At 59.2% G+C, this 57,671-nt stretch carries 41 protein-coding genes (2 of these 41 cut by a window edge); 35 read left to right on the top strand and 6 right to left on the bottom strand.

The window, feature by feature from the left end; translation table 11 throughout:
• From rplA to HMPREF2874_RS07765, 8 genes are all read left to right on the top strand, one after another.
• On the top strand, positions 1-567 hold the 3' portion of the coding sequence (gene rplA, locus HMPREF2874_RS07800; protein ID WP_049331841.1) for a 50S ribosomal protein L1. The gene continues 129 nt to the left of window position 1, outside the view; the window shows 567 of its 696 coding nt (coding positions 130-696); its start codon lies off the left edge, out of view; it ends in the stop codon at positions 565-567.
• A 268-nt stretch (positions 568-835) separates the two neighbouring features.
• Positions 836-1,810 carry a TDT family transporter gene (locus HMPREF2874_RS07795; RefSeq protein ID WP_070649881.1) on the top strand — a complete coding sequence of 325 codons (975 nt, stop codon included), beginning with the start codon at positions 836-838 and terminating at the stop codon, positions 1,808-1,810.
• Between the two features lie 89 nt (positions 1,811-1,899).
• Positions 1,900-3,090 carry an ABC transporter ATP-binding protein gene (locus tag HMPREF2874_RS07790; RefSeq protein WP_070649880.1) on the top strand — a complete coding sequence of 397 codons (1,191 nt, stop codon included), beginning with the start codon at positions 1,900-1,902 and terminating at the stop codon, positions 3,088-3,090.
• A 408-nt stretch (positions 3,091-3,498) separates the two neighbouring features.
• Positions 3,499-4,029, top strand: coding sequence for a 50S ribosomal protein L10 (rplJ, locus tag HMPREF2874_RS07785; RefSeq protein WP_049331849.1), 531 nt, complete (start codon positions 3,499-3,501; stop codon positions 4,027-4,029).
• Positions 4,030-4,181: 152 nt separating this feature from the next.
• The gene (gene rplL / locus HMPREF2874_RS07780) at positions 4,182-4,556 is read left to right on the top strand and encodes a 50S ribosomal protein L7/L12 (protein WP_049331852.1); all 375 of its coding nucleotides are present in this window, start codon (positions 4,182-4,184) and stop codon (positions 4,554-4,556) included.
• Positions 4,557-4,725: 169 nt separating this feature from the next.
• Positions 4,726-6,267, top strand: a complete 1,542-nt coding sequence (locus HMPREF2874_RS07775) for a glycoside hydrolase family 32 protein (protein WP_070649879.1) — start codon at positions 4,726-4,728, stop codon at positions 6,265-6,267.
• 243 nt (positions 6,268-6,510) lie between these two features.
• A complete protein-coding gene (locus HMPREF2874_RS07770; RefSeq protein WP_070649878.1) occupies positions 6,511-8,502 on the top strand; it encodes a PTS sucrose transporter subunit IIABC in 1,992 nt (663 codons plus the stop codon).
• Between the two features lie 272 nt (positions 8,503-8,774).
• Positions 8,775-9,437, top strand: coding sequence for a GNAT family N-acetyltransferase (locus HMPREF2874_RS07765; RefSeq protein ID WP_070649877.1), 663 nt, complete (start codon positions 8,775-8,777; stop codon positions 9,435-9,437).
• Between the two features lie 125 nt (positions 9,438-9,562).
• Here the strand turns inward: HMPREF2874_RS07765 and HMPREF2874_RS07760 are convergent, their stop codons facing one another.
• The 5 genes from HMPREF2874_RS07760 to moaA form a co-directional block, all read right to left on the bottom strand.
• Complete coding sequence (locus tag HMPREF2874_RS07760) at positions 9,563-10,657, bottom strand: LacI family DNA-binding transcriptional regulator (protein WP_070649876.1); 1,095 nt, start codon at positions 10,655-10,657, stop codon at positions 9,563-9,565.
• A 135-nt stretch (positions 10,658-10,792) separates the two neighbouring features.
• On the bottom strand, positions 10,793-12,088 hold the full coding sequence (locus HMPREF2874_RS07755) for a molybdopterin molybdotransferase MoeA (RefSeq protein WP_070649875.1): 1,296 nt from the start codon (positions 12,086-12,088) through the stop codon (positions 10,793-10,795).
• 69 nt (positions 12,089-12,157) lie between these two features.
• Positions 12,158-12,862, bottom strand: coding sequence for a molybdenum cofactor guanylyltransferase (locus tag HMPREF2874_RS07750; RefSeq protein ID WP_070649874.1), 705 nt, complete (start codon positions 12,860-12,862; stop codon positions 12,158-12,160).
• A 1-nt stretch (position 12,863) separates the two neighbouring features.
• The gene (locus HMPREF2874_RS07745) at positions 12,864-13,130 is read right to left on the bottom strand and encodes a MoaD/ThiS family protein (protein WP_070483641.1); all 267 of its coding nucleotides are present in this window, start codon (positions 13,128-13,130) and stop codon (positions 12,864-12,866) included.
• Between the two features lie 64 nt (positions 13,131-13,194).
• Positions 13,195-14,406: a GTP 3',8-cyclase MoaA gene (moaA, locus tag HMPREF2874_RS07740; RefSeq protein WP_070649873.1), complete on the bottom strand. Its 1,212-nt coding sequence runs from the start codon at positions 14,404-14,406 to the stop codon at positions 13,195-13,197.
• A gap of 235 nt (positions 14,407-14,641) precedes the next feature.
• Between moaA and modA the strand changes: the two genes are divergently transcribed.
• The 22 genes from modA (at position 14,642) to tuf (ending at position 50,981) form a co-directional block, all read left to right on the top strand.
• On the top strand, positions 14,642-15,445 hold the full coding sequence (gene modA / locus HMPREF2874_RS07735; RefSeq protein ID WP_070649872.1) for a molybdate ABC transporter substrate-binding protein: 804 nt from the start codon (positions 14,642-14,644) through the stop codon (positions 15,443-15,445).
• A gap of 163 nt (positions 15,446-15,608) precedes the next feature.
• A complete protein-coding gene (locus HMPREF2874_RS07730; protein ID WP_070649870.1) occupies positions 15,609-16,469 on the top strand; it encodes an ABC transporter permease in 861 nt (286 codons plus the stop codon).
• 98 nt (positions 16,470-16,567) lie between these two features.
• Positions 16,568-17,947, top strand: a complete 1,380-nt coding sequence (locus HMPREF2874_RS07725; protein ID WP_070649868.1) for a molybdopterin molybdotransferase MoeA — start codon at positions 16,568-16,570, stop codon at positions 17,945-17,947.
• Positions 17,948-18,035: 88 nt separating this feature from the next.
• Positions 18,036-18,530, top strand: coding sequence for a cyclic pyranopterin monophosphate synthase MoaC (gene moaC, locus HMPREF2874_RS07720; RefSeq protein ID WP_049345775.1), 495 nt, complete (start codon positions 18,036-18,038; stop codon positions 18,528-18,530).
• Positions 18,531-18,586: 56 nt separating this feature from the next.
• A complete protein-coding gene (locus HMPREF2874_RS07715) occupies positions 18,587-19,105 on the top strand; it encodes a MogA/MoaB family molybdenum cofactor biosynthesis protein (protein WP_070649867.1) in 519 nt (172 codons plus the stop codon).
• Positions 19,095-19,619, top strand: coding sequence for a molybdenum cofactor biosynthesis protein MoaE (locus HMPREF2874_RS07710; RefSeq protein WP_070649865.1), 525 nt, complete (start codon positions 19,095-19,097; stop codon positions 19,617-19,619). Before HMPREF2874_RS07715 ends, HMPREF2874_RS07710 begins: the two co-directional genes overlap by 11 nt.
• A 120-nt stretch (positions 19,620-19,739) precedes the next feature.
• Positions 19,740-20,933 carry a ThiF family adenylyltransferase gene (locus HMPREF2874_RS07705; protein WP_070649863.1) on the top strand — a complete coding sequence of 398 codons (1,194 nt, stop codon included), beginning with the start codon at positions 19,740-19,742 and terminating at the stop codon, positions 20,931-20,933.
• 76 nt (positions 20,934-21,009) lie between these two features.
• Complete coding sequence (locus HMPREF2874_RS07700) at positions 21,010-24,729, top strand: nitrate reductase subunit alpha (protein WP_070649861.1); 3,720 nt, start codon at positions 21,010-21,012, stop codon at positions 24,727-24,729.
• A complete protein-coding gene (gene narH, locus HMPREF2874_RS07695; RefSeq protein WP_049343399.1) occupies positions 24,729-26,342 on the top strand; it encodes a nitrate reductase subunit beta in 1,614 nt (537 codons plus the stop codon). Before HMPREF2874_RS07700 ends, narH begins: the two co-directional genes overlap by 1 nt.
• Before the next feature lie 3 nt (positions 26,343-26,345).
• Positions 26,346-27,086, top strand: a complete 741-nt coding sequence (gene narJ, locus HMPREF2874_RS07690) for a nitrate reductase molybdenum cofactor assembly chaperone (protein WP_049331892.1) — start codon at positions 26,346-26,348, stop codon at positions 27,084-27,086.
• Positions 27,087-27,109: 23 nt separating this feature from the next.
• Complete coding sequence (gene narI / locus HMPREF2874_RS07685) at positions 27,110-27,943, top strand: respiratory nitrate reductase subunit gamma (RefSeq protein ID WP_070649859.1); 834 nt, start codon at positions 27,110-27,112, stop codon at positions 27,941-27,943.
• A 30-nt stretch (positions 27,944-27,973) separates the two neighbouring features.
• A complete protein-coding gene (locus HMPREF2874_RS07680) occupies positions 27,974-29,197 on the top strand; it encodes an MFS transporter (protein WP_070649857.1) in 1,224 nt (407 codons plus the stop codon).
• 306 nt (positions 29,198-29,503) lie between these two features.
• Complete coding sequence (gene gcvP, locus HMPREF2874_RS07675) at positions 29,504-32,344, top strand: aminomethyl-transferring glycine dehydrogenase (protein ID WP_070649855.1); 2,841 nt, start codon at positions 29,504-29,506, stop codon at positions 32,342-32,344.
• Positions 32,345-32,505: 161 nt separating this feature from the next.
• Positions 32,506-33,624, top strand: coding sequence for a glycine cleavage system aminomethyltransferase GcvT (gcvT, locus tag HMPREF2874_RS07670; protein ID WP_070649853.1), 1,119 nt, complete (start codon positions 32,506-32,508; stop codon positions 33,622-33,624).
• Between the two features lie 312 nt (positions 33,625-33,936).
• Positions 33,937-35,433, top strand: coding sequence for an L-serine ammonia-lyase (locus HMPREF2874_RS07665; protein ID WP_070649851.1), 1,497 nt, complete (start codon positions 33,937-33,939; stop codon positions 35,431-35,433).
• A gap of 348 nt (positions 35,434-35,781) precedes the next feature.
• Positions 35,782-39,288, top strand: a complete 3,507-nt coding sequence (rpoB, locus tag HMPREF2874_RS07660; RefSeq protein ID WP_070649849.1) for a DNA-directed RNA polymerase subunit beta — start codon at positions 35,782-35,784, stop codon at positions 39,286-39,288.
• Between the two features lie 110 nt (positions 39,289-39,398).
• Positions 39,399-43,310, top strand: coding sequence for a DNA-directed RNA polymerase subunit beta' (locus HMPREF2874_RS07655; RefSeq protein ID WP_070649847.1), 3,912 nt, complete (start codon positions 39,399-39,401; stop codon positions 43,308-43,310).
• A 608-nt stretch (positions 43,311-43,918) separates the two neighbouring features.
• Complete coding sequence (locus tag HMPREF2874_RS07650) at positions 43,919-45,955, top strand: neutral/alkaline non-lysosomal ceramidase N-terminal domain-containing protein (RefSeq protein WP_070649845.1); 2,037 nt, start codon at positions 43,919-43,921, stop codon at positions 45,953-45,955.
• Between the two features lie 603 nt (positions 45,956-46,558).
• Positions 46,559-46,933, top strand: a complete 375-nt coding sequence (gene rpsL / locus HMPREF2874_RS07645) for a 30S ribosomal protein S12 (RefSeq protein ID WP_005504939.1) — start codon at positions 46,559-46,561, stop codon at positions 46,931-46,933.
• The gene (rpsG, locus tag HMPREF2874_RS07640; RefSeq protein ID WP_005504941.1) at positions 46,933-47,403 is read left to right on the top strand and encodes a 30S ribosomal protein S7; all 471 of its coding nucleotides are present in this window, start codon (positions 46,933-46,935) and stop codon (positions 47,401-47,403) included. The genes rpsL and rpsG overlap by 1 nt, the downstream gene beginning before the upstream one ends.
• Before the next feature lie 72 nt (positions 47,404-47,475).
• Positions 47,476-49,590: an elongation factor G gene (gene fusA, locus HMPREF2874_RS07635; RefSeq protein ID WP_070649844.1), complete on the top strand. Its 2,115-nt coding sequence runs from the start codon at positions 47,476-47,478 to the stop codon at positions 49,588-49,590.
• A gap of 200 nt (positions 49,591-49,790) precedes the next feature.
• On the top strand, positions 49,791-50,981 hold the full coding sequence (gene tuf / locus HMPREF2874_RS07630; RefSeq protein ID WP_049331906.1) for an elongation factor Tu: 1,191 nt from the start codon (positions 49,791-49,793) through the stop codon (positions 50,979-50,981).
• Between the two features lie 487 nt (positions 50,982-51,468).
• Here tuf and HMPREF2874_RS07625 read toward each other — a convergent pair whose 3' ends face one another.
• Positions 51,469-54,843, bottom strand: a complete 3,375-nt coding sequence (locus HMPREF2874_RS07625) for a Fe2+/Zn2+ uptake regulation protein (protein WP_141754244.1) — start codon at positions 54,841-54,843, stop codon at positions 51,469-51,471.
• A 620-nt stretch (positions 54,844-55,463) separates the two neighbouring features.
• Between HMPREF2874_RS07625 and rpsJ the strand changes: the two genes are divergently transcribed.
• The 5 genes in view from rpsJ to rplB are tightly spaced (at most 40 nt apart) and all read left to right on the top strand, a layout consistent with a single transcriptional unit that may run on beyond the window.
• Entirely contained in the window at positions 55,464-55,772 is a 309-nt protein-coding gene (gene rpsJ, locus HMPREF2874_RS07620) for a 30S ribosomal protein S10 (RefSeq protein ID WP_004005287.1), read from the top strand.
• A gap of 13 nt (positions 55,773-55,785) precedes the next feature.
• Positions 55,786-56,442, top strand: a complete 657-nt coding sequence (gene rplC, locus HMPREF2874_RS07615; RefSeq protein WP_005504955.1) for a 50S ribosomal protein L3 — start codon at positions 55,786-55,788, stop codon at positions 56,440-56,442.
• A 6-nt stretch (positions 56,443-56,448) separates the two neighbouring features.
• A complete protein-coding gene (gene rplD / locus HMPREF2874_RS07610) occupies positions 56,449-57,066 on the top strand; it encodes a 50S ribosomal protein L4 (RefSeq protein ID WP_049331907.1) in 618 nt (205 codons plus the stop codon).
• The gene (gene rplW, locus HMPREF2874_RS07605; protein WP_005504959.1) at positions 57,066-57,368 is read left to right on the top strand and encodes a 50S ribosomal protein L23; all 303 of its coding nucleotides are present in this window, start codon (positions 57,066-57,068) and stop codon (positions 57,366-57,368) included. Before rplD ends, rplW begins: the two co-directional genes overlap by 1 nt.
• A gap of 40 nt (positions 57,369-57,408) precedes the next feature.
• Positions 57,409-57,671: the beginning of a 50S ribosomal protein L2 gene (gene rplB / locus HMPREF2874_RS07600; protein WP_049331908.1), read on the top strand. 574 nt of this gene lie beyond the right edge of the window; 263 of the gene's 837 nt are visible here — the first part of the coding sequence; its start codon is at positions 57,409-57,411; its stop codon lies beyond the right edge, outside the window.

Below are 57,671 nucleotides of genomic sequence, written 5' to 3'. Positions count from 1 at the left end.
GTTGCAATGCGTCTGTCCGTTGACCCCCGTAAGGCAGACCAGATGGTTCGCGGTACCGTGAACCTGCCCCACGGCACCGGTAAGACCGCTCGCGTGGTCGTTATCGCAGCAGGCCCCAAGGCTGCTGAGGCCGAGGCAGCTGGCGCTGACTTCGTTGGTTCCGACGACCTGATCGCAAAGATTGCCGGCGGCTGGACCGACTTCGACGCAGCGGTTGCAACCCCCGACATGATGGGCAAGGTCGGTCGCCTGGGTAAGATCCTGGGTCCCCGTAACCTGATGCCGAACCCCAAGACCGGTACCGTGACCATGGATGTTGCAAAGGCTGTTGCAGACATCAAGGGCGGTAAGATCGACTTCCGCGTTGACCGTAACTCCAACCTGCACTTCATCATCGGTAAGGCTTCCTTCACCGCTGAGCAGCTCGAGGAGAACTTCCAGGCAGCACTGGAAGAGATTAACCGTCTGAAGCCCTCTTCGGCTAAGGGTCGTTACATCTCCAAGGCAACCGTTGCTACCACCTTCGGCCCCGGTATCCCCGTTGATCCGGCTTCCGTTGCTGCCTAAGGTATGCACCTGTAGCGTCTAGCATTCGCTAGTGATCGCCCCCGACGTGCGAACGTCGGGGGCGATTTTTTGTGCGCGGATTTGTGCGAAGAAGCATGACACAGCGTGAAGAAGGTTGTTTAAAGTGCGTCATGAACTTCCAGTTTTTATAGGCTTAAAACGTAGAATAAACTCCTGGCCGTGATTACCCCGGCACCGCTAAAACCGATGGCGGAGGAAGCCCATGCGCTTCCTATCCGCTCCCGATTCATGACGAGAGATAGAACCCATGTCTTCTTCCACTCGGAACGCGCAGCTGGCCCGTCGCGGCCTCAGCCTGCCGGTCAACTATTTTGCCGTGGCGCTGGGCACCGGCGCGCTGGGTGCAGCCTGGCGTACCGGAGCGTCCAAGGGCATGGCTCCCGGGTGGGTGGGGGAGAGCATCCTAGCCTTCAATGCCGTGGTATGGCTGATTCTCGTGGCCGCCCTGGTGCACGCGGTGGTGAAGTACCGCACGTGGGTGCGAGGTTTTTGGGAGCACCCCGCGCGTACCTGCTTCTTTTCGCTGGTTCCGGCGACGACGGCGCAGGTGGGTGCGGCTCTCTACCCGTATGCTGAGGTCCCGGCTCTCACGCTGGTTGTGCTGGGCGCTGTGGGCCAGTTGTATTTCGCCTCTCATTGTATTGCTGGCACGTGGCGTGGCGGGTATGCGCCCGAAGCCGCCTCGCCGGTGCTGTACCTGCCGACCGTGGCGACGAACTTTGCAACCGCTACGGCGATGGGTTTTGTCGGGTGGCACGATATGGCGATGCTTTTCTTCGGCGCGGGCCTGATTTCGTGGTTTAGCATTGAGGGCGCGATTCTGAGCCGTCTGCGCACCCTGACCCCGCTGCCCAAGGGGGAACGCGGAGTCATCGGTATTCAGATGGCCCCGCCCTTTGTTAGTGGTAACGCGTATCTGGCGGCTAACGGCGGCACGGTGGACTGGTTCTTCCTGGTGCTGACCGGTTACGGCATTTTGCAGCTGTTCTTCTTGATGCGCCTGCTCCCGTGGACTCTTGAGGGTGGCTTCTCGATGAGTATGTGGGGTTTCTCCTTCGGTATGGCGTCCATGGCAGCGAGCGGTATTCGTCTGACCGCGGCTGGCATGTTGGGGCTGGTGGGCCCTGCGCTGACGGTGGCGGGCACGGCCTTCCTTGTTTTCCTCTGGCTGAGTACGCTGTATCTGGCCGTCAAGGGTCGTCTGCTGGTGCGCCCGAATTAGGGCGTCTACACGTTCTAAATCCGTAGTTTTATGACGGCCCTTATCTTGCGCGAGGTCTGCCGGGGGAGTGAATCATCCATAATGAGGGCATGACTTCTGTACCTTCTCGTCGCTCTTCTTCTGCCGCTCCCGGGGCCGTTGCATCCGAGGAGTCCTTTGACGGCCTGCGTATCCGGGGCATCTCAAAAACTTTTGGGGCTAACACCGCGGTCTTGCGTGAGATTGACCTGGATGTTCGACCCGGCGAGATGATTTCGCTGGTTGGTTCCTCGGGTACCGGTAAGTCAACGCTTCTTCGCATTATTGCCGGCCTGGAGGACCCCACGACGGGTCGGGTGACCTACGGCGGTCAGCCTCTGGAGCGCGGCTCGGTGGGTATGGTGTTTCAGCGTCCCATTCTGTACCCGCATCTGAGCGTGAAGGATAATATTCTCTTCCCCACGCGTCTGCATGCTTTTTCCGGTGAGGTCGATATGGACTATTACCGCGAGCTGCTGGCAGCCCTGAAGCTTGAGGGCTTGGAGAACCGCAAGCCTTCGCAGCTGTCGGGCGGTCAGGCCCAGCGCGTGGGCATTGCCCGAGCCCTTATCCGTCGTGCTCCCGTGGTTCTTTTTGACGAGCCCTTGGCCAGCGTTGACGAGGAGATGAGCGCGAGCATCCGAGCCGATATTGTGCGCCTGCACGAGCGTTACGGTTTCACCGGCTTGTACGTGACTCACGATCAGAACGAGGCGCTCATGCTGGGTCACCGTGTGGCGGTCATGGACTCCGGCTACCTGGTGCAGGTGGATACCCCGGGTCGTCTTTTGGACTATCCTCACACCCTGCAGGTGGCGAAGCTGCTTTCGGCCCCCGCGCTGAATCTGCTGGATATCGAACCGGAGGATTCCCTGCCCGCCGATTGCCGCTTGGCGATTCGTGCCTCCTCCTTCTACGAATTGGGTGGGGGAGAAGCCGAACAATCGCACGGTGTCCTGTCGGCGCAGGTTCTGGGGCAGCGTCACCTGGTGGGCGGTATGCTCTACCGCGCGGCTCTGAATGAGACCGCAACTTTGCCTGTGGCTTCGGAACAGCTGGGGGCGGACGGTCATCCCGTGGAATCCTCGAATGTTGAAAATGCTGAGTACTCGGTGCGTGTGCCGGCCGGTCAGGAGCTGGAATTCTTTGTCTCTGATGCCGAGGGAATCTCCTACGCAATTGGTAGCGATGTGCAGCTGGGCGTTGCTCCGCAGCGGTGCTTCCTCTTTTCCGGGGGCAAACGCTTCTACCTGGGTGGATAGCTCGAGTTTCGGCGTTGTTTCGATGTCGAGCTGAGGCCGGTAAATCCCGCTGTTGGCAGGGGTTAAGAGCTTTTTAAGTGATTAACCCCGCTTAACGGCAGGATTTTCCTGTTTTAACTTGCGGCCTGTCCGAGAACCTGAGATGATAAACGAACCAAAGACCGCCGGTCTAGAACTATGTCCTTTATCGCCACCTCGATGGAGACGAAGAACAGGGTTCTGATAAGAGCTGATTTCCCTCAAGAAATCGCCGCCCGCGTAGGTGACTCGAAGTGAATAGCCGCAAACCCCCTGAGGGTTTCGTCTATCGTGCCTCGTACGCCTGCGCGTCGAGGCATTTTTTATTGCTTGCAATAGTGCTTCGAGGCTCTACCGGCGACCTTACAAGAATCGGAAGAAGGAACTACCATGGCGACTCAGGAAAAGATCGCTGCAGTATCCGAGCTGAAGGAACTCTTCGAAGCTTCGAACGCAGTCATCCTGACCGAATACCGCGGTCTCACTGTTGCACAGCTCAAGGAGCTGCGTCGCGCACTCGGTGCAGAGACCGAATACGCCGTGGTGAAGAACACGCTGGCTGCTATCGCAGCTAAGGAAGTTGGCATCGACGCATTCGAAGGCCACCTCCACGGTCCCTCCGCACTGGCATTCATCAAGGGCGACCTGATCGATGCTGCCAAGGGCCTGCGTGACTTTGCCAAGGCTAACCCCCAGCTGATCGTGAAGAACGGTTACTACGAAGGTGCCGCTCTGTCCGAGGACGACGTCAAGCGTTACGCTGACCTGGAATCCCGCGAGGTTCTGCTGTCCAAGGTTGCAGGTGGTGCAAAGGCTACCATCGCACGCATCGCACAGGTTGTGGACGCACTGCGCGTTAAGCTGGAGGAGCAGGAAGGCGCAGCTCCCGCTGCTGCCGAGGAGGCTTCGGAGGAGGCATAAGCCCCTTCGTGCTACTGCACCAGCCGCTGAGATACTCAGCAGCGCACAACGCAACAGCGTATGCGCACCCTTAGTTTGACCGACCCCTACGGGGTGGGTACCCAAGATTTACACAGCGGGGCGACCCGCACAGATAGTGAAGGAGCCAAACAATGGCTAAGCTGTCCATCGAAGAACTCATTGCAGCATTCAAGGAACTGTCCCTGGTTGAGGTTTCCGAGTTCGTCAAGGCATTCGAGGAAGAGTTCGACGTCACCGCAGCTGCTCCCGTTGCAGTTGTCGCAGGCGGCGCAGCAGGCGAGGCTGCTGAAGAGAAGTCCGAGTTCGACGTTGTCCTGGAGTCCGCTGGCGACAAGAAGATCGCAGTGATCAAGGAAGTTCGTGCCCTGACCTCCCTCGGCCTGAAGGAAGCAAAGGACCTGGTTGACGGCGCTCCCAAGACCCTGCTCGAGGGCGTTTCCAAGGAAGACGCTGAGAAGGCTAAGGAGCAGCTCGAGGCTGCCGGCGCATCCGTCACCCTCAAGTAATCGACTTCTTCTCGATTCTTACGCGGGCGGTACATCCACTGGATGTGCCGCCCTGCGGCATTTAACGTCCTCTGTGGTGCCTCTCTCCTTGGCCCGGTACGGGGCTCCGGGGTGCCGTATGATGGGATGAGACAACCCAGACATTCTTCCTGACGAAAACGGATAAGACATGAGCGAGCAGAAGAAAAAGAATCAGAAGTCCTCGCCCCGCCCCGCCCGTGACCTGGCGGCAGAGGCACAGCAGATCCTGGATGCTTTTGGTGCCGGAGTTCGCGAAGATCGCGACTACCCCGCCCTGCACCTGGCTCCTCCGGTCGGCCGCCTGAACGACCCGAACGGCCTTGTCTTTGACGGCAAGCGCTACCATGCTTTCTACCAGTACTCGCCCCTGCACCCCGAGCGCATGGTGTACTGGCGTCACGCTGTGAGCGAGGACCTGACCCACTGGACCGATGAGGGCACTGCTCTGGTCCCGGATAGCCGCTACGACTCGCACGGTTGTTACTCGGGTTCCGGAATTAAGGTTCCCGGCGGTTTTGAGTTCTTCTACACCGGTAACGTCAAGGACTCCAAGGGTAACCGCGAGACCTACCAGATTCTTGCCACCGCCGGTGAGGACGCCAAGCCGACTCGTCAGCTACCCCCGCTGATTTCCGGCCCCGAGAAGGGCTACACCGCCCACTACCGAGATCCGCACGTGTTCCAGCGTGACGGTCGCTGGTGGATGGTCATTGGCGCGCAGCGCGAGGATAAGACCGGTGCCGTGGTGGTGTACACCTCCGAAGATCGCCGCGACTGGACCTTCCGCGGCGAGATTGGCATTAAGGACAAGGCCCTCAAGGGCAGCTACATGTTCGAGTGCCCCTCGTTGCTGACCCTGCGTGATGAGCTGACCGGCGAATTGCGTGACGTGCTGATCTTTAGCCCGCAGGGACTGGAGCCGCTGGGGGAGAAGTACAACAACATCTTCCAGAGCGGTTACATTGTGGGCTCGCTGGATAATAAGACCCTCAAGTTTAAGGTGGAGACCCCCTTCACCGAGCTGGATGCGGGCTTTGAGTTCTACGCCCCGCAGACCATCTCGGGCACCGGTCTGAGCGCCGACCCGGAGGCACCGCACACCGCAAGCGGCGATGCCCCGGTGATGATCGCCTGGCTCGGCAACGCGGATCAGGATGACCTGCCCTCGTGGAGCCACCGCTGGGTGCACATGTTCACCTACCCGCGTGAGCTACACCTGCGCAACGGCAAGCTCTTCCAGCGTCCGGTTCCGCAGCTGAACGACGCGATGGAGATGAAGCCGCTGTACCGCGAGGAGGAGAAGGGCAAGCTCGTCGAGCTGAAGAACGCCCTGACCTTCCGCCTGCGCGGCCGCGTGAACGTGGCTGATGAACGGGTGAAGATCAAGATTAAGGACACTCACGGTGTGGCCCTGAGCATCGTACTGGATAAGGACTTTGTGCAGATGGACCGCGGAGGTACCCGCTACACCGAGGGCGGTAGCCTGCGCCGTCGCAGCCTGAAGCGTTCGAAGATTCGTGAGTTCGACCTACTGGTGGACGGCTCGGCAACCGAACTGTACGTGGGCGGCAAGCTGGCCGCCTCTATGGGTGCAGAGGTTATGACGGCTCGCACCTTCTTCAAGGGGGATAAGCGCCGCGTCCGCCTGACCGGTGGCGAGGTGCTCTCCCTGGAGTACGGCCGCCTTTAGGCCCGCCGTGGCTCTCCCCGCGGACCGATGTTCGCGTGGGCCGAGCGGAAAGCGAATAAATGTGCCGGAGGGCTCACTCTCTTGAGAGGGTGGGCCCTCGCTTTGCGTTATTCTGCGTGATACCATGTCTTACATCCGATATGTCAAACGTATGACATATGCATGACATGCACACACAGACATATCACCCCAACTCATTCACAAAGCATCATCCGGTGGTGCTCCAAACAAAGGAGAGCGAGCGTGGACCACAAGTCAGTGGCACAGCGCGTGCTGAAGGACGTCGGTGGCGTCGGCAACATCGTTGCAGCCGCACACTGCGCAACCCGCCTTCGCCTCGTCCTGAAGAACCAGGACAAGGTTGACCAGGCAGCAATCGACAACGACGAGGATCTCAAGGGCAGCTTCCTCAACGCCGGCCAGTTCCAGATCATCGTCGGCCCCGGCGACGTCAACGAAGTGCACAAGTACCTGATTGCCGCCGGCGCACCCGAGGCATCCAAGGACGACCTCAAGAGCATTGCCGCAAAGCAGAGCAGCATTGTCTCCCGCTTCATCAAGACCATTGCCGACATCTTCGTCCCGCTGATTCCGGTGCTGGTCGGTGGCGGTATGCTGATGGCGCTCAACAATGTGCTGACCTCCACGGATATCTTCGGTCCTCAGTCCTTCATTGAGATGCATCCCGAGTGGGAGGGCTTCGCGGACATCGTGAACCTGCTCTCCGCCGCTCCCTTCGCCTTCCTGCCCGTGCTGGTCGGCTTCTCCGCCACCAAGGTCTTCGGCGGTAACCCCTACCTGGGTATGACCATGGGTGCCGCCATGGTGTCCCCCGCCCTGATGAACGGCTACAGCGTCGCAAAGTCGTTGGCGGGTGTCGAGGGATCCGACCCCATGCAGTACTGGAACCTCTTCGGCCTGCAGGTTCAGCAGGCGGGCTACCAGGGTACCGTGCTGCCCATCATGCTGGTCGCCTTCATTCTGGCGAACATCGAGAAGTTCTTCCACAAGATTCTCAAGGGCACCATCGACTTCATCTTCACCCCGACTCTCACCATCCTCATTACCGGCTTCCTGACTTTCCTGCTGGTCGGTCCGCCGATGTTCCAGGCTGGCACCTGGTTGGGTGAAAGCATTAACTGGCTCTACACCGTTGCCGGCCCGCTCGGCGGTCTGATCTTCGGTACCTTCTACGCATTCATCGTGATGACCGGTATGCACCAGGCATTCCCGCCCATCGAGATGAGCCTGTGGGCAACCGGTGGTTCCTTCATCTTCGTCGTTGCCTCCATCTCTAACGTGGCTCAGGGTGCTGCCGCAGCAGGTGTCGCACTGACCACCAAGAACAAGAAGATCAAGGGTATTGCTTCGGCATCCGCGCCCTCCGCATTCCTGGGCATTACCGAGCCCGCAATGTTCGGTGTGAACCTGGCTCTGCGCTGGCCCTTCTACATCGCAATCGTTTCCGCTGGTATCGGTGCAATGGTTGCCTCCATCCTGAACGTGAAGGCTAAGGCCTTGGGTGCAGCTGGCTACATCGGCTTCCCCTCGATTATTCCTACTACCGGCGCGGGCTGGGCCGGCTTCTTCGGTTGCCTCATCCTGACCACCGTCATCGCCTTCGTTGCCTCCTTCATCTGGGGCAAGAAGGTCGAGGCTGGCAACGCTGAGGATGCTGAGGCTCCTGCCGTTCCCGCAGCCACCGAAGCTTCCACCGAGGCTCCCTCGGTAGCTTCTGCCGAGGCCTCCGGCGAAGGCGTTGAGCTGGGTGCTCACCTGGTGGGTGCTGTGGTGCCTCTCGTGGACGTCAAGGACCCCACCTTCTCCTCCGGCGCGCTGGGCGCGGGTATCGCGGTCGAGCCCACCGAGGGTAAGCTCTACGCACCGGCTGACGGTAAGATCACCGTGGCATTCCCCACCGGCCACGCCTACGGTCTGCGTACCGAGGACGGCCTGGACCTGCTGATGCACATCGGCATGGACACCGTGGAGCTGGACGGCAAGCACTTCACCCCGAAGGTCGCTAAGGGCGACACCGTCAAGCGCGGCGACGTCATCGCTGAGTTTGATATTCCCGCGATCAAGGCAGCCGGCTACCCGCTGGCCACTCCGCTGGTTATCACGAACTCCAAGAAGCTGGCCGAGTCGGTGCAGGACGCTCAGAATTCCGGCGCGGCTGTGACCAACGCTGACTCCGTGCTGAAGGTTGTTCTGAAGGCTAAGGCTAACGCATAGTCTGTACACAGAGTGAGTAGATAAACTCTCCATTTTTGAACACCCCGTATCTTTTCCTTGAAATGATGCGGGGTGTTCAAATTTTTTTATGGGGGCTAAATAGAAAGAGTGAATAACTATTCATGAAAATTATGCATAATAGTGCAATATTTGCTGCCGGGGGGGTCTGTGCATATGCATGTAAAATGTCTTGATTAGGCACGATTCGTTAGCCATGAGGACGGAATACAGCTAATATTTATGTAGACTTCAAGCTTTCGTAAAGGGTGAATATGTCCTCGGAATCCTATACCGTCCGCACCGCCGAACCTCACGAGTACTCGGAGGTAGTGGAGGTGCTTATCTCGGCTTTTGACGGTGACCCCGCCATGATGGCCATCATCGGTGGCAAAAACCGCCGTAAGGAGATGGAAAAGCTCCGCGCTATTATGACCCTGCAGGTTTACGGTAATTTCAAGGACCGCGGACGAATCGACGTTGCCGTGGATGATTCCTCGGGCAAGATTGTTGGCGTCTGCCTCTGGAATAACCCGGAGTCCCAGGAAGGGTCATTCCTCAACGAAATCAAGCAGATTAGTGCCTACTACCGTGGACTGGGGCCGGTTACCCTGGTTCGTGCCATCATGATGGAGCTGCACCTGCTCAAGTACCGCCCCTCGTACAAGCACTGGTACCTCTTCAACATTGGCGTGCTGGAGGAGCTGCGCGGCCGCGGTATCGGCAGCAAGCTCCTCGACTACGGCACCGCACGTCTTGAAGGCTACCCGGCCTACCTCGAAGCGTCGACCTACGACAGTGCTCGCCTCTACGAGCGTCGCGGCTTCCTCTCCCTGGGGCCTCTCGGAGGTGTCTTCCCGAAGGCTCACGCGGTCGGCATGGTGTATCCCGCAATCGGCCCCGCGGAAGTTGTCGCCCGTGCCGCCGGCCGGGCCTAGCGCGACGGCCCGGTCGTAACTCGGGTACTCAAGAGCCCCACAAGATCCTCAACGCAAAGATTTGCCCCGCCGCCCCACAAATGTGGAGTGGCGGGGCGAATCTTTGGAAGAAAAGCGGGGGATAGCTACTGCAGCTCGTCCGGCGCCGAGGTGTCCGGCTCCACGAGCGAGAGATCGGGGATGGTCCGCACGGTGGCCCCCAGATGCAACTCGATAGGCAGCACATCCCCGGGAAGGTACGCGGAACCCTCGGGGGTTGAACCTGCGGGTGCCGCGGAAGCGGTCGATGCATCCTGTCTTTCGATAAGCTCCAGCAAGCGCTGAACGGCTCGTCGAGCGATTCCCTCGATGGGCTGAATGACGGTTGCGAGTTCCGGCATGAGCAGCTGAACGGTCTGTGTGCCGTCGTAGCCGATGACCTGGAAATCCTCGGGGACCCGGATGCCTCGCGTGCGCGCCCAGCCCAGGGCCAGCGCAGCGTAGTTATCGTTGGAGGCAAACACTGCATCCACAGGTTCGGCGCTATCGGCTCGCTCGTCCAGGTAGCGGGATAGCATCTCGCGCTTAAGACCGAGGGAGGGGCGGAAGCCAAGCTCCACGAACTCGGGGGTCAGGCCAGCCTCGAGCATTGCTTCGCGGTAACCGCGCTGACGCTCATTGTGCTCGCCCAGGGTGGAGGTTACGTGCGCAATTGTCTGGGCACCCGTGGCGATAAGGTGCTCCGTGGCCGCGCGTGCGCCGCCGTAGTTATCGGAGCGGATGTTGGGGTAGAAACCCGTCTCGCGACGGTCCACCGTCACCAGGGGAGCCTGGGCATGCGGAACGTTCACAAGCGCATCCGAATGGGCGCCGGTGATGATGCCGTCCACCTGATTGGCGAAGAGCATATCGAGATAGCGCTTCTCCTGCTCGGGGTGGTCTTCGCTATTGCAGAGAATCACCCTGTACCCGGCATCGGCCAGGTGATTCTCGAGCTGATACACCATCTCCCCGTAGAAGGGGTTGGCAACGGTGGGGAAGATGAGACCCACCGTCTGGGAGCGCTGACCCTGCAGGCTTCGGGCGATGGCATTGGGACGGTAGCCGAGTTGCTGGACGGCTTCGTGCACCTTGGTGCGGGTGGCCTCGCTCAGGTAACCGCGGTTGTTGAGCACTCGGGATACGGTGGTGGGGGAGACGCCCGCCAGTGCGGCAACGTCGCTAAGTTTGGGCTTCGCCACGGGGCTCCTTTGTGGTTGAGACAGGATATGCTAAACGATTGACATATCTCTATCAACTATACCTTCTGCTGGACGGGAACACCGATAACACCCACGGCGAAACCAGCCTCCCCTCCCGCGCGAAGCGTCCCAGGCTTAGAAGACCGGAATAATGCGAGCGCGTGAACCCGTCGGATGCGCCCCTCCGGTCACCGTGGAATCGTCGAGCACCGCAAAGTGCGTGGCGGCTGCCAGGGAAGATAGCATGTGCGAAGCCGACTTCGGTAGCGGATAGGCAACGCCCTCGGCCACCCGGACGGGCACCAGGCGAGTCGTCACAGCCTTGCGCAACGTGGGAACATCCTCGGCAAGAACGGCCGCGTCTACCGCGGGCAGGGGCATGGAGCGCAGACCGGCCAGAAGAGGCGGCAGGTAGGAGTAGAGAGCCGTATAAGCGGCCAACGGGTTACCCGGAAGGCCCAGTACGAAACGCTGGTGACCGGCGTTCGGCCCGGTTTCGGGTACCGGCAGGCTTGCGGCCAGGGCCGGGTGGCCCGGACGCACATCCACCGACTCGAAGATATAGGTCGCTCCCAAATCGTTGAGGGCCTTACGCACCATATCCACGCCCGAGGTGCTTGAGCCGCCTGTAAACACCAGGATGCGCGCGGTGGAGGTCGTCAGGAAGGTCGAGAATTCGGACTCGACGTCGGCCAGGCGGGCCGAGGGGTGAACCTCGCATCCTGCCGCGGCGATGGCGTGCTCCACGAAACCTCCGAAAGCGTCGCGCACCTGACCCGGGTCGGGCAGGCCAAAGGTAATCACCTCGTTACCGGTGAACGCGCAACGCACCGGGATGGGTGCGTAGACGGGTAGCTCATCGAAACCGTTCGTACCCAGAAACGCTGCCATGCGGGAGGAGATGCGCTCACCGTGGCGAGCCAGGTAGTCACCGTGCTGTAGCTCCACGCCGGCGAAACGAATATCGGTTCCGGGGGCCGGCGGCTCAAACCCCTCAGCCATCTCCAGGTAGTGGATGCTGGCTCGGGTATCGGCGGAGGCCAGGGAATCGGCTCCCTCGTAGTTGCTGGTGTGCTCCTCGCGCACGATGGCCTCGGTGCCTTCGGGAATCAGACCACCGGTTAGAATCGGGGTGGCCTCGCCCGGGCTAATCGGTACGGTGAGACGGTGAATATTGGCTCGAGAATCCTCCGGGTAGGAAGGCCTCACCAGACGCCAGGGCGGGTTGCCCGCCACAGCGTAGCCGTCCATCGCGGAGGAACTGTAGTGCGGCACCGGCATCATGGCGTGCACGTCTTCGGATAGGTAATGGTCAATCGTCGCCAAGAGAGGAAGAGCCTCGGTCTTGGTGTCCGGGGCGGCCTGTGTGCCGGCGGCGTGCAACAGCTCGCGCGCCTGATCCCATGAGACGGCGGGAATATGGTGGGACATGGTACCTCGTGTGTGCTGAAGCGGCGCTAGTTGGCCGCTGAAAGTAGATGCCCGTGGTAGCGGGACGGTCTAGTAGCTAGACCACAGAGAAGTGGTGTACCCCAGTCGCTCCGCTTGCTCCCAGGTATCGACATCGGCGGTGTGCTGAGCGGAGAGCTCAACGCTGACCGGGTTGAGACTGCGCAAGAAGGAACGGACGGAGGCATCAGTGGTGCCCTCTGAAAACACCGAACGGATGCTCTCATAACGGTAGATACCCACCAGCGGCTGGTAGATGCCCTCAGAAATCCCCCAGAAGCCCTCGGATGCGGGGGAACCCCCCTCATGGCTGAGAGGTCGGGTAGTCGCATCGTTGGCCGCGGCGGTACGCATAAGTAGCTGTACCGCGGGAGCGATGCGCGGGGTATCAACACCCAGGATGAGGCACCATTTCGGCGTCGGGGTGCCGGAGCCCTCGCATTGGGCTGCCACACGTTCTAGGCCTGCGTGAATGGCCGCGGCCGGCCCAGAGAAGGGCGGGTCTTCTCGGGTGAGTAGAACGTCAGAGGGGACGGGCAGGGTATCGGGCCCGACCACAACTCGCGGCGAGGCCTGCCGTACCGCCTGTAAAGCGCAGTCGAGAAGCGTGTTCGTGCCGTCCGAGAGCGAGGCCTTGGGCACATGCCCCAGGCGGCTGGACTGCCCGCCGGCCACGACAACCGCGGCGCAGGAGAACTCGGGGTACTCGGGAAGAATCGGGGGAGTCGCGGCGGGCGATGCTGAAGAATCAATCATCCTAACCACCCGCAAAGGGGGGAAGGACATCAACTCGATCGCCATCGGTTAGTGGCGCGTCGGCATCGGAGCGGGTGCCGTTGACCAGGAAGGAACACTGCTCCATAACCTGCGCCAGAGTCAGGCCGGAGGGGGTGGTCCCCGTAAGCTCTCGGCCCAGGTAGGCGATGAGCGCGCCCAGGGTTGGCGAATCAATGTCGCTCGGGGCTACCGACAGCTCGGCGGTACCCGCCGCCGCACGCGCGGCAGCAAAGAAATGAACCTGCATCATGCTCCTAATGCTATACGAGGGGGCGCGAAAAATAAGGGGATGCCCGGGACAGCGAGAGGGGTTAGCCTCCGATGGCGCTCATGGAGCGGCTCGCCTTGGCAAATTCCTCAATATCGAAATCTGCGTCTTCCTTGCCGTGGGCGCGCGGCTTGAACCACATGCCTTCACGCCAGCGCAAGGCCAGCTCATCGTCCGTGGCGCCGGAGCGTAATAGCTGCATGAGGTCAGTCTCGGTATCGGAGAAGAGGCAGGAACGAATCTTGCCATCGGCCGTTAGACGGGTGCGGGTGCAGGCGCCGCAGAAGGACTCGGTCACAGAGGCGATGATGCCCACGCGACCCAGGGAATCGGTACCGTTAACGGGGAACCCCGCCTTATCCAGCACGGTGCCGAGCGGGTAGACCTCCCACAGTCGGGCGGGGGAATCGCCGCGTGCTTCGCGTACCGAACCGAGCACGTAGGCGGCCGAAAGCTTCTCTCGAATCTCAGCAGCGGTGATGGTACCCTCACGGGTCCAGCGGTTGTCTGCGTCCAGGGGCATCTGCTCGATGAAGCGTAGCTGGTAGCCACCCTTGAGCGCCCACTCGAGGAGCTCGGGAGCCTGCCCATCGTTGAGGCCGGGCATGAGTACGGCATTAATCTTGATGGGCCACAGGCCGGCTTCGGCGGCGCCGTCGATACCCTTGAGCACGGCCTCCAGCTTGTCGCGTCGGGTGAGTTCGGCGAAGGTCTCGCGGCATATGGTATCCAGCGAGACGTTGATGCGGGTCAGCCCGGCCTCGGCAAGGGCAGCAGCCCGCTTGTCCAGGCCGATGCCGTTGGTCGTAATGGACAGGGGCACCTCGGGGTGCTCCTGATGGATGCGGGAGATAATGTCGACCAAATCTGCGCGGACGAGGGGCTCACCGCCCGTGAAGCGAATCTCTTCGACGCCCAGCTGAGAGATAGCAATATCTGCAAGGCGCGCAATTTCTTCGGCGGAAAGCAGGTTTTCCTTGGGGAGCCACTGCAATCCATCGGCCGGCATGCAATAAATGCAACGAAGATTACATTTATCGGTTAACGAGATGCGCAGGTCGGTCGCGGTGCGTCCCCAGCGGTCGAGGAGCGGACCGCTGTTCGTAATATTTGGGAGCTTCCTCCGCGGCTTTGAGGAGGTCTCAGAATTTTCGGGCGTCACAAAAGCAGCACCGCTGTTATCCGCAGAAGATAAGGTGCTTAACAAAGGGCCTGCAATCAGCTGAGAGCGGCCAGAATCTGCCGTGTACGCCATGGAAAACCTATGTAGAAAATTAGTATATTTCGGGTAACAATATGATTATTCCATGTTCGAGGACCCATTACATAGTGTGTGAAGGGTAAGTTACATTCGCGGTGACCCAAAGAAACCGCGATAACGTGTTACGGTGTACGCAAGCTAGGGGCGTACATAAATTGTCACAAAAGCCTCGCGTGGAGCACCTCACCTCATGCAACTAACACGACTAGTCCAAGGACAAAGTACTTTCATGAAGACTCCTCTCGCCGCTCTTAGCGCACTGGCTGCCGCAACCCTGGCCCTGACCGGTTGCGGCTCTTCTCAGACCTCTTCGGCATCGTCGTCCTCCGCTGCCTCTCAGGCATCTTCCGGCAAGATTCAGGTCTTCGCCGCAGCATCCCTGAACAATGCGGGCGCCGACCTGGAGAAGGCCTACGAGGCAGCTAACCCCGGCGTTGACATCACCTTCGTCTACGAGGGCTCCGCAAAGCTCGTCACCCAGATTGATCAGGGCGCAACCCCCGACATGCTCATCACCGCAGACACCAAGAACATGGACAAGGCTAAGAAGCTGGATGAGTTCTCTGGATCCGACTCCACCGTTCTGGTCACCAACAAGCTGGTTCTCGTTACCGCTGAAGGCAACCCCGGTAAGATCAACAGCCTCGACGACCTGAAGACCACCGAAGGCGTCGTCGCAGTCTGCAAGGAAGACGTCCCCTGCGGCACCCTGGCACACGAAGAGCTGAAGAAGCACGACATCACCCTCAAGAACGCAACCACCGAGGGCAAGGTCACCGACGTGGCCACCAAGGTCACCACCGGTAACGCCGATGCGGGCTTCATCTACACCACCGACCTCGCAGCAGCCAAGAAGAAGGGCGTAAACCTCGGCTCTGTCGACCTGCCGGACGTTGAGCCCAACGAATACCCCGCAGCGCTGAGCAAGACCGGCGCATCCTCCGACGCCGCTAAGAAGTTCAACGAGTGGCTGAAGACCTCCAACGAGGCCAAGAAGATCCTCGCAGACTACGGCTTCAACACCACCAAGTAGCCTGTAAACGCTAACCCGCCCGCTCAGCAGAGTTAGCGCGAAAATCCGGGATGCGGTGGCACCTTATAGAAGTGTGCCATCGCATCCCGTCACGCCTTTTACCCACTACTCGCGGGATACCCGCCCCATTCACCGCCTTCGCATCCCAACCCCTCACGAATCCATGTCTGCATCTTCCTCTGCCCGTCGCGCGCCGCGATCTTCGGCTCGTCTTTTTGCGTCGGTTCCCCGCTCCTTCACCATCCCGGCTTTCATCGGTCTTCTGGTGATTGCCGGTCCGCTCCTAGGCCTGTTCCTTAACGTCCCGTGGAGCCAACTCGGGACCATCTTCACTCCGCAGGTGATGGGCGCGGCTAATCTTTCGCTCTCAACGGCTGCCGTCTCAACCCTGATCTGCGGTCTTCTGGGTGCCCCCATCTCCCTGCTCCTGTCCAAGGTGCTGAATCGTTCGCGCCTGCACCGATTCGGTGCGGTTCTCTACGCCATCATCTACACCCCGGTGATTCTCTCCCCGGTGGTTTCGGGTCTGGGGCTGCTCTTCTTCTGGGGCCGTAAGGGTCTAATCGGCTCGTACCTCTATCAGGCTGGTATTTCGATTCCCTTCACCTCGAATGCCGTGATTATTGCCCAGACCTTTGTCGCTCTACCCTTCTTCGTGGCCACCGCGGTTACCACGCTGCAGGCCATTCCCCGTGAGTACGAGGAAATCGCGCTGGTCGAGGGAGCCGGTCCCGCCGAGGTGACTTTTAAGGTGCTCCTGCCCCTGGCGGCTCCCGGTCTTGCCACCGCCTTCCTACTCTCTTTTGCCCGCGCATTGGGTGAGTACGGCGCAACCGTTACCTTTGCCGGTAACGTACAGGGTAAAACCCAGACTATTCCCCTCGCGATCGACCTGGCCATCAACAGTAGTGACCTCCCGAGTGCCCTGGGTAGTGCCCTCATCCTCATCAGCCTCTACCTGGGAATCTTTGGCGTGCTGGGCCTGGCTCGCGCACTCAAGAAGCTACGCGAGCGCCTCGGGTAGCCAGGTTGCGGGGCAGGCCGTTAGGTGGAACTGTATTTACCCGCCCCCGGGTGCACCGTACACTGTTTATATCCGTATGTCGCACGATAGGAACCGCAATGATTGCTCCTGAGTTCAACGGAACTCCCAACACCGAGGAATACCGCGCCTACCTGGCCCTTCTCCTGCGGGAGGTCTTCATCGGCACGGCGGAGACCGTTCCTCTCGATCATGCGGCAGGCCGAATCCTCGCCCAGGACGTCACCGCGCGCATGGATGTGCCCAGCTTCGACAACTCGCAGATGGACGGCTACGCGCTTACCGCGGCTGCTGTCGATCGTGAGGACCGCATCTTTACGGTCGGCCGCGAGATTCCCGCAGGTCGGCCCCTGCAGCGCTCCCGCGCATCCGATGACCTGACCTACCCGATTATGACTGGTGCGCCCATCCCCAAGGGGTATGACGCGGTGATTCCCGTGGAGCAGTCGGAACGTATCGAGTACCCCGACCTGCCCGAGTCTTTCGGCCGTCCCAGCGAGAAGATTAAGCTGGCTACCGGCCGTGTGGGTCAGTTCGTGCGCCGCCGCGGCGAGGATGTCGTGACCGGCCAAGTGCTTGCCCGCGCCGGACAGCGTGTGACCCCCGCTCTGCTGGGCGCGCTCGCCTCCCAGGGATACGCACGTTTGACCGTTGCGGCGGGTCCTCGCGTGCTGGTGTGCACTGGCGGCGACGAGATTCGCTCCGGTACCGCCGGTGAGGACAACGCCTCCCCGGACGACCTCGCGCAGGGTCAGATTTTTGACGCCAACGGTCCGATGCTCAGCGCCATGCTACGTGAGGACGGCGCGACGGTTCGCCGCATCGCAATCGGTGACGACCCCGTTGAGCTGCTACACCGTCTGGCCGCCGAGTACGAATCCTTCAAACCGGACATCATTATTACGTCCGGCGGTATTAGCCACGGCAAGTACGAGGTTGTGCGTAACGCAATCGCTAAGGCGCACGAGGCAGACATCCTGGTGCCCGTCTCATGGTTCGGCCACGTGAGCCAGCAGCCCGGCGGTCCCCAGGGCGTGAACGTCCTGGACTTCAAGGGGCACCGAGTCCCCATGATTTCCTTCCCCGGTAACCCCGTGAGTACCCTCATCTCCTACGCGCTGATTCTGCGCCCCTACCTGCGCGCTGGCGGTCCCTACGGTGTACCCCACGCGGTAGCCTCCGAGCAGGCCACCCTTGATAACGCACCCCGCGGCGTGTTGGTGACCGATACTCCGCTCACCGCACCCCCGACTAAGCGCCAGTTCCTGCGCGGCACCCTCGCCATGGTGGAAACCGAGCCGGGCACCTACCGCGTGGAGCTGTATCCGGACGTCCTCTCCGGTTCGCACCTGCTACATCGTGCCGCCCAGGCAGACGTGCTCATCGAACTTTCCCCGGGCGTGACGTACACCGGGGGAGAGGCCGTGCCCTACCACCGCATCCGCCTTACCGACGAATAATAGACACCCCTTGAGACGCGCCGAGGTAGCCCCCACGGTGCTCCATCGACGAACACGATACGTCAATTTATAGATTCCAGGAGACACGATGACCTCTACCCCCGAACAGGACCTCACCCATGTGCGCGCCGACGGCTCGGCACACATGGTCGATGTGACGGAAAAATCCGTAACCACCCGCACCGCGGTGGCTGAGGCAACCGTCCACACCCGCCCGGACGTCATCGAGAAGATTTTTGACGCCGACCTGCCCAAGGGCGATGCCCTGCCTGTGGCGCGCGTTGCGGGCATTATGGGTGCCAAGCGCACTCCCGAGATTATTCCGCTCTGCCACCCGTTGCCCCTGGGCAAGATTACGGTGGATTTCGAGCGCGGACCCGACTTTGTGCGTATCGAGGCGTCTGTCAAGACTCGCGGTGTGACTGGTGTTGAGATGGAGGCGCTGACCGCGGTTTCCTCGGCAGCGCTGACCGTCTTCGACATGATTAAAGCCGTTGACAAGCACGCCGTGATTACCGATATTCGGGTCCTGGAGAAGAGCGGCGGTAAGTCTGGCGATTGGTCCGTGCGCGCAGACTCGTAGAATGAAGAAACGGGGCTGGCGTAGTGGTGCGCCGTCCCAAAGGAGGAAAGTATTCAATGAGCACTGACGATTTCACGATGCCCGAGAACCTGACCGGCCTGGTCATTGTTGCCTCGACGCGTGCGGCTCGCGGTATCTACGAGGATAAGTCCGGCCCCATCGCGGTGGAGTGGCTACGCTCGCGCGGTTTCGAGACCCCGGATCCCGTGGTGATTGAGGACCGCGAGATTATCGATTACTTCAACAACCTGGTAGCCGATGGTAAGAAGAACGGTAACCTGCCGATCTTTATCTTGACCAGCGGTGGTACTGGCTTGAACTCTGATGATCAGACCGTGGAGGCCGTGCGCCCGCACCTCGATAAGGAAATCCCCGGTATTATGCACGCCTTCTGGATGAACGGTCTGAAGAATGTTTCTTCAGCTGTTCTCTCTCGCGGTGTAGCCGGCGTGATTGACCGCACCTTCGTGATGACCCTGCCGGGATCGCGTGGTGGTGTAAAGGATGGCGTGACCACTCTTGATCCGCTGGTCGAGCACATTTGCCGCCAGATGGAGGACTACCATGACCACTAAGCCGAAGGTCGATTCTGCGGTTCCCGCCGAGGCTCCTCTGGACCATTCCGGTGATCAGGGCGCTGAACCCAGCGGCTCGACCGTTATCTTCACCGATATTACCGAGGCTCCGCTAGAACCCCTGTACGCCGCCGCGAAGGCCGAGGTTATGACCGAAGCCATGGGAGCCCTCGTGATTTTTGACGGTATTGTGCGCAACCACGATCACGGTAGCGCGGTACGCGGACTGTCGTACAGTGCGCATCCGCAGGCTCGCGAGTACATTGCTGAGGTGGCTGCCGAGGTGGCTGGCGAGCTGGACGGTGTGCGCCTGTGGGCGGTACACCGCGTTGGCCCCATTGCCATCGGCGAGTCCGCTCTGACCGTGATGGCTGCAGCCGCCCACCGCGGCCGCGCTTTCGACGCCTGCGAGCTGGTGGCGGATCGAGTCAAGGCTCGTGTACCCATCTGGAAGGAGCAGGAACTGCTCGATGGAAGCATCGAGTGGGTTGGCGTGGACACCTCGCCCTGCTAATCCGCAATCCTACATATTCTTATATTTTCATATAAGCCTGCCAGAGAGGTATCCTCTGTGGCAGGCTTTCTTTTTCTCAATGTATTGCTTCGCTGAATACCCCTCAGAAAGGTTGCAGCAATGTCCCATGTTTCTTCACGTGGTGTCGAGGAACTCTCCGATGCCGAGCGTGCGTTTTACTCTCGTCAGCTGATTCTGCCCGAGATGGGGTACGAGGCCCAACTGGCACTCAAGGGCGCGCGTGTGGTGGTGCTGGGAGCCGGTGGCCTGGGGGCTCCTTCTCTGCTGTATCTGGCCGGTGCAGGTGTGGGGCACATCGTTGTGATTGACGACGATCGGGTGGATACTTCCAACCTGCATCGCCAGGTGATTCACACGTATGCTCGCGTGGGCAACTCCAAGGCTGAGTCGGCGGCGGAGTCTCTTCGCGCTTTGAACCCTCACATTCAGGTTGATGCGGTGTGCGCACGCCTGACGGCTGAGAACGTTGACGAGCTGCTGGCCGGCGCAGATCTCGTGCTCGATGGCAGCGATAACTTTGAGTCGCGTTACCTGGTGTCGGAGGCTGCAGCTCGAGCCGGTATTCCTCACGTGTGGGCCGCCATTCTTGGATTCGATGCGCAGCTCAGTGTTTTCTGGGCCGGCCACGGCCCGGTGTACGAAGACCTTTATCCTCATGCTCCCGCCGAGGGGAGCGTACCCTCGTGTAGTACCGCGGGGGTCGTGGGGGCTATGGCTGGCGTTGTGGGTGCCGCGATGGCGATGGAAGCTGTAAAGCTTTTGGCGGGGGTGGGTAACCCCCTTATAGGTGAGGTAGGCCTATATTCGGCATTAGGTGGAAGGTGGGAATATATACCCCTTGTAGCTAGTACGCAAGCTGAGCCTAAGAAAACACCTGAATTGCCCCAAAAAACGAGCAAGAAGGCCCAAAATCGCGTAATAATTCGTAATATTCCAAATGATTTAACCAGCTCTTCCGCACCCTCGGCCCCCTCTGCAGTGAGTGTTCGGGAGCTTAAAGCGATGCCAGAGGGCGAAAAGATTGCCCTTTTGGATGTTCGAGAACGAGTCGAATTTGCTGCTTTTGCTATAGAGGGGGCAATTAACCTACCCCTGACGGAGATTCTGGAATCGTCTCGAAAAGGCGATTTAAAGGCGCTAATTGGGCGTAAAATCCCTCCAAACGCTCGAGAAATCGTTATTTACTGCACCGGGTATACGCGAACGGTTGAAGCGGCACGTGAGATAGCGCCCTTGGAAGACCGTCCTGTGCGTATGCTCGAAGGCGGAATCTCGGCCTGGCTTACGGTCTAGATAACCTTTTAAATTCTTAATTAGGGTAGGTTTTTATTCTGTATTTTCTATGCTGAGTTTCCGATATATTGGCAGTATGGAACAAGCATCACAGATTAAGGGCCCGGACGGCCCCCTTACCGATCAGCTGATTAAGTTCGGTAAGTTCTTCTCCCGCTGGGACGAGACTGACGACGGCCGCGCCGTCTTCCGTGAAGGCGGCCGCGAAGGTGACGCCTTCTACCGCGACCGTTGGAGCCACGATAAGGAAGTTCGCTCGACCCACGGCGTGAACTGCACCGGCTCCTGCTCCTGGAAGGTGTACGTCAAGGACGGCATCATCACCTGGGAGGCGCAGGAAACTGACTACCCCTCGGTCGGCCCCGATCGCCCCGAGTACGAGCCCCGCGGTTGCCCCCGCGGTGCAGCCTTCTCTTGGTACACCTACTCGCCCACCCGAGTTAAGTACCCCTACATTCGCGGTCCCCTGCTGGAAATGTACCGCGAGGCAAAGGCTATCCACAGCGATCCCGTGGACGCCTTCCACTCCATCGTGTCCGACCCCGCTAAGCGTTCCCGCTACGTGAACGCCCGCGGTAAGGGCGGTTTGGTTCGCTCGACCTGGGCTGAGGCTCTCGAGCTGATGGCCGCTGCCCACGTGCACACCATTAAGTACTACGGTCCCGACCGCAACACCGGCTTCACCCCGATTCCGGCAATGTCCATGGTCTCCTTCAGCGCGGGTGTTCGCTACATCCAGCTGATGGGTGGCGTGATGACCAGCTTCTACGACTGGTACGCCGACCTTCCCGTGGCTTCCCCGCAGGTCTTCGGTGACCAGACCGACGTTCCCGAGTCCGGTGACTGGTGGGACGCTGCGTACCTCATCATGTGGGGTGCAAACGTTCCGCTGACCCGTACCCCGGATGCCCACTGGGTCTCCGAGGTCCGCTACCGCGGTACCAAGGTTGTCACCGTGAGCCCCGACTACGCCGACAACACCAAGTTCGCTGATGAGTGGCTGCCCGCACAGGCAGGTACCGACGCAGCGCTGGCAATGGCTATGGGCCACGTCATCCTCAAGGAAAACTACGTCGACCAGCGTGTCGAGTTCTTCGAGGACTTCTCCCTGACCTACACCGACCTTCCCTTCCTGGTCACCCTGGAGACCCGTGAAGACGGTGTGAAGGTTCCCTCTAAGTTCCTGACCGCAGCTAAGCTCGCTGGCGAGGCTGAGCAGGCTAACTCCGACTTCAAGCCTGTCATGATGGACCGCGAGACCGGTGAGGTCTTCGTGCCCAACGGCACCATGGGTCACCGCTACGCAGCCGAGGACCAGGGCAAGTGGAACCTGGACCTGCAGGGCCGAAAGCCGATTCTGTCGATCCGTGACCTGCCCCAGGGCGAGTCCGCTGCCGTCGAGATTAAGATGCCGACCTTCGACGACCCGAAGGGTCACGGCGACGTCATCACCCGTGGCGTGCCTGTTGCCTACGTTGAGGGCCACGAGGTCACCACCGTCTTCGACATCATGCTGGCACAGTACGGTGTTGGCCGTGAGGGCCTGCCCGGTACCTGGGCTAAGGACTACGACGACTGGAGCGTCCAGAACACCCCGGCATGGCAGGAGCCGATTACCTCTGTTCCTGCTGAGGCCGTTATCCGCATTGCCCGTGAGTTCGCTAAGAGCGCTCTGGATTCCGGCGGCCGTTCCATGGTGATCTTCGGTGCGGGTATCTGCCAGTGGTACCACGCTGACACCACATACCGCGCTATCCTCGCCCTGCTGAACCTGACCGGTTGCCAGGGTCGTAACGGCGGCGGTTGGGCTCACTACGTGGGCCAGGAGAAGGCACGTCCGCTGACCGGTCTGACCAACATTGCAAACGCACTGGACTGGAGCCGTCCGCCGCGTCACATGATTGGTACCGGCTTCTGGTACATGCACACTGACCAGTTCCGTCAGGACGCATACTCCACCGACTACCTGCAGTCCCCGCTGGCTAAGGGCGAGCTGCGCAACGTTCACACCGCTGACGTCGTGGCACGCTCCACCCGCATGGGCTGGATGCCGTTCTACCCGCAGTTCCCCGAGAACTCGATGGACCTGGCAGACAAGGCAGAGCAGGCAGTGGCACGCGGCGAGGCATCCTCGAACGCAGACTACATTGCTCAGCGCCTGAACTCCGGTGACCTGGAGTTCTCCGTCGAGGACGTTGACAACCCCGTCAACTGGCCCCGTACCCTGACCCTGTGGCGTTCGAACCTCTTTGGTTCCTCTGCAAAGGGTGAGAGCTACTTCCTGAAGCACCTCGTCGGTAGCATGGACAACATCCAGGGCGAAGACGCAGAGACCCACCCGAAGGAAGTTAAGTGGGTTGACGAGGCTCCCCAGGGCAAGCTGGATCTGCTGGTCACTTCGGACTTCCGTATGACCTCCACGACCCTGCTGTCCGATATCGTTCTGCCGACCGCCACCTGGTACGAGAAGCACGATATCTCCTCGACCGATATGCACCCGTTCCTGCACGCGTTCTCCCCGGCAATTGACCCGCCGTGGGAGGCAAAGACCGACCACGAGACCTTTAAGGCTCTCGCATTCGAGTTCTCTCGTATGGCGAAGAAGCACCTGGGCGTCCGCAAGGACATCGTCTCGGTCCCGCTGCAGCACGATACCCCGGGCCAGATTGCTCAGCCCGGCGGTCACGCACCCGACTGGAAGAACACCCCCGGTATGGTGGGCGTTCCCGGTAAGAACATGCCGAACTTCGTCACCGTTGAGCGTGACTACGGTGCACTGTACGACATGTACACCACCGTTGGCCCGCTGTTCGACAAGCTCGGTGCGACCACCAAGTACGTCACCTACGATCTGAAGCACGAAGTTGCCAAGATGGCTAAGGAATTTGGCGTGATGGACTCCGGTAAGGGCGCAGGCCGTCCCGCACTGGACACCGACGTGAAGATTGCCGAAGCCATCCTGATGATTTCGGGTACTTCGAACGGTGAGGTTGCTGTCAAGGGCTTCAAGGAGCTCGAGAAGCAGACCGGTCTGCACCTGATGGACCTGGCAGAGGGTAACGAGGAACGTCGTATTACCTTCCCCATGACTCAGGCCGCACCGCAGCCCGTGATGACCTCTCCCGAGTGGTCTGGTTCGGAGACCGGCGGTCGCCGCTACGCTCCGTTCACTGTCAACATCGAGAAGAAGAAGCCGTTCCACACCCTGACCGGCCGTATGCACTTCTTCCTCGACCATGACTGGATGCACGAGATGGGCGAGGCCCTGCCGATTTACCGTCCGCCGCTGGACATGACCGGTCTGTACAACGAGCCCGAGCTCGGCACGACCGATGGTGTTTCGGTTGCTGTTCGCTACCTGACCCCGCACAACAAGTGGGCTATCCACTCGCAGTACTTCGACAACCAGTACATGCTGAGCATGTTCCGTGGTGGTCCGGTTGCTTGGATGAGCCCCCAGGACGCCGAGAAGATTGGCGTCAAGGACGGCGAATGGGTTGAGTGTGTGAACACCAACGGTGTCTTCGTGGGTCGTGCGGTTGTCTCGCACCGTATCCCCGAGGGTATCTCCTTCGTTTACCACGCTCAGGAGCGTATGGTCAGCCCGAAGTCTGAAGTCACCGGCAAGCGCGGTGGTATTCACAACTCGGTGACCCGTATTCTGCTGAAGCCCACCCACATGATTGGTGGCTACGCTCACCTGGCGTTCGCCTTCAACTATCTTGGACCGACCGGTAACCAGCGAGACATCGTCTCGTACATCCGTCGCCGTAAGTCCCAGGAGGTAACTTTCTAATGCGCGTTATGGCACAAGTTGCTATGGTGATGGCACTCGATAAGTGCATCGGTTGCCACACCTGCTCCGTGACCTGTAAGCAGGCATGGACGAACCGAGCCGGTACCGAGTACGTCTGGTTCAACAATGTGGAGACTCGCCCCGGTCAGGGTTACCCCCGCCGTTACGAGGACCAGGAAAAGTGGAAGGGCGGCTGGGTGCTGAACAAGCGCGGTCGTCTGGAGCTCAAGAGCGGTAACCGCTTCCAGAAGCTCTTCTCGATCTTCGCTTCCCCGATTCAGCCCGAGCTCAGCGATTACTACGAGCCCTGGACTTACGATTACCAGAACCTGACCACCGCGCCCCTCGGTGATGACTTCCCGGCAGCAAAGCCGGTCTCCCTCATCACCGGTGAGGACACCAAGGTCGAGTGGGGTATGAACTGGGACGACAACCTGGCTGGTGCAACCGAGTATGGTCACCTGGATCCGCTGGTTGAGAAGGTCCGCAAGAAGGCTGAGGACAAGATTAAGTTCGAGTTCGAGCAGACCTTCATGTTCTATCTGCCTCGTATTTGTGAGCACTGCCTGAACCCCTCCTGCATGGCTTCCTGCCCCTCCGGCGCTATCTACAAGCGCGCCGAGGACGGCATCGTGCTGGTGGACCAGGACCGTTGCCGTGGTTGGCGTCAGTGCATCACCGGTTGCCCCTACAAGAAGGTGTACTTCAACCACAAGACGGGTAAGGCTGAGAAGTGTACCTTCTGCTACCCCCGTATTGAGGCCGGTATTCCGACCGTGTGTGCTGAGACCTGCGTGGGTCGTATGCGCTACATCGGTGTCTTCCTGTACGACGCAGACCGCGTGACTGAGGCTGCTTCGGTTCCGGACGAGAAGGATCTCTACGAGGCTCAGCTGTCGCTGATGCTTGATCCTTACGACCCGGCCGTGATTGAGCAGGCACGTAAGAACGACATCCCCGATGCGTGGATTACTGCGGCTCAGAAGTCTCCCGTGTACAAGCTGGCCAAGGAGTGGAAGGTGGCTCTGCCCCTGCACCCCGAGTACCGCACCATGCCGATGGTTTGGTACGTGCCGCCGCTGTCCCCGATTGTCGACCTGCTCAAGGAGCAGGGCCACGACGCTGAGAACAGCAACAACCTTTTCGGCGCTATTGAGGCTTTGCGTATTCCGGTTGAATACCTGGCTGAGCTGTTCACCGCAGGTGATACCGAGGTCGTGACGAACGTTCTGCGTCGCCTGGCTGCGATGCGTTCGTACATGCGTGACATCAACCTCGGTGGCGAAGGCAACGAGGAGATTGCTCAGGCGGTTGGCATGACCGGTCAGCAGATCTACGAAATGTACCGTCTGATGGCTATCGCAAAGTACAACGAGCGTTACGTCATTCCGAAGGCTCACATGGAGGACGCCCACAACCTCGAGGAAATGGGCTGCTCCCTGAGCGTGGATGGCGGACCCGGCATGTACGGCGATGCGTTCAACGATATGGAGGGTCGCCCGACCCCCGTGTCCACCGGTGTCTACGAGGCTAACAACAAGGTCAGCTTGTTCAGCTGGGACGGTTCTTCCCGCCCCGACGGCCTCTTCCCGAATACCACCGGAAAGAAGTAATAAGTGGCTGGATTCTTTTCCAAGCTCATGGGCAAGGCCGGTTCCGAGGCTCAGGCCTCGGAACCGGCTCAGCCGGCGAATCCGTTCGATATCGACTACGGACCCGGCGAAGACAAGGACTCGGTGATTTACCAGGTCAGCGCTATGCTCCTGGGCTATCCCGATGAGCAGATGCTGGAGGTTCTCCCCGAGCTGGTCGCCATCACCGCGGCTACTGAGGATGAGTCCTTCATCGCAGCTGTTGATGCGATGCAGAAGTGGCTTACCTCCAAGGACCTGGAGGACGTGCAGTCTGAGTACGTGCAGGAATACGATCTTTCGCGTCGTCACTCCCTGCACCTGTCGTACTGGACCGATGGTGATACTCGCCGTCGCGGTGAGACCCTTCTGCGTTTCAAGCAGATGTACCGCGACTCCGGCATGCTGACCGTTTTGAACGGTGAGCTTCCGGATTACCTGCCGCTGGTGCTCGAGTTTTGCGCGCTGGTTGATCGCCGTAAGGGTCGCTCGGCTCTGCAGGCGTACCGTCCTTCCCTTGAGCTTCTCCGTCTTGCAATGAAGGACGGAAGCTTGCCCCACTACGGGTTGTTGCAGAGCATCTGCGCGACCCTTCCCGGCGTCTCTCCCGAGACCCAGGAAGAGGTCCAGCGGATGGCCGGCTACGGCCCGCCCGTCGAGACTGTTGGCCTGAATGGTTACGCTGATCATCAGCTACTCCAGCAGGCTCAGGCTCGTTCTAACTAGTTTTATCCCTGAGGAGACAACACGTGTACGTACTTGCTTCTGAGAGCGCAGAACACGCTGCACACGCTGTAGCCGATCCGGGCGTCGTAGACATCCTGCTGTGGGGCGTTCTGCCCTATGTTGCACTGGTCGTTCTGATTGGCGGCACCATTTGGCGTTACCGTACCGACCAGTATGGCTGGACGACCCGCTCGTCGCAGATTTACGAAGGCAAGTGGCTTCGCATCGGTTCGCCGCTGTTCCACTACGGCCTGGCCGCCGTCTTTATGGGCCACGTTGGTGGCCTGGTGGTCCCCAAGTTCTTGACTGACCTCGTCGTTTCGGATGAGACTTACCACATTGTGGCGCTGGTTGCAGGTTCTGTAGCGGCTGTTGCCACCATCGTTGGTATGTTTATCTTGCTGGGTCGCCGTGCAACGAACTCTGAGGTTCGTGCGGCTACCACCCGCAATGACGTTTTCATGTATATCGTCCTGGTTCTGGTGATTCTTGCCGGTACCGCGGCTACCCTGATTTCGGCAGTGAACCCGTCGGGCGGTCTGCCTCCGGTGAATGGTCACGAGGTTCACTTCAACTACCGTGAAACCATTGCCGTGTGGTTCCGTTCGCTGTTCTACTTCCACCCCGAGGTGGCTCTGATGGTGAACATCCCTGTAGCTTTCAAGATTCACATCATTGTGGCTATGGTCCTGTTCATTATTTGGCCCTTCACCCGCCTGGTGCACGCACTGACCGTGCCGTTGCACTACGTCTTCCGCCCCTACACCGTGTACCGCACCCGTGGCGGTCAGCGTGTGGGTGCGCGTCGAGGCTGGGACCCGGTGGGTACTCTCCCGCGTGAGCGTGCCGACCGCTAATACACATATCCATATTGCAAAAGAGGAAATATGAGCACCCCTGTTGCACCGAGCTACGACCTAAAGAAGGGTCAGCTTTTTAACGTTCTGCTGGCAACGTTCATCTCGACCATCGGCTTCTGGGCCTGGACCATCGTTGGTCCGCTGGCGAAGATGTACGCGAAGCAGATGCACCTGGACGCTGGTATGACCAGTGTTCTGGTGGCTATGCCGATCTTCATCGGCGCTATCGGCCGTATTCCCGTCGGCGGTCTGACCGACCGTTACGGTGGTCGTATTATGTTCACCATTGTTCTGGCTGTCAGCGCACCGCTGGTTCTGCTGGTGGGCGTGGCTGGTCAGATGAACTCTCTGCCCATGCTGCTGATTGTCTCCTTCTTCCTGGGTATTGCGGGTACCGTGTTCGCTGTGGGTATTCCCTTCAGCTCGGCATGGTATGACGCTTCGAAGAAGGGCTTCGCAACCGGTGTGTTCGGTGCGGGTATGGTGGGTACCGCGGTTTCCGCATTTGCTACCCCCCGCCTGGTGCAGGGTATCGGTTACTTCCCGACTCACATCCTGATTGCTGTGATTTGTGCAGTAACCGCCGTGATTGCTTTCGTGTTCCTGAAGGACTCCCCGGCAACCATCGGCCGTGAGGTCACCCCGCTGATGCCGAAGATTATTCGCGCATTCAAGGTGAAGACCACCTGGCAGCTCTGCTTCCTCTACGCAGTTGTGTTCGGCGCCTTCGTGGCATTCTCGAACTACCTGCCCACCTACCTGAGCAACATCTACCACTTCGACGCTAACGACGCTGGTCTGCGTGCGGCTGGCTTTGCCGCTGCCGCTGTGGTGGCTCGTCCCTTCGGCGGTGTCCTGGCAGATAAGTTCGGCCCGAAGGTTATCTCCCTCATCTCCCTGGGCGGTGTGGTGATCCTGGCAGTCGTGACCGCGTTCCAGCCCAATGCTGAGCACGTGTATGGTGCTGTTTTCATCCTGATGGCTGCTCTTCTGGGTCTGGGCCACGGCTCGGTCTACGGCTGGGTGGCTCGTGCGGCTGATCCGAAGAACGTTGGTGCGGTGTCCGGTGTGGTTGCTGCTGCTGGCGCTCTGGGTGGTTTCTTCCCGCCGCTGGTGATGGGTGCAACCTACAACCAGGCTGAGAACAACTACTTCATCGGTCTGATGCTGCTGGCCGTGACCGCGTTCCTCGCCTTTCTGTCGGCATTCCTCGTGCCGCACGGTGGCAAGCCGGATCACGCTAAGAAGTAATCCATTGAAGATATTTAGATATTCCTCGTAAGAGGTATATCTGAGCTTGTTTTCATAGGGGCCCCGGTTCGTTCTTCCGGTAACGGAGAACGAACCGGGGCCTTACTCTGTTCGGTATCAGGGGCGAGAGAATCCTTCGAGTCGTCAATATGAGGGTTAGGAGAAGAGTTATCGTCTCCGAGCATGTCGAATCGTGATAATGGTGAGAAAAATGTGCGGAGATGTGGGACACTTAAAGCGTTCGACTCGTCGCAATAGCGCGACGTGACCCCTCTACGGTTTGCGCCGACCAATAGGAGAATCCCTATGTCCTTTATTGATCGTCATCTCGGCCCCCGTTCCGCAGACGCAGAGCAGATGCTCGAAACCCTGGGATATTCTTCCCTGGATGCGCTGATGGACGCTGTTGTCCCCTCGCAGATTCGCCTCGACGGCGAGCTGCAGCTTCCCGCCCCGCTGTCGGAGCATGAAGCTCTTTCGAAGATTGCCGGCTACGCCGCTAAGAATAAGGTCCTGGCACAGATGATTGGCGCCGGTTACTACGACGCTGTGACCCCCGCTGTTCTGCGCCGCAATATTCTGGAGAACCCCGGTTTCTACACTTCCTACACTCCCTACCAGGCTGAGATTTCTCAGGGTCGCCTGGAAGCTCTGCTGAACTTCCAGAACACCGTGATGGAGCTGACCGGCCTGGAGATTGCTAACTCCTCGCTGCTGGATGAGGCTTCCGCTGTCGCTGAGGCCGCAGTTATGATGCACCGTGCGAACCGCAAGGTGAAGAACGGCTTCTTCGCTATTGACTCTCGATGCCTGCCCCAGGTTATTTCGGTGACCCGCGGCCGTGCGGAGATGCTCGGTATTCCCTTTGTCATCACCGATTTCTCCGAGGGCCTGCCCGAGGGTGACCTGTACGGTATTATCCTCGCTTACCCCGCCCAGGACGGCGAAATCCGTGATATCGAACCGCTCATCAAGGCTGCTAAGGAACGCAACGCCCTGGTGACGGTGGACGCCGACCTGTTGGCTCTGACCCTGCTGAAGTCTCCCGGTGAACTGGGCGCAGATATCGCAGTTGGTAACACCCAGCGCTTTGGCCTGCCCTTCTTCTTCGGCGGCCCGCACGCCGGCTACATGGCCGTTCACAAGGGCATGGAGCGCACCATGCCGGGCCGTCTGGTGGGTGTCTCGAAGGACCCGACCGGCAAGCCGGCCTACCGCCTGGCCCTGCAGACTCGTGAGCAGCACATCCGCCGCGAGAAGGCTACCTCTAACATCTGTACCGCTCAGGCTCTGCTGGCCATCGTCGCGGGTGCTTACGCGATGTACCACGGTCCCGAGGGGCTGCGCGCTATCGCGAACCGCCTGCACACGAACGCTGCACGTATGGCAACCGCTCTGGAGGCTGCAGGCTACGGCATCGCTCACGAAACCTTCTTCGACACCATCGTGGTAGAAGCCCCCGGCCGCGCTGATGAGCTCGTCGCAAAGGCCCTGGACGCCGGTATCAACATCCGTCGCTTCGACGAGGACCGCGTAGGTATTTCGGTGGGCGAGTCCCACGACGACGAGGTGCTGAAGGCCCTAGTTTCCGCTCTGGGCGGCACCCTCGGTGAGGCAGATTCGAAGTACGATCTGCCCTCCGACCTGCTGCGTACCGACGACTATATGCAGCACCCGGTCTTCCACAAGTACCGCTCCGAGACCGAGATGATGCGCTACCTGCGTCACCTGGCAGACAAGGACCTGGCCCTGGATCGCACTATGATTCCGCTGGGCTCGTGCACCATGAAGCTGAACGCCGCAGCTGAGATGGAACCCATCTCCTGGCCCGGTTTCGCCAACATCCACCCGCTGGTTCCTGAGGACCAGGCAGAGGGCTGGCACGAGCTGATTAAGGACCTGAGCGATTGGCTGGTTGCTATTACCGGTTACGATGCAGTGTCCCTGCAGCCGAACTCGGGCGCTACCGGTGAGTACGCCGGCCTGCGCGCTATCCGTTCCTTCCACGAGGCTAACGGTGACCACGAGCGCGATACCGTTCTGATTCCGCTGTCTGCTCACGGCACCAACGCTGCATCTGCAGCTCTGGCTGGTCTGAAGGTTGCCGGTGTGGCAACCGCTGCTGACGGTTCGATTGATGTTGATGACCTGAAGGCAAAGATCGAGAAATACGGTCCCAAGGTTGCCGGCATCATGATTACCTACCCCTCCACTCACGGTGTGTTTGAGGAGCAGGTTGCTGAGGTCTGCCAGCTGGTTCACGAGGCGGGCGGCCAGGTGTACCTGGATGGCGCGAACCTGAACGCTCAGATGGGCTTCGCTCAGCCGGGTAAGTTCGGCGGCGACGTTTCGCACCTGAACCTGCACAAGACCTTCTCCATTCCTCACGGTGGTGGCGGCCCCGGTGTTGGCCCGCTGGCTGTTCGTGAGCACCTGGCGAAGTTCCTGCCCGGCGACGCATACCGTGCTGACTCTGAGGGTAAGCTCCCCAACGACGCTGCACTGCCGATTTCGCAGGCGTTCTTCGGTTCTGCCGGCGTTCTGCCGATTAGCTGGATGTACATTGCGATGACTGGTGCTCAGGGTCTGAAGGACTCTTCGCAGTACGCGGTGCTGAACGCTAACTACATTGCGAAGAAGCTTAACGACAAGTACCCGGTGCTGTACACCGGCCCCGGCGGTCTGGTCGCTCACGAGTGCATCCTGGACCTGCGTCACCTGACTGATAAGTCTCACGTGACCGCAGAGGACGTCTGCAAGCGTCTGATGGACTACGGCTTCCACGCACCGACCCTGGCGTTCCCGGTTCCCGGCACCCTGATGGTTGAGCCGACCGAGTCCGAGTCCAAGGAAGAGCTCGACCGCTTCATCGAAGCGATGGAGACCATCTACGATGAGATCATCGAGGTCGCCGAGGGTAAGGTCGCCGTTGAGGATTCCGTCCTGCGCCACGCACCGCACACCGTTGATGTGGTCAGCGCAGACGAGTGGGATCGTGCGTACACCCGCACCCAGGCTGCCTTCCCGGTTCCGAGCCTGCGCGTCAACAAGTACTTCACTCCGGTGGGTCGTATTGACGGTGCCGGCGGTGACCGTAACTTCGTGTGCGAATGCCCCCCGATGGAGGCTTTCGACCTGGAAGCATAAGGAGCGTTTGACGCTCTAGGGGTAGCCACTGGGCTCACCCCGCCTCGCCCGTCTCCTCGCGAGACGGGCGGGTAGGCTCCCTATCTGGTCCTCTGCCGGAGAGGGAGATTTAAACACAATGATTGCAATAACAGCACAAAGCTGTGCGTGAGGAGAATTTAATGTCCCCCAAGAAGACCTCCCTGTACCCGGTTCACGAGAAGCTGGGCGCATCCTTCACCGATTTCGGTGGCTGGGATATGCCCCTGAAGTACTCGAACGACGTTGCCGAGCACGAAGCCGTTCGTACCCGCGCGGGTATCTTCGACCTCTCTCACATGGGTGAGTTCCGTGTGACCGGTCCGGACGCCGCAGCATTCCTTGACTACGCTCTGGTGTCGAACATGTCCGTTCTGAAGGTTGGCAAGGCAAAGTACTCCATCCTGGTCAATGACAAGGGTGGCGTTATCGACGATCTGATTACCTACCGCCTGGGCGATGAAGAGTTCATGGTTGTTCCCAACGCGGCCAACATTGACACCGATTACGCTGCTATGAGCGAGCGCCTGGGCGACTTCAACGTTGAGTTCGTCAACGAGTCGGATCAGACCTCCCTGATTGCTGTTCAGGGCCCTCGCGCGGAGGAGATTCTGCTGGCAGCCGGTGCCTCTGACGAGAATGCCGTGCGCGAGCTGAAGTACTACGCATCCGTACCGCTGACCATCGCCGGCGTTGACGTTCTGCTGGCTCGCACCGGCTACACCGGTGAGGACGGCTTCGAGCTGTTCGTACCGAACGAGCACGCAGTTGAGCTGTGGGACAAGCTGGCTGCCGCCGGTGAGCCCTTTGGCCTGACCCCCGCGGGTCTGGCTTCCCGCGACTCCCTGCGTCTTGAGGCCGGTATGCCCCTGTACGGCCACGAGCTGGGTCTGGACATCACCCCCTTCGAGTCCGGCCTGGGCCGCCTGGTTGAGATTGCGCTGGAGAAGAAGGCCGCCGACTTCGTGGGTCGCGAGGCACTGTCCGAGCTGGCAAAGTCCGAGTCTAAGCGTATCCTGGTGGGTCTGAAGGCTCAGGCAAAGCGCCCTGCACGTGCCGGCTCCAAGCTGGTGGACTCCGAGGGCAACGAGATTGGTGAGATTACCTCCGGTATTCCTTCCCCGACCCTGGGCTACCCGATTGCTATGGCTCTGGTGAACCGCGAGTTCTCGGAACTCGGATCCACCGTTGACGTGGACATTCGCGGTAAGCGTGCACCCTTCGACATTGTGGCTCTGCCCTTCTACAAGCGCGAAAAGTAACGAAATATACTGCGTGAGGTAACCTCCGCGAGGTGAACGGCGCCGTGTTTCCGAGAGGACACGGCGCCTTTCGCGTGTTAGAGCGGTGGCAGAGACGAAGCGGCCGGGGGAGAGGGGAGGAACCGAGGCGTACCCTCACCTTAGTTTCTGCGTCCTCGGAAGTGCGTTAGGATTAGAGCGGTTAGTCAAGGAGGACTGTCCGTTATCACTACCTCATATGAATTAGGTGGAATACCGAGCCGGATAGTTTTCGGTAACCGGCATTCCGCGCGACTGCGCCCCGCAGGGCGCAATGACTTCGAAGGACAGAACGTGGCGATTAATCAGAGCACCCCCAGTAGCGCCCAGAAAAAGGCGGAGGCCCTTCCCTACGACATCAGCGTTTTTGAGCTGTTCAGTATTGGTGTTGGCCCCTCCAGTTCCCACACCGTGGGTCCCATGCGTGCGTCGAATCGTTTCGTGGCTGAGCTGATTGATGAAGGTCTGCTGGATCGCGTGACCGGTGTGCATATCGATTTGTACGGTTCATTGGCGGCAACCGGTGCCGGTCACGGTACGATGAGCGCCGCGTTGAAGGGGCTGTGCGGCTTCGTTCCCGAGACGATTGATATCGCCGCTGCGGAAGCGATGATTGAGCGCAATAGTGTTGATGGCACCCTGCCTCTGGCCGGATATCCTTCCTCCTCATACGGAGTGAATGCTCCCGGCGGTGAGGAGAACAAGGTGTACGGCCCGGTGGTGCACTACCGTGAGATTGACATGACTTTGCGCACCCTGACTGTTCTTCCGCGCCATACGAACGGCATGAAGATTGCCGCGTTTGCGGGGGAGGAGCTACTGCTGGAGCGTACCTACTACTCGATTGGCGGTGGCTTTATCGTTGAGGGAGACGAGGAAGCTACCGGCGGTGCCTCGCTCACGAACCCGCCCTACCCCTTTGGTTCGGGTGCCGAGCTCGTCGAGATGGCGAACGAAGCTGGCCTGTCGATTGCACAGCTGAAGATGGCGAACGAGTGTTCGCTACGCACGGAGCAGGAGGTGCGCGCGGGCATCCTGCATATTTATCGCGTCATGAAGGAGTGCATTGGCTCCTCTCTGGCTCGTGTGGGGTATCTGCCCGGTCCGTTGAAGGTGCGTTGCCGTGCAGGTGCGTGGCACCGTGACCTGATGGTGGAGGATCCCGGCAAGTCTCCAGAGTTTGCGATTGACTGGGTGAACCTGATCGCTCTGGCTGTGAACGAGGAGAACGCCTTTGGTGGTCGCGTGGTGACGGCCCCGACGAACGGTGCATCCGGCATTATTCCGGCGGTGCTGCATTACGCGATGAACTACACCCCGGGTATCCGCCATTGCGGCCAGGCCGCCCGTGAGCAGGCGATTGTGGACTTCTTCCTGGCTTCGGCCGCCGTGGGTGTGCTGTACAAGAAGCGCGCCTCGATTTCTGGTGCCGAGGTAGGTTGCCAGGGCGAGGTGGGCAGCGCCAGCTCGATGGCTGCTGCCGGCTTGGCTCAGGTGCTGGGTGGAACCCCCGAGCAGGTGGAGAACGCGGCCGAGATTGCGATGGAACATAACCTTGGCCTAACCTGCGATCCCGTGGGTGGGCTGGTGCAGATTCCGTGTATCGAGCGTAATGCGATGGCCGCGTCGAATGCCGTGACTGCAGCGCGCATGGCCCTGCGCGGAGACGGTATGCACCGTGTGTCGCTGGATCAGGTGATTGAGACGATGCGCCAGACCGGTCTGGATATGTCGCACCGTTACAAGGAAACCTCGATGGGCGGCCTGGCCGTTAACGTGGTGGAGTGCTAGGTTCCTTGCGGTAGCGGGCGGGTTCTCAGGAGGATGAGTCCTTGAGAACCCGCCGGCGACCATCCGTGTAGGTTCTTCTTCAGGGCGGAAAATACATTTCTGTGTCAGGTTTGCGCTCGCTCCTCGGGTGTGGTAGACAAAATAGATTTCTTCCTGTATCGTTAGTATTTACGCTTTCCCTAACCTTTGTGCCTTCATATAGCGGTGGGCACGGGCTGAAGGTGACGTTTTCCGTCCGACATCTGTAGCTTCGAGCACCGTTTATGCGGGGGCCGAGGTCGTCATGTCGCCGGTAAAGTCGCCGGGAGGCTGATTGCTAACAGACATGTCTGTGGAAGGATCCCCATTTTGGTCGCTTCGAGCACCTCTAACCATGACGCCGCTAACGGCGCAGAGAACGTCTCGCGCCGAATTTCATTCGCGAAGATTAACGAACCGCTGAAGGTTCCCAACCTGCTTGCTATCCAGACCGATAGCTTCGACCGCCTCGTAGGTAACGAGCGTTGGCTGGAGCGTCTGGAGTCCGCGCAGGCTGCTGGTGACACCTCTGTTCCCGCAAAGTCCGGTCTGGCTGAGATCTTTGAAGAGATTTCCCCGATTCGCGACTTCCAGGAGACCATGCAGCTCTCCTTCTCCGAGCCCGAGTTCGCCGACCCCAAGTACTCCGTCGAGGAGTGCAAGGACCGCGACGCAACCTACTCGGCACCGCTGTATATCAAGGCTGAATTCATGAACCTCGCTACCGGCGAGGTTAAGCAGCAGACCCTGTTCATGGGCGACTTCCCCCTGATGACCGAGGCCGGTACCTTCGTGATTAACGGTACCGAGCGCGTGGTTGTCTCCCAGCTGGTGCGCTCTCCCGGCGCCTACTTCGAGAAGGCTCCGGACCGCACCTCCGATAAGGACATCTACTCGGCCCGCGTGATTCCCTCCCGCGGTGCATGGTTCGAGCTTGAGATTGATAAGCGCGACCAGGTGGGCGTCCGTCTGGACCGCAAGCGTAAGCAGTCCGTGACCGTTCTGCTCAAGGCTCTGGGCTGGACCGAGTCCAAGATTCTGGCTGAGTTCGGTCAGTACGACTCCATCCGCGCAACCCTCGAGAAGGACTCCGTCAAGGATCGCGACGAGGCTCTGCTGGACATCTACCGCAAGTTGCGCCCGGGTGAGCCCCCGACGGTTGAGGCTGCCCAGGCTCTGCTGGACAACATGTACTTCACCCCGCGCCGCTACGACCTGGCCAAGGTCGGCCGTTACAAGCTGAACCGTAAGCTTGGCGTGGACGTTCCCCTGGATTCCCCCGAGGCCTCCGTGCTCGGCCAGGACGACATCGCCCAGATGATCCGTTACCTCTGCGCTCTGCACGCTGGCGAGACCAGCATCCCGGGCGTACGCGACGGCAAGGAAATCTCCCTGAAGGTCGACATCGACGATATCGACCACTTCGGTAACCGCCGTATCCGCACCGTGGGTGAGCTGATTGAGAACCAGATTCGTACCGGTCTGTCCCGTATGGAGCGTGTGGTCCGCGAGCGCATGACCACCCAGGACGTGGACGCTATCACCCCGCAGTCTCTGGTGAACATCCGCCCCGTTGTGGCAGCTATCAAGGAGTTCTTCGGTACCTCTCAGCTGTCCCAGTTCATGGACCAGAACAATCCGCTGGCGGGTCTGACCCACAAGCGTCGTCTGTCCGCACTGGGCCCGGGCGGTCTGTCCCGAGACCGCGCAGGCATGGAAGTGCGAGATGTGCACCCCTCGCACTACGGCCGCATGTGCCCCATCGAAACCCCTGAAGGCCCGAACATTGGTCTGATTGGTTCGCTGGCAACCTACGGTCGAATCAACTCCTTCGGTTTCATTGAGACCCCCTACCGCGTGGTGACTGACGGCCGCGTGACCGATGAGGTCCGCTACCTGACCGCTGACGACGAGAAGTCTGTCGTTATTGCACAGGCAAACGCGCCGCTGAACCCGGACCGCACCTTCGCTGAGAACGAGGTTCTCTGCCGTGCGGGCGATGGTTCTGGCGAAGCTGTTCTGGTTGCTCCCGGTGCCGTTCAGTACATGGACGTCTCCCCGCGCCAGATGGTGTCCGTGGCTACCGCCCTGATTCCTTACCTGGAGCACGACGACGCTAACCGAGCACTGATGGGTGCTAACATGCAGCGTCAGGCTGTGCCCCTGCTGGAGTCTGAGGCTCCCGTGGTTGGTACCGGTATGGAGAAGTACGCAGCACTGGACTCCGGCGACTCCGTGCTCGCGAAGAAGCCCGGTGTGGTTTCCTCCGTGGACGCTAAGACCGTTATCGTCCGTAACGACGACGGCTCTGTCTCCACCTACCCGATCATGAAGTTCTCCCGCTCGAACCCGGGTAACTGCTACAACCAGCGCGTTGTGGTGAAGGAAGGCCAGCGCGTCGAATACCGCGACGTTATCGCTGACGGTCCCTCCACCGACGGTGGCGAGCTGGCACTGGGTAAGAACCTGCTCGTGGCGTACATGCCGTGGGAAGGCCTGAACTACGAGGATGCAATTATCCTCTCCCAGCGCATGGTTTCTGAGGACGTGCTGACCTCGATCCACATTGAGGAGCACGAGATTGACGCCCGCGACACCAAGCTGGGCCCCGAGGAGATTACCCGCGATATTCCGAACGTGTCCGAGGATGTTCTCTCGGCTCTGGACGAGCGCGGCATCATCCACATTGGTGCCGAGGTTGAGGCTGGCGACATCCTCGTCGGTAAGGTCACCCCCAAGGGTGAGACCGAGCTGACCCCCGAGGAGCGCCTGCTGCGCGCAATCTTCGGTGAGAAGTCCCGCGAGGTTCGCGACACCTCCCTGAAGGTTCCTCACGGCGAGTCCGGTACCGTCATCGGTATCCGCATCTTCGACCGCGAGAACAACGACGAGGACGATCTGCCCCCGGGCGTGAACCAGCTGGTCCGCGTGTACGTGGCTCAGAAGCGTAAGATTACCGACGGCGACAAGCTTGCAGGCCGCCACGGTAACAAGGGTGTTATTTCCAAGATCCTGCCGATTGAGGATATGCCCTTCCTGGAAGACGGTACCCCCGTGGACGTCATCCTGAACCCGCTGGGCGTGCCCGGTCGTATGAACATTGGTCAGGTTCTGGAAGTCCACACCGGTTGGCTGGCTAAGCAGGGTTGGAAGATCGAGGGCGAGCCCGAGTGGCTCAAGCACATGCCGAACTTCCCGAAGGAATCCGGCCCGACCCGTCTGGCAACCCCGGTGTTCGACGGTGCCCACGAGGACGAGCTGTTCGACCTCATGGATCACTCGAACCCGAACCGCGATGGCGACCGTCTGATTAACCGTTCCGGTAAGGCACGTCTGATTGACGGCCGTTCCGGTGAGCCGTTCCCGGATCCGATTTCGGTTGGTTACCAGTACATCCTGAAGCTGCACCACCTGGTGGACGACAAGATTCACGCTCGTTCCACCGGTCCGTACTCGATGATTACCCAGCAGCCCCTGGGCGGTAAGGCTCAGTTCGGTGGCCAGCGCTTCGGTGAGATGGAAGTGTGGGCGCTGGAAGCATACGGCGCCGCATACACCCTGCAGGAAATCCTGACCGTCAAGTCCGATGACGTGGCGGGCCGTGTGAAGGTTTACGAGGCTATCGTGAAGGGCGAGAACATCCCCGAGCCGGGTATCCCCGAATCCTTCAAGGTTCTGATCAAGGAAATGCAGTCCCTGTGCCTGAACGTTGAGGTGCTCTCCACCGACGGCAAGATTATTGAGATGAGCGACTCGGAGGAAGAAGGCTTCCGGGCAGCAGAAGATATGGGCGTGAGCCTGACCCACGACGAGCCCAGCTCGGTCGACGAGGCATAAGCACCGCCTCCTTCTAGGGTGGGGAACCCCGCATGCGCTCGCATGCGTTGTGGGGTTCCCACCCACCAACCCAAGTCTTCAGAAACTTACAGAAAGAGATTAGGACCGATATGTCCAACGAATCTTCGCTTGGTTTGATGCGAATTGGCCTCGCCACCGCCGACGACATCCGTCGTTGGTCCTACGGTGAGGTTAAGAAGCCCGAGACCATCAACTACCGTACCCTGAAGCCCGAGAAGGACGGCCTCTTCGACGAGCGTATCTTCGGCCCCACTAAGGACTGGGAGTGCTACTGCGGTAAGTACAAGCGCGTGCGCTTCAAGGGCATCGTGTGTGAGCGCTGTGGCGTTGAGGTGACCCGCTCCAAGGTGCGTCGCGAGCGCATGGGCCACATTGAGCTGGCCGCTCCCGTGACCCACATTTGGTACTTCAAGGGTGTTCCTTCCCGCCTGGGTTACCTGCTGGATCTGGCTCCGAAGGACCTGGAGAAGGTCATCTACTTCGCTGCGTACATGATTACCAGCGTTGACGAGGAGGCTCGCCACGAGGACCTGCCCATGCTGCAGGCCGCTCATGACCGTGAGAAGCAGGAGCTTGAGGCCGCTCTGAACGCCGATGTGAACGCCATCAGCCGCGAGGTTGAGTCCGAACTGGCTCGTATTGAGGCAGAGGGTGGCAAGGCTGCTGAGAAGCGCAAGCTGCGCGATAACGCTGAGCGTCAGCTTGCCTCCGTGCGTAAGCGCTACGAGCGCGAGGCTGCTCACCTGGAGAACGTGTGGGAGCGTTTCAAGTCCCTGAAGGTCGCTGACCTCGAGGGTAACGAGGCTCTGTACCGTTCTATGGTGGACAAGTACGGCATGTACTTTGAGGGTGCCATGGGTGCCGAGGCTATCAAGAAGCGTCTGGAGTCTTTCGACCTGGAAGCTGAGGCCGAGGCTCTCAAGGAGATCATTCAGACCGGTAAGGGCCAGAAGAAGACCCGTGCCCTGAAGCGTCTGAAGGTTGTTAACGCCTTCCTGACCACCAACAACTCCCCGCTGGGTATGGTTCTGGACGTTGTTCCGGTCATCCCGCCGGAGCTGCGCCCGATGGTTCAGCTGGACGGTGGCCGCTTTGCGACCTCCGACCTGAACGACCTGTACCGTCGTGTTATCAACCGTAACAACCGCCTGAAGCGTCTGCTGGAGCTGGGCGCTCCCGAGATCATCGTGAACAACGAGAAGCGTATGCTGCAGGAAGCTGTGGACTCGCTCTTCGACAACGGCCGTCGTGGCCGTCCGGTGACCGGCCCCGGTAACCGTCCCCTGAAGTCTCTGTCGGACATGCTCAAGGGTAAGCAGGGCCGTTTCCGTCAGAACCTGCTGGGTAAGCGCGTGGACTACTCCGGTCGTTCCGTGATTGTGGTTGGTCCGCAGCTGCAGATGCACCAGTGTGGTCTGCCCAAGCAGATGGCGTTGGAGCTCTTCAAGCCCTTCGTCATGAAGCGTCTGGTGGAGCTGAGCCACGCTCAGAACATTAAGAGCGCTAAGCGTATGGTTGAGCGTTTCCGCCCGCAGGTTTGGGACGTTCTGGAAGAGGTTATCGCCGAGCACCCCGTGCTGCTGAACCGTGCACCTACCCTGCACCGCCTCGGTATTCAGGCATTTGAGCCGAAGCTGGTTGAGGGTAAGGCTATCCAGCTGCACCCGCTGGTTTGCTCCGCGTTCAACGCTGACTTCGATGGTGACCAGATGGCAGTTCACCTGCCGCTGTCTCCCGAGGCCCAGGCTGAGGCTCGTATCCTCATGCTGTCCTCGAACAACATCCTGAAGCCGTCGGATGGCCGTCCCGTGGCCGTTCCCTCGCAGGATATGATTATCGGTCTGTACCACCTGACCACTCCTCGCGATGGTCAGAAGAACGAGGGCCACGCTTTCTCCTCGGTTTCTGAGGCTCTGATGGCGATGGATCGTCACGAGATTGAGCTGTACACCAAGGTGAAGATCCTGCTGGACGGCGACCAGTTCGTTGCTCCCGAAGGCTGGGAAGCTCCCGAGGGCTACAAGCCCGGCGACCCCGTGTTGCTGGACTGCACCGTTGGCCAGGTCCTGTTCAACCAGGCTCTGCCGAAGGACTACCCCTGGTTCACCGGTGTGGCAGACAAGAAGGGCCTGGGTAGCCTGATTAACGATCTGGCTGAGCGTTACCCGATGGATGTTGTGGCTCGTGCCCTGGATAACCTGAAGAACGCAGGTTTCTACTGGGCATCCCGTTCGGGCGTGACCGTGGCCGTCTCCGATATTGCTACTCCCTCCGAGAAGCCGGCAATCATGGAGCGCTACGAGAAGCAGGCTGCCGCAATTCAGGACGACTTCGAGATCGGTACCATTGACGATGAAGAGCGTCGTCAGGAGCTGATTAAGGTTTGGACCGAAGCTACCGACGTGGTGGCAGAGGCTATGCGCGAGAACCTGAGCTCTCACGGTGGTCTGAACACCATTTACCGCATGGTGACCTCTGGTGCACGTGGTAACTGGATGCAGGTCCGTCAGATTGCGGGTATCCGTGGCCTGGTGTCGAACCCGAAGGGTGAGATTATGCCTCGCCCGATTAAGTCCTCCTACCGTGAGGGCCTGTCGGTTCTGGAGTACTTCATCGCAACTCACGGTGCACGTAAGGGTCTGGCTGATACCGCACTGCGTACCGCTAACTCGGGTTACCTGACCCGTCGTCTGGTGGACGTGTCGCAGGACGTTATCGTGCGTGAACATGACTGTGGCACCCGCCGCGGCCTGATGCTCCCGCTGGTTGACGCCGACGGCAACCTGCACCCGGACGTTGAGACTTCGATTCACGGTCGTACCCTTGCGGTGGACGTGAAGGACGAGGCCGGCAACGTTTTGGCTGAGGCTGGCGCTGACGTTTCCGATGAGCTCATCGAGAAGCTGTTCAAGGCTGGTGTGAAGGAGCTGCGTGTCCGCTCGGTTCTGACCTGCGAGTCGGCTATCGGCGTGTGCGCACTGTGCTACGGCCGTTCGATGGCTTCGAACGTTCTGGTCGACATTGGTGAGGCCGTTGGTATTATCGCGGCTCAGTCGATTGGTGAGCCCGGTACCCAGCTGACCATGCGTACCTTCCACACCGGTGGTGTGGCGTCGGCAGACGATATTACCCAGGGTCTGCCCCGTATTCAGGAACTGTTCGAGGCACGTACCCCCAAGGGTGTCGCCCCGATTTCTGAGGTGTCCGGTCGCGTGACCATTGAGGATACCGAGAAGTCCTACAAGATTGTGGTGACCCCGGACGATGGTTCCGAGCCCCAGTCCTACACCGTTCTGCGTCGTGCGGCTTCTAAGCTGCAGAATGGCGATTACGTCCATGTCGGTGACCAGCTGGCTACCGGTTCTGTTGACCCGAAGGAGGTCCTGCGAATTCGCGGTCCTCGTGAGGCTCAGAAGCACCTGGTGAGCGAGGTTCAGGGCGTGTACAAGTCGCAGGGTGTGGAAATCCACGACAAGCACGTCGAGGTTATCGTCCGCCAGATGTTGCGTCGCGTGACCGTGATTGAGTCCGGTGACACCGATCTTCTGCCTGGTGAGCTGGTTGATAACATTGTCTTCCAGACCGCAAACCGCAAGGCTCTGCTCGAGGGTAAGAAGCCTGCTGCCGGTCGTCCCGAGATGATGGGTATTACCAAGGCTTCGTTGGCTACCGAGTCCTGGCTGTCGGCGGCCTCCTTCCAGGAGACCACCCGCGTCCTGACTCAGGCAGCTATGGAGGCTAAGACCGACCCGCTGCTCGGCCTGAAGGAGAACGTGATCATCGGTAAGCTGGTTCCTGCCGGTACCGGTCTGGCACGTTACAACGATATTGAGGTTGAGCCGAGCGCTCAGGCTACCGCTGAGCGTCTGCAGTCTCTGGACACCTTCGGTGGCGGTTACCCGAGTGCTTTCCAGATCGACAGCGAGGTGTACTCCTACGGTAACAACGGCGGTTTCCGCGCCGTTTCGCTGGATGAGTACGGCCGTGGCCTGGAGCTCTAAGCTTCCTGCTGCTCGCTAGGTCTGAAGCCTAAGCATCCGTAAAAGCGCGGATACTCGAGATTTCTCTCGGGTATCCGCGCTTTTGCGTATCCGCGTGTGGGTGGGATATGAGAGAGAAGGAACCCAGGCTTTTCCAATCACGATGGTTATGGCAGGGGTTGAGGCTTTTGTGAATCCTGTCTTTAAGATTTGATACGGGTGCGCGTTGAGTTCGTTGTTTCTCCAAAATATTTTGGGAGAATCTCAGTGGAAACAGAATTTACACAGAGAGAAAAATTCTCTTGATTGCAAATTTTTGCGGTGGGGGAGAGCGGTTAGGTTTATTGAGTTTACTAGAGTAAGCCCCCCTTTGTGGACCATTCATTCGTTTTTTATTGAGTAATATAAAGAATATATATTCTTGTATATTGGGATGGTCGGGTGATTGGAAAACGCTCTGACTTGGATTTACTCTTGAAGGCATGCATATCACTCCAGTCACTTCCGGATCGGGGGGAAATAACTTCACCCTGCATACTTCCGGTACCGCTCCGTGTCCCTCGTTCCAGCAGGTAATCACGTCCTCGTCGGCAACGAAGGCCAAGAACTCTCTGCTTTCACGACTCGTCATGCCCAAACGCTCTCTGGCGCGTGTGGGCGCCGCCTGTCTGATTGCTGCCTCCGCAATTTTGCCTTCCGGTCAGATGGCCGGGGCGGCCCCCGCTGCTCAAGCTTCCCAAGCCACGCCCTACCTCGTGGGTGCCGGCGCAGCCGATATTACCGGTGAACCCGGCGAGGTCGGTTTCATGGGCTACGGCGAGACCTCCCAGAAGGGTAGCGGTGTACATACCCGTCAGTATGCTCGCGCCTTTATCGCTGTTGATCGTGCCAGCGGTCAGCGTAACCTCATCGTGGTGTTGGATGCTCTCACTGGCTGGCAGTCTCTCCGAGATGAGCTGGTCAAGCGTATCCGTGCCGAGTATGGATCTGAATACTCGGAATCGAACATCATGATTACCGCAACTCATACGCATGCGACCCCGGGCGGCATTACCCACCAGAGCCTGTACAACATCACGACCCTGGGATTCCACCAGGACACCTTTAATGCCCAGGTTGAGGGAACCATGAAGGCCGTGCGTCAGGCAACGAAGGATCTGGCCCCTGGCAACCTGACGGTCTCGACCTCTAAGCTCACGGGTGTGGGTGTGAACCGTTCGCGCGAGGCTTATAACCGAGATTCGCAGGAGCTGCGTTCCAAGCTTCCGAACGGTACCGATCCGACTAACATGACTCTGCGTCTGGAGCGTAACGGTAAGACTCGCGCGGTGCTGAATTGGTACGCGTTGCACCCGACCTCTCTGACCTCGAAGAATACCCTGATTTCAAGCGATAACAAGGGTTACGCCGAGTATCTGCTGGAGAGCCAGGATCACGGCATTGACCGTAATGTTCCGGGCAATGGAGATGGTTTCGTGGCTGCTTTTGCCAATGCAAACGCCGGTGACGTTTCTCCGAATACTTGGCTCAAGCCGGGTCAGGGGCCCACCAAGGATGACCATCAGAACCTGAAGATCCAGGGGCAGAAGCAGGCAGATGCCGTGCGCGCTCAGCTCAAGAGCGCGGGTAACCCGGTGGGCACCGGCCTGGATTCGCGCATCTCCTACTTCAATTTCTCTGGCATGAACGTTGATGCAAAGTACACCGGAACCGGCCGTAATGAGCGCACCTGTCAGGGCTTCCTGGGTACTCCGTTCGGCGCTGGTTCCACCGAGGATGGCGGCGGCGGCTGGGCTGTGTATAAGGAAGGATCCGGACGCCCCTCGATTCTAGGATTCCTTGCTTTTACTCCGAGTGCCGCTCAGATTAACTGCCAGAAACCGAAGGGTATTCTCTTCTCCGCTAAAAATGGAACAATCGTTCAGGAGAAGTTCCCCGTTCAGATTATGCGTTTCGGTGACTACTACCTGCTCGGTATGCCGGGCGAATTTACCGGCGCGGTGGGCGTGCAGTATCGTCAGGACGCCGCCAAGCTCTTCGGCGTGCCCGAGTCGCATATTATTCTGCAGGGGTACACCAACGCCTATGACCACTACGTGACGACCCCCGAGGAGTACGATTCGCAGCAGTACGAGGGCGGCGCAACCCTCTTTGGTCGTTATACCTCCAGTGCTTTCCGTCAGACGATTAACGAAGTGGGTACCTCCCTGAAGAACGGTACTTCTCTGAGTATCGGCGATCGTCCGCAGGATCGTCGACCGGTCTCCAGCGCTCAGGGCAAGGTCGTCTATGACAGCCCGATGTTTGGCACGCGATACGGGCAGGTCACTCAGCAGCCGCAGGACGCTATTGCCGGTCGGCAGGAGGTTTCCGCGCGCTTTGTTGGCGCTCACCCGAATAACAATATTCATCACGACGGTAGCTACTTCGTGATTGAGCGTCGAGAGGGCAATACGTGGAAGTACTACACGGGTGATAACAACCCGGATACCTTCTACGAGTGGAAGCGCATGGGTATTGCCGCCTCGCAGGTGACGGTTCGTTGGAAGGTTCCCTCGAATACCCCAAAGGGCCAGTACCGCATTCGTTATTTCGGCACCGCAAAGAAGATTACGGGTGCGAAGACCAACTTTGAAGGTCAGACTCGCCAGTTCCAGGTTGTCTAAATACTGACAGCAGCGGGATTGGGTGACGCTTGCGCCTTTACCTGTATATGAGAAGTCGCCAAGAACTCGGGTTCTTGGCGACTTTTCGTATAACGGGGTGTCGGGGTGCTGCTGCGGGAGTCGGCAAAGACAGAATTGCAAGCATGTAATTTAAGTGTCACAAATCACCGGAAACTGCCTTCAATATCTGCTTAAAAGTGGAAAATCCGCGCAGTCCCGCTAGATTAAGCCGAGTTTAACCTGTATAGTCTTATGCGAAGTACTTGAGCTCGGTGTACTGGATCCACCCTTGGTGGGTTCCCTCGGACTTTCCGAGGATACGGGCAAACGAATCAATGGCAGTATGGATACCGTCCTTTGGCGTTGCTTTTTGCTGACGCCTAAATGCCATTTTTACGTGTGCCCAAAAACTTTTTCGTCTTCGGATGAAGGATGAAAAGGAAACAGAACTCGCCGAGAGTTGAGGAACCTATAGAAACCAACCGGAGTGCCCAATGCACCCGAGCGTTTCTGATAACCGAGAGCACCCATCCACCGCGATGGGGGCCAGTAAGTTTATACGGGCTTCTTTAACGAGAAACCCGATCAAGCAACGGAGAAAACGTGCCTACTATTCAGCAGCTGGTCCGTAAGGGCCGGACTCCCAAGGTCGTTAAGACCAAGGCGCCCGCACTGAAGGGCAACCCCATGAAGCGTGGCGTGTGCACCCGTGTGTACACCACCACCCCGAAGAAGCCGAACTCGGCACTGCGTAAGGTCGCTCGTGTCAAGCTCAACGGCGGCGTCGAGGTTACCGCATACATTCCCGGTGAGGGTCACAACCTGCAGGAGCACTCGATTGTGCTCGTTCGCGGTGGTCGTGTGAAGGACCTCCCCGGTGTTCGCTACAAGATCGTTCGTGGCGCTCTGGATACCCAGGGTGTTAAGGGTCGCGGCCAGGCTCGCTCCCGCTACGGCGCTAAGAAGGAGAAGAAGTAATGCCTCGTAAGGGTCCCGCTCCCAAGCGTCCCCTCGTAAACGATCCTGTTTACGGTTCTGCGCTGGTCACTCAGCTGATCAACAAGGTTCTGCTGGACGGCAAGAAGTCCGTCGCAGAGCGCATCGTCTACGGTGCCCTCGAGGGCGTCGAGAAGAAGACCGGTTCTGACCCGGTCGCAACCCTGAAGAAGGCAATGGACAACATCAAGCCTTCTCTCGAGGTTCGCTCCCGCCGCGTTGGCGGTGCAACCTACCAGGTTCCGGTTGAGGTTCGCCCCGGCCGTTCCACCGCTCTGGCTCTTCGCTGGCTCGTTGGCTTCTCGAAGCAGCGCCGCGAGAAGACCATGACTGAGCGTCTGATGAACGAGATCCTGGATGCGTCCAACGGTCTCGGTGCCGCTGTGAAGCGTCGCGAGGACACTCACAAGATGGCCGAGTCCAACAAGGCCTTCGCACACTACCGCTGGTAATTCTCCGTTTAGAGCCTGCCGAGTCGATTCGAGTCGGCAGGCTTTCGGAGTATCTCATTTAGGGAGAATAACGTGGCACTTGACGTGTTCACCGACCTTAACAAGGTCCGCAACATCGGTATTATGGCGCACATCGACGCCGGTAAGACCACCACCACTGAGCGCATTCTGTTCTACACCGGTATTAACCACAAGATTGGTGAGACCCACGACGGCGCTTCCACCATGGACTGGATGGCTCAGGAGCAGGAGCGAGGTATTACCATTACCTCCGCAGCAACCACCTGCTTCTGGAAGGACCACCAGATCAACATCATCGACACCCCCGGTCACGTCGACTTCACCGTTGAGGTTGAGCGCTCCCTGCGCGTCCTCGACGGCGCAGTTGCTGTGTTCGACGGCAAGGAAGGTGTTGAGCCCCAGTCTGAGACCGTTTGGCGTCAGGCTGACAAGTACGACGTCCCCCGTATCTGTTTCGTCAACAAGATGGACAAGATGGGTGCGGACTTCTACTTCACCGTTCAGACCATCATCGACCGCCTGGGCGCTCGCCCGCTGGTCCTCCAGCTCCCCATTGGTGCTGAGAGCGACTTCGTCGGTGTCGTTGACCTGCTCGAAATGAAGGCATACGTATGGCCCGGCGACGCCAAGGGTGACGTGTCCATGGGTGCCTCCTACGAGGTTCAGGACATCCCCGCTGACCTGGTCGAGAAGGCTGAGCAGTACCGCTCCGAGCTGGTTGAGGCTGTTGCCGAGTCCAGCGAAGAGCTCATGGAGAAGTACCTCGAAGAGGGCGAGCTGTCCATCCCCGAGATCAAGGCTGGTATCCGTCAGCTCGTGATCGCAGGCGAGGCATTCCCCGTTCTCTGTGGTTCTGCATTCAAGAACCGCGGTGTTCAGCCCATGCTGGACGCCGTGATTGATTACCTGCCCTCCCCGCTGGACGTTCCGGACGTCGTCGGCTCCAATCCCTCCAACGAGGAAGAGAAGCTGACCCGTAAGGCATCCGCTGACGAGCCCTTCGCAGCACTGGCATTCAAGGTCGCAGCTCACCCGTTCTACGGTCAGCTGACCTACACCCGCGTGTACTCCGGTGTGGCAGCTCAGGGCCAGCAGGTTCTGAACTCCACCAAGGGTAAGAAGGAGCGTATCGGTAAGCTCTTCCAGATGCACTCCAACAAAGAGAACCCTGTTGAGGAGATCACCGCAGGTCACATTTACGCAGCAATCGGTCTGAAGGACACCACCACCGGTGACACCCTGTGCGACCCCGCACACCCGATTGTTCTCGAGTCGATGACCTTCCCTGACCCCGTGATCTTCGTGGCTATTGAGCCCAAGACCAAGGGCGACCAGGAGAAGATGTCCACCGCTATTCAGAAGCTTTCCGCTGAGGACCCCACCTTCACCGTTTCGCTGAACGAAGAAACCGGTCAGACCGAAATCGGTGGTATGGGTGAGCTGCACCTGGACATCATCGTCGACCGTATGAAGCGCGAGTTCAAGGTTGAGGCTAACGTTGGTAAGCCTCAGGTTGCATACCGCGAGACCATCAAGAAGGCAGTCGAGAAGGTCGACTACACCCACAAGAAGCAGACCGGTGGTTCCGGTCAGTTCGCAAAGGTGCAGGTCTCCTTCGAGCCCCTGCCTCTGGACGGCGAAGTGCTGTACGAGTTCGAGGACAAGGTCACCGGTGGCCGCGTTCCTCGCGAGTACATCCCCTCGGTGGACGCTGGTATCCAGGACGCCATGAAGTTCGGTGTCCTCGCTGGCTACCCGATGGTGGGCGTGAAGGCAACCCTGCTCGATGGTGCTTACCACGACGTCGACTCCTCCGAAATGGCGTTCAAGATCGCCGGTTCGATGGTCTTCAAGGAAGGCGCTAAGCGCGCTAACCCGGTCCTGCTCGAGCCGCTGATGGACGTTGAGGTTCGTACCCCCGAGGAGTACATGGGCGACGTGATCGGCGACCTGAACTCCCGCCGTGGCCAGGTTCGTTCCATGGAGGACGCATCCGGTGTGAAGATCATCAAGGCTCTCGTGCCGCTGACCGAAATGTTCGGTTACATTGGCGACCTGCGTGGTAAGACCCAGGGTCGTGCAGTGTTCTCGATGGCATTCGATAGCTACGGCGAGGTTCCCAAGAACGTCGCTGACGAGATCATCCAGAAGAGCCGCGGCGAGTAATTCTCGCGACTCACCCGTGGGCCACGGGGTAAAACCCGTGGCCCACAGCGAAATTTTTCCATTAAATCCATCATTGAGAGCATGGACAGTTTCATCTCTGCGGTGTAATCCGCTATTGTAGACGCTAGACCGTTTTATAACGGGATGCGCCGGAGTGAAGATCCGCGTGCATGTTTTCAATCGTTCTAGGAGGAACACTCTTGGCTAAGGCTAAGTTCGAGCGCTCCAAGCCTCACGTTAACGTCGGTACCATTGGTCACGTTGACCACGGTAAGACCACCCTGACCGCAGCAATCTCCAAGGTTCTGGCTGACAAGTACCCGGACCTGAACGAGAAGCGCGACTTCGGTATGATCGACTCCGCTCCCGAGGAGCGCCAGCGCGGTATTACCATTAACATTGCTCACATCGAGTACCAGACCGAGAAGCGCCACTACGCACACGTTGACGCTCCCGGCCACGCTGACTACGTCAAGAACATGATTACCGGTGCGGCTCAGATGGACGGCGCAATCCTCGTGGTTGCTGCTACCGACGGCCCCATGGCACAGACCCGCGAGCACGTTCTGCTCGCTCGCCAGGTTGGCGTCCCCACCCTGCTGGTTGCACTGAACAAGGCAGACATGGTTGACGACGAAGAGCTCCTCGACCTCGTCGAGATGGAGGTCCGTGACCTCCTCTCCTCGCAGGAGTTCGACGGCGACAACGCCCCTGTCATTCGCGTTTCCGCACTGAAGGCTCTCGAAGGCGATCCCGAGTGGGTTGCTAAGATCGAGGAGCTCATGGACGCAGTCGACACCTACATCCCGGACCCCGTGCGTGAGAAGGACAAGCCCTTCCTCATGCCCATCGAGGACGTCTTCACCATCACCGGTCGTGGCACCGTGGTGACCGGCCGTGCAGAGCGCGGTACCCTGAAGCTGAACTCCGAGGTCGAGATCGTCGGTATCCGCCCGATCCAGAAGACCACCGTTACCGGTATCGAGATGTTCCACAAGCAGCTCGACGAGGCATGGGCAGGCGAGAACTGTGGTCTGCTGCTGCGTGGTCTGAAGCGCGACGATGTTGAGCGTGGTCAGGTTGTCGTGGAGCCGGGCTCCATCACCCCCCACACCGAGTTCGAGGCAAACGTCTACATCCTCTCCAAGGATGAGGGTGGCCGTCACAACCCCTTCTACTCCAACTACCGTCCTCAGTTCTACTTCCGTACCACTGACGTGACCGGCGTTATCACCCTCCCCGAGGGCACCGAGATGGTTATGCCCGGTGACAACACCGAGATGACCGTTGACCTGATTCAGCCCATCGCAATGGAAGAGGGCCTCGGCTTCGCTATCCGTGAGGGTGGCCGCACCGTTGGTTCGGGTCGCGTTACCAAGATCATCAAGTAATTGCCGTAAACTTTACGACAATTCGCTGGTGACCTGCCGGAGGGTTTTCCCCTCCACCAGGTAGCGATACTTAAGGACCCCCGCAAGTTCTGCGGGGGTCCTTTTGTTATGCCCAGAACCGGTCTCGTAGTGGTCTTGCCATTGCACCTAGACAAAATCGTGGGCCGACCAGCGCAGGACCGGGCCGGATACCCCCCCCTGACGGTACCCGAGCATTTGGAAGGGACCGCACAGAAAAATACGGGGGAAGAAAATCTGGAAGAAGCGCAACGGGGCTGAGGACAGGCCACGAAAGTGCGCGGAGCTTCGGAAACGCTCTAAACTGTGACCGCAGACCTTGCTGGTTGTTCCACGTAGCAATGGGGGATGACGGAAGGGACAAAGAAGCGGCCCTCAGCCGTATGAGGCTGAGGGCCGCTTGGAAGGTGAGGCACCTTGGAAAACACGGTTTACCGTGACTTCTCAGGGCGTTAGCGAGGCAACGTCTCTACGCCGAACGCCCGTCCCCTTCAGGAACGGAGTAGCCGCCACCGAGAGGCGGGGTCTGTGCCGGCGGAATAGACTGGCTATTCACCGATTGTGGTGCCTGCCCGCTGGGAGACTGCCCAACATATCCCTCGGCCGGGGGAAGAACAGTAGCCTGAGAAACCGGAGTCTGCTCCACCGGAGTCGACGGGACGCCGCTGTCATCCTGGTGGCCACTTTGACGGGCAAGGAGCCTCCAAATGACGCCGGCAATAAGAATCACCGAGATGATGAGCAGGAAGAGCGGGTTGAGACCATTGAGCGAAATAGCAAGATCCACCGTCACCAGTACGGCCGATACGTATGCCCACGCCTTGGGGAGTACAAGACCGGCCAAGAGGGTCAGGCCAATGCCCAGTACGAGGAGGATAACGTCAGGGCCTCCGGTCGGAATTCTCCAAAGAACCAGCGTCAGGAGCGCCTGAAGACCCAGAGCGCAGTACAGGAGAGTAGACGACACCTGTTCATTGACGGGACGATGCGCTGCCAAATTTTTGAAAACACCAACCGCAGCGATAGCGAGAACAATCAAGAGGGCAATCTCCAGCACCAGGACGATGCGAGGTGCATCAGAATAATGCAGCATCAGACGGGAGATGGAGAGGCAGAAAGCCGTCGTTGCGATGGTAGGTACATGCTCCACTCGGCATACGGACATCAGACACAGCGTGCTTAGACCCCATAGGAGGGCGTTGAGCTCCGCGTGAGTGGAGCTTAGCAGGCCCATTAGCGTGGCGAAATAGAGTACGACCAGTGCGGGAACCATCAGCAGATAGTTAATCGGGCCAAAAATACCCTGAGCCAGGGGAAGTCGGGGCGCGAACTGCGAGGTGGGCGCAGGCAGGGGACCGTGCATCGGAAGAACAACGTTCCTAGAGCCCGCCTGGACGACTATGGAAGGACGTACGTTAGGATGCAGAACGGGATTCTCTCGAGGGATGAGGGCCTTCAACACCCACAGAATAACGACAGCCAGAAGTGCGGAGTAGCCGAAGAACTCGGCGTGGTCCGAAGGAGCCGGAACCCCGAAGACATTCCAGAGAGCAGTGATACAGAACGTGCTCACGCTCAGAGAAGCCCCGGGCTGTAGGTACGGAACCTTCAGAGCAACGCCAACACCCCAGACAGCAATCAGCAGAGCCGGAGCACCGACGGAGAGAAGGGGATCCTCAAGATATAGCAGGCCGCCGGTGAAAGCGCTGTAGCAGGCCGCCACCGTAAAGACTCCCGTCGCGATGTATAGCTCGGCAATGCGGCGAGTGCGGGCATAGAGGAGAACACTGTACAGGGTTTGCGCAGCCATTAGAGCAACGAAGAAGAAATGGACGACCATCGTCTTCACATCGTTATTCATGGACAGAAGCAATAGCGACCAGCAGATAGGCAGACGAGAAACAGTCAGAATCTCGGTGCGGATTGCTGAACGAGGGGGCAACATAAGACCGAGCACCGCGTATAGCACGGTAATCAAAGTCGGGAGAACAGCGACCCACAGCGTGTACCCGGCGATATCCAAGGTACCTGTTATCACCGCGGCGAGGGCGCTACGGTAGTACAGGGTTCCAACTAAGCCAATCAGAAGAAGCCCGTAGAGACCAATACGCGTCAGAACCAGCAGGGTGTAGCGCATATCGTCACGGTTCGAAATGCCGAAGATACGCCCCAACAGCAGAATAGCCAAAAGGCTGAGTAGAAGAAGCGCTGCAGAGAACATACCGAAGTAGGCCCAGAAATGCTGGGCAATCGTCTTGACGGTAATGTCCACGAACATCGAGGCGAGCAACGACAGAGAACCAAGGAACAGGTAAGCCAGCCCCTCGGGGGTTCTCCGTAGACCCGGGATCCCCTGAGCCTCGGCGGAGGGAAGAGCGAAGATGAGCAGGCCCGCGAGTGCAAATACAAGCGCGAAGACCAGACGCATCTCGATGGGCTGCATGTCAGGGAAGAGGGTCGTCGCAAGCAGGAAGAAACCTAGCGCATACCCGAGGGTACTCATCATGGATCCTGCGAAGCGTAGTTTGACGTCACTGCGGCTCAAAATGTAGATGATGGTCGATGCGCCAAAGAAGAGGTAGAAATCGCCCTGGGTGTTCCCATTCGCGATATTGATCAAGAGGGCGATGCAGGGGAGAAGTGCCGAGAGGGCCAGCAACGCCATCGGCCGAAGAGCCTTACGGTAGGTCAGGCAGCTGATCAGATAGAAGATACCGATACCCCAGGAAGCGGGGAAGATCGTGTGGGGGGTCTGCACGTACGGTAGAAGCTCGGCCCAGCCGCTTTCTACATGGGGGGAAGCTATGGCGAGGGCGGCTACAAACGCACAAGAAAGGAGGAAGAGACCGAAGCCTGCGTCGTAGGTAGGAAGCCACTCGAACTTCTCGCGGGGCAACTGAGCAGCAGAAGAGCTCCAAGGAATCTTGGATACCGTAGCCTCTTGATGCTGAGCGGGGAGTTGCGCATTAGCCATAGTGCGCACGCGGGGAACGAAGACGTACACAGAAACAATGTTGGTGACGAGTACGGTAATCGCAAAAATCGAGGGAGTCCAGACAATTTGGTTCAACTCATCAGCAAATGCCAGGACAGCAATAAGCGGGTAGATTCGTGCCTGAACAAAGTAGTCGATCTTCCCCTCCATGCACAGGAAGAGGATAGCGTGGACAGACATCACCGTGAAGGCGATACCCATGTCCAGAGAGGACATCTCATAGGTAAAGAAGAAAATGGACGCCGCGGTGACCGGAACAAAAATTCGTGATGAATCAACGAGACCTTCGCGGATACCCCGTGGAGCGGCTTCGGGAACAAAGTGAAGTACGAGTCCCAAGACAATCGCTACGACCGTGAGGACAATGAAGTACCAAACGAAGGGGAGCTCAACCACTCTCGTGGCGGCCAACGAATCTGAAATAAAGAAAGAAATTAGGAGATAACCCATGACACGGTTACGCATCAGAGTACATGCTCCAATAATTGCGGCGGTACCAATCAGAGAAGTGATAAGCCAGATGAAACGGCCCTGATCCCAGATACCGAGGATGTACGTGGCAATACCCGTGAGGGGGATGAGAGCCAAGCCGGTCGCCGTAAAGGAATAGGAAGCGATGCGCAGACGCTTCACGAAACGGTAGGTCAACAGGCCCGCACCGTAAAAGACAACGGCCCCCAACGCTAACGCGAGGACGCGAATCAGCGCCGTCTCGTCGGTCGAGGAAGTAACCGAAGTAATGAAAAGGGCAGCGGCTCCAATGAGCAGAAGCGAACCGATGTACAGAACAATATTGAGGAAGAGGTCCTCGTTCATCCGCTGAGGATGCGGTGAATGATGAGAGTACATTTCTCCGCGGGTGACCTGCGACGGTGCAGGGGAGGGAGGGAACGGTGCTTGCTCGTTATAGGGTTGGTTGATGGGGGAGTGCGTGTGACTGGGTGCCCGGTGAGGTTGTGTCGGCTGAGACATGATTTCTCCTTAGGCTAAGTGGTACTTCTACCATACGAGTACTACTAGGCTTGAAAGCTATATTTCGGGGTATAAACTGCATGGAAAATACTGAAAGTAGGTTTAGAAGTCTCTGTGAAGGACACACTGGGTGATGATGCCTGGTTGCGGAGAGGGACAGGAAGGTCTTTTAAGTGTTCTTAACCACTTAACGAACGTTGGCATTGCGAGAACCCCCGGATATTTGAGAGAATTGACGACGTTGTCAAAGTGTCTATCTGTATCAGATAGGCCCACGTATGACCCGGTCCGAAGGATGACGGGACGAGTTTGTCTAGAATATAGACGACACGCCCGAGTTCGGGGGTCGGTACTCAGGCGGGGTGAGGAACCCGGCAAGGCCGGATTCAGTCCGTTCTGGGTGGCGCACGTGATGAATATATCGCGTTCCTTAAGCGCTATAACAAAGGAGCAAAAGCTCCGATACAGGGAATACATCAAGAAAGAGAGTCCGACAGATGGCGGGACAGAAAATCCGCATCCGTCTGAAGTCCTATGACCACGAGGTCATCGATTCTTCGGCACGGAAAATCGTCGAAACGGTCAAGGGCGCAGGCGCAACTGTAGTTGGCCCCGTGCCGCTGCCGACCGAGAAGAACGTCTACTGTGTTATTCGTTCTCCCCACAAGTACAAGGACAGCCGCGAGCACTTCGAGATGCGTACGCACAAGCGTCTGATCGACGTTGTTGATCCGACCCCCAAGGCTGTTGATGCCCTCATGCGTCTCGACCTGCCGGCAGACGTAAACATCGAGATCAAGCTGTAGAGGATCGCATCTAATGACTAACAAATTCGAGCGCCAGGTGAAGGGCCTGCTGGGCACCAAGCTCGGCATGACCCAGGTCTGGGACGAGGACGGCAAGTTTGTGCCCGTCACCGTCGTCAAGGCTGATTCTAACGTTGTTACCCAGATCCGTAACCAGGAGACTGACGGCTACGAAGCTGTTCAGATTGGTTTCGGTGCAATCGACTCTCGCAAGGTTACCAAGCCCCTGGCTGGTCACTTCGAGAAGGCCGGTGTTACCCCCCGTCGTCACATCGTCGAGCTGCGTACCGCAGATGCTTCTGAGTATTCCCTCGGTCAGGAACTGACCGTTGAGCTCTTCGAAGCAGGCCAGAAGGTCGACGTCGTTGGCAAGACCAAGGGTAAGGGCTTCGCAGGTGTTATGAAGCGTCACGGCTTCAAGGGTGTTGGCGCGTCTCACGGTCAGCACAAGAACCACCGTAAGCCCGGTTCCATCGGTGGCGCATCCTACCCCGCACGCGTGTTCAAGGGTATGCGCATGGCTGGCCGTATGGGCGCAGCACGTCACACTACCTTGAACCTGACTATCCAGGGTGTGGACGCAGAGAACAATGTCCTGCTGATCAAGGGCGCAATCCCCGGTCCCAAGGGCGGCGTTGTTCTGGTTCGTACCGCTGTGAAGGGAGCCTAATACATCATGGCTGTTAAGACCCTTAAGGTAGACCTGCCCGCAGAGATTTTCGACGCGCAGGCATCCGTGCCCCTGCTGCACCAGGTTGTCGTTGCACAGCTCGCAGCAGCACGTCAGGGCACCCACAAGGCTAAGAACCGCGGCGAGGTTTCCGGCGCAGGCCGTAAGCCCTTCAAGCAGAAGGGTACCGGTAACGCACGTCAGGGCTCCATCCGTGCACCGCACATGACTGGCGGTGGCGTTGTTCACGGTCCGACTCCGCGTAACTACGCACAGCGCACCCCCAAGAAGATGATCGCCGCTGCACTGCGCGGTGCTCTCTCCGACCGCGCTCGTCACGACCGCGTCCACGTTGTCGAGAACTTCATCTCCGGTGAGACCCCCTCGACCAAGGCTGCAAAGGCTGCATTCGCAGCTATCACCGAGCGCAAGAACATCCTTCTTGTGATTGCTCGTGCAGAGGACGTTGTGGCTCTGTCCGCACGTAACCTGGAGAACGTCCACGTTCTGTACGTCGACCAGCTCAACACCTACGATGTGCTGGTTTCGGACGACGTGGTCTTCACCAAGGCAGCATTCGACGCATTCGTTGCTGCAGCTCAGAAGAAGGAGGGCGCTAAGTAATGAGCGTTTCCACCAAGTCTGTATACGACGTGATCATTGCTCCCGTCGTTTCCGAGAAGAGCTACGGTCAGCTCGACGAAGGTAAGTACACCTTCGAGGTCGCTACCGATTCCAACAAGCTGGAAATCAAGCAGGCCATCGAGAAGATCTTTGACGTCAAGGTTGCTTCCGTCAACACCATCAACCGTCAGGGCAAGCGCAAGCGCACCCGTTTCGGTTGGGGCGCTCGCAAGAACACCAAGCGTGCGATTGTGACCCTCAAGGAAGGCACCATCGACATCTTCGGCGGTCCGCAGGCATAAGCCCCGCGGAGACCACTTTAACGAAGGAAGAAATATCTAAATGGGTATTCGTAAGTACAAGCCGACGACCCCGGGTCGCCGCGGTTCGAGCGTTGCTGATTTCGCTGAGATCACCCGCTCCACCCCGGAGAAGTCCCTGCTTCGTCCGCTTCACAAGACCGGCGGCCGTAACAACACCGGCCGCATCACCACCCGTCACAAGGGTGGCGGCCACAAGCGCCAGTACCGTCTGATCGACTTCCGTCGTCACGACAAGGACGGCGTGAACGCACGCGTTGCACACATCGAGTACGATCCCAACCG

Origin of the sequence: Rothia sp. HMSC068F09, assembly GCF_001812775.1 — a bacterium.
GTDB classification, from domain to species: Bacteria; Actinomycetota; Actinomycetes; order Actinomycetales; family Micrococcaceae; genus Rothia; species Rothia mucilaginosa_A.
The sequence above is the reverse complement of the archived record's forward strand: the minus strand, read 5'-3'. Positions and strand labels throughout refer to the sequence as shown.

Bases quoted from the DNA above. Each gene is read 5' to 3' on its own strand.
- HMPREF2874_RS07795 (WP_070649881.1), top strand. From the start codon at position 836: ATGTCTTCTTCCACTCGGAACGCGCAGCTGGCCCGTCGCGGCCTCAGC.
- HMPREF2874_RS07790 (WP_070649880.1), top strand. From the start codon at position 1,900: ATGACTTCTGTACCTTCTCGTCGCTCTTCTTCTGCCGCTCCCGGGGCC.
- rplJ (WP_049331849.1), top strand. From the start codon at position 3,499: ATGGCGACTCAGGAAAAGATCGCTGCAGTATCCGAGCTGAAGGAACTC.
- rplL (WP_049331852.1), top strand. From the start codon at position 4,182: ATGGCTAAGCTGTCCATCGAAGAACTCATTGCAGCATTCAAGGAACTG.
- HMPREF2874_RS07775 (WP_070649879.1), top strand. From the start codon at position 4,726: ATGAGCGAGCAGAAGAAAAAGAATCAGAAGTCCTCGCCCCGCCCCGCC.
- HMPREF2874_RS07765 (WP_070649877.1), top strand. From the start codon at position 8,775: ATGTCCTCGGAATCCTATACCGTCCGCACCGCCGAACCTCACGAGTAC.
- HMPREF2874_RS07755 (WP_070649875.1), bottom strand. From the start codon at position 12,088: ATGTCCCACCATATTCCCGCCGTCTCATGGGATCAGGCGCGCGAGCTG.
- HMPREF2874_RS07750 (WP_070649874.1), bottom strand. From the start codon at position 12,862: ATGATTGATTCTTCAGCATCGCCCGCCGCGACTCCCCCGATTCTTCCC.
- HMPREF2874_RS07745 (WP_070483641.1), bottom strand. From the start codon at position 13,130: ATGCAGGTTCATTTCTTTGCTGCCGCGCGTGCGGCGGCGGGTACCGCC.
- moaA (WP_070649873.1), bottom strand. From the start codon at position 14,406: ATGGCGTACACGGCAGATTCTGGCCGCTCTCAGCTGATTGCAGGCCCT.
- modA (WP_070649872.1), top strand. From the start codon at position 14,642: ATGAAGACTCCTCTCGCCGCTCTTAGCGCACTGGCTGCCGCAACCCTG.
- HMPREF2874_RS07730 (WP_070649870.1), top strand. From the start codon at position 15,609: ATGTCTGCATCTTCCTCTGCCCGTCGCGCGCCGCGATCTTCGGCTCGT.
- HMPREF2874_RS07725 (WP_070649868.1), top strand. From the start codon at position 16,568: ATGATTGCTCCTGAGTTCAACGGAACTCCCAACACCGAGGAATACCGC.
- moaC (WP_049345775.1), top strand. From the start codon at position 18,036: ATGACCTCTACCCCCGAACAGGACCTCACCCATGTGCGCGCCGACGGC.
- HMPREF2874_RS07715 (WP_070649867.1), top strand. From the start codon at position 18,587: ATGAGCACTGACGATTTCACGATGCCCGAGAACCTGACCGGCCTGGTC.
- HMPREF2874_RS07710 (WP_070649865.1), top strand. From the start codon at position 19,095: ATGACCACTAAGCCGAAGGTCGATTCTGCGGTTCCCGCCGAGGCTCCT.
- HMPREF2874_RS07705 (WP_070649863.1), top strand. From the start codon at position 19,740: ATGTCCCATGTTTCTTCACGTGGTGTCGAGGAACTCTCCGATGCCGAG.
- HMPREF2874_RS07700 (WP_070649861.1), top strand. From the start codon at position 21,010: ATGGAACAAGCATCACAGATTAAGGGCCCGGACGGCCCCCTTACCGAT.
- narH (WP_049343399.1), top strand. From the start codon at position 24,729: ATGCGCGTTATGGCACAAGTTGCTATGGTGATGGCACTCGATAAGTGC.
- HMPREF2874_RS07680 (WP_070649857.1), top strand. From the start codon at position 27,974: ATGAGCACCCCTGTTGCACCGAGCTACGACCTAAAGAAGGGTCAGCTT.
- gcvP (WP_070649855.1), top strand. From the start codon at position 29,504: ATGTCCTTTATTGATCGTCATCTCGGCCCCCGTTCCGCAGACGCAGAG.
- gcvT (WP_070649853.1), top strand. From the start codon at position 32,506: ATGTCCCCCAAGAAGACCTCCCTGTACCCGGTTCACGAGAAGCTGGGC.
- HMPREF2874_RS07655 (WP_070649847.1), top strand. From the start codon at position 39,399: ATGTCCAACGAATCTTCGCTTGGTTTGATGCGAATTGGCCTCGCCACC.
- HMPREF2874_RS07650 (WP_070649845.1), top strand. From the start codon at position 43,919: ATGCCCAAACGCTCTCTGGCGCGTGTGGGCGCCGCCTGTCTGATTGCT.
- rpsG (WP_005504941.1), top strand. From the start codon at position 46,933: ATGCCTCGTAAGGGTCCCGCTCCCAAGCGTCCCCTCGTAAACGATCCT.
- HMPREF2874_RS07625 (WP_141754244.1), bottom strand. From the start codon at position 54,843: ATGTACTCTCATCATTCACCGCATCCTCAGCGGATGAACGAGGACCTC.
- rpsJ (WP_004005287.1), top strand. From the start codon at position 55,464: ATGGCGGGACAGAAAATCCGCATCCGTCTGAAGTCCTATGACCACGAG.
- rplC (WP_005504955.1), top strand. From the start codon at position 55,786: ATGACTAACAAATTCGAGCGCCAGGTGAAGGGCCTGCTGGGCACCAAG.
- rplD (WP_049331907.1), top strand. From the start codon at position 56,449: ATGGCTGTTAAGACCCTTAAGGTAGACCTGCCCGCAGAGATTTTCGAC.
- rplW (WP_005504959.1), top strand. From the start codon at position 57,066: ATGAGCGTTTCCACCAAGTCTGTATACGACGTGATCATTGCTCCCGTC.